The organism is Streptomyces sp. NPDC005566, assembly GCF_040605575.1.
Classification (GTDB): Bacteria; Actinomycetota; Actinomycetes; order Streptomycetales; family Streptomycetaceae; genus Streptomyces.
Window position 1 is genome coordinate 133,531 of sequence record NZ_JBEXDB010000009.1, and the last position, 55,538, is coordinate 189,068.

General features: G+C 70.8%; 54 protein-coding genes (2 of these 54 only partly in view). 25 read left to right on the forward strand and 29 right to left on the reverse strand.

The features are described from left to right. The 5 genes from ABZS61_RS16470 to ABZS61_RS16490 form a co-directional block, all read left to right on the forward strand. Window positions 1-1,119: the 3' portion of a S8 family peptidase gene (locus ABZS61_RS16470; RefSeq protein WP_356420605.1), read on the forward strand. 84 nt of this gene lie to the left of the window's left edge; the window shows 1,119 of its 1,203 coding nt (coding positions 85-1,203); its start codon lies off the left edge, out of view; it ends in the stop codon at window positions 1,117-1,119. Between the two features lie 79 nt (window positions 1,120-1,198). Next, the gene (locus ABZS61_RS16475; protein ID WP_356420608.1) at window positions 1,199-1,747 is read left to right on the forward strand and encodes a DUF1697 domain-containing protein; all 549 of its coding nucleotides are present in this window, start codon (window positions 1,199-1,201) and stop codon (window positions 1,745-1,747) included. After that, on the forward strand, window positions 1,740-2,123 hold the full coding sequence (locus ABZS61_RS16480; protein WP_356420610.1) for a nuclear transport factor 2 family protein: 384 nt from the start codon (window positions 1,740-1,742) through the stop codon (window positions 2,121-2,123). The genes ABZS61_RS16475 and ABZS61_RS16480 overlap by 8 nt, the downstream gene beginning before the upstream one ends. Before the next feature lie 529 nt (window positions 2,124-2,652). Further along, on the forward strand, window positions 2,653-3,570 hold the full coding sequence (locus tag ABZS61_RS16485) for a S1 family peptidase (protein ID WP_356420613.1): 918 nt from the start codon (window positions 2,653-2,655) through the stop codon (window positions 3,568-3,570). 197 nt (window positions 3,571-3,767) lie between these two features. Next, window positions 3,768-4,400 (forward strand): DsbA family protein, encoded by a 633-nt coding sequence (locus ABZS61_RS16490; RefSeq protein WP_356420616.1) that lies wholly within the window; start codon window positions 3,768-3,770, stop codon window positions 4,398-4,400. A gap of 10 nt (window positions 4,401-4,410) precedes the next feature. On the opposite strand, the gene ABZS61_RS16495 is transcribed toward ABZS61_RS16490, so the two are convergent. The 14 genes from ABZS61_RS16495 to ABZS61_RS16560 all read right to left on the reverse strand — a co-directional run bounded on the left by ABZS61_RS16495 (window position 4,411) and on the right by ABZS61_RS16560 (window position 17,941). After that, entirely contained in the window at window positions 4,411-5,169 is a 759-nt protein-coding gene (locus tag ABZS61_RS16495; RefSeq protein WP_356420618.1) for a sirohydrochlorin chelatase, read from the reverse strand. A gap of 6 nt (window positions 5,170-5,175) precedes the next feature. Further along, window positions 5,176-6,054: an ABC transporter permease gene (locus tag ABZS61_RS16500; RefSeq protein WP_356420620.1), complete on the reverse strand. Its 879-nt coding sequence runs from the start codon at window positions 6,052-6,054 to the stop codon at window positions 5,176-5,178. Further along, window positions 6,041-6,832 carry an ABC transporter ATP-binding protein gene (locus tag ABZS61_RS16505; RefSeq protein WP_356420623.1) on the reverse strand — a complete coding sequence of 264 codons (792 nt, stop codon included), beginning with the start codon at window positions 6,830-6,832 and terminating at the stop codon, window positions 6,041-6,043. The genes ABZS61_RS16500 and ABZS61_RS16505 overlap by 14 nt, the downstream gene beginning before the upstream one ends. 37 nt (window positions 6,833-6,869) lie before the next feature. Next, window positions 6,870-7,985, reverse strand: coding sequence for an aliphatic sulfonate ABC transporter substrate-binding protein (locus ABZS61_RS16510; RefSeq protein WP_356420625.1), 1,116 nt, complete (start codon window positions 7,983-7,985; stop codon window positions 6,870-6,872). A gap of 243 nt (window positions 7,986-8,228) precedes the next feature. After that, window positions 8,229-9,572 (reverse strand): GTP-binding protein, encoded by a 1,344-nt coding sequence (locus ABZS61_RS16515; protein WP_356420628.1) that lies wholly within the window; start codon window positions 9,570-9,572, stop codon window positions 8,229-8,231. Then, window positions 9,573-10,508, reverse strand: coding sequence for a sulfate adenylyltransferase subunit CysD (gene cysD / locus ABZS61_RS16520; protein WP_351173748.1), 936 nt, complete (start codon window positions 10,506-10,508; stop codon window positions 9,573-9,575). Then, entirely contained in the window at window positions 10,505-11,074 is a 570-nt protein-coding gene (cysC, locus tag ABZS61_RS16525) for an adenylyl-sulfate kinase (protein ID WP_329206212.1), read from the reverse strand. The genes cysD and cysC overlap by 4 nt, the downstream gene beginning before the upstream one ends. Continuing rightward, complete coding sequence (locus tag ABZS61_RS16530; protein WP_356420632.1) at window positions 11,074-11,790, reverse strand: phosphoadenylyl-sulfate reductase; 717 nt, start codon at window positions 11,788-11,790, stop codon at window positions 11,074-11,076. Before ABZS61_RS16530 ends, cysC begins: the two co-directional genes overlap by 1 nt. After that, window positions 11,787-11,966: a hypothetical protein gene (locus tag ABZS61_RS16535; protein WP_329206208.1), complete on the reverse strand. Its 180-nt coding sequence runs from the start codon at window positions 11,964-11,966 to the stop codon at window positions 11,787-11,789. The genes ABZS61_RS16530 and ABZS61_RS16535 overlap by 4 nt, the downstream gene beginning before the upstream one ends. Beyond that, window positions 11,963-13,660, reverse strand: coding sequence for a nitrite/sulfite reductase (locus ABZS61_RS16540; protein ID WP_356420636.1), 1,698 nt, complete (start codon window positions 13,658-13,660; stop codon window positions 11,963-11,965). The genes ABZS61_RS16535 and ABZS61_RS16540 overlap by 4 nt, the downstream gene beginning before the upstream one ends. Before the next feature lie 116 nt (window positions 13,661-13,776). Then, a complete protein-coding gene (locus ABZS61_RS16545; protein ID WP_310591794.1) occupies window positions 13,777-13,860 on the reverse strand; it encodes a putative leader peptide in 84 nt (27 codons plus the stop codon). Between the two features lie 122 nt (window positions 13,861-13,982). Beyond that, window positions 13,983-14,597: a GNAT family N-acetyltransferase gene (locus tag ABZS61_RS16550; RefSeq protein WP_356420639.1), complete on the reverse strand. Its 615-nt coding sequence runs from the start codon at window positions 14,595-14,597 to the stop codon at window positions 13,983-13,985. A 137-nt stretch (window positions 14,598-14,734) separates the two neighbouring features. After that, complete coding sequence (locus tag ABZS61_RS16555) at window positions 14,735-16,030, reverse strand: GAF domain-containing protein (protein WP_356420642.1); 1,296 nt, start codon at window positions 16,028-16,030, stop codon at window positions 14,735-14,737. 273 nt (window positions 16,031-16,303) lie between these two features. Next, entirely contained in the window at window positions 16,304-17,941 is a 1,638-nt protein-coding gene (locus tag ABZS61_RS16560; protein ID WP_356420645.1) for an acyl-CoA dehydrogenase family protein, read from the reverse strand. A gap of 104 nt (window positions 17,942-18,045) precedes the next feature. Between ABZS61_RS16560 and ABZS61_RS16565 the strand changes: the two genes are divergently transcribed. Together ABZS61_RS16565 and ABZS61_RS16570 are read left to right on the forward strand one after the other, a co-directional pair. Continuing rightward, window positions 18,046-19,095, forward strand: coding sequence for a YihY/virulence factor BrkB family protein (locus ABZS61_RS16565; protein WP_356421123.1), 1,050 nt, complete (start codon window positions 18,046-18,048; stop codon window positions 19,093-19,095). A gap of 18 nt (window positions 19,096-19,113) precedes the next feature. Continuing rightward, window positions 19,114-19,884, forward strand: a complete 771-nt coding sequence (locus ABZS61_RS16570) for a DUF6597 domain-containing transcriptional factor (RefSeq protein ID WP_356420648.1) — start codon at window positions 19,114-19,116, stop codon at window positions 19,882-19,884. Here the strand turns inward: ABZS61_RS16570 and ABZS61_RS16575 are convergent. The 4 genes from ABZS61_RS16575 to ABZS61_RS16590 are packed head-to-tail and all read right to left on the reverse strand — an operon-like array spanning window position 19,827 to window position 23,705. Continuing rightward, a complete protein-coding gene (locus tag ABZS61_RS16575) occupies window positions 19,827-20,216 on the reverse strand; it encodes a VOC family protein (RefSeq protein WP_356420651.1) in 390 nt (129 codons plus the stop codon). The two genes, ABZS61_RS16570 and ABZS61_RS16575, sit on opposite strands and share 58 nt — an antisense overlap. Before the next feature lie 56 nt (window positions 20,217-20,272). Next, window positions 20,273-21,940, reverse strand: a complete 1,668-nt coding sequence (locus ABZS61_RS16580) for a 3-hydroxyacyl-CoA dehydrogenase NAD-binding domain-containing protein (protein WP_356420654.1) — start codon at window positions 21,938-21,940, stop codon at window positions 20,273-20,275. 41 nt (window positions 21,941-21,981) lie between these two features. Then, window positions 21,982-22,761 (reverse strand): CoA-transferase, encoded by a 780-nt coding sequence (locus ABZS61_RS16585; protein ID WP_356420657.1) that lies wholly within the window; start codon window positions 22,759-22,761, stop codon window positions 21,982-21,984. A gap of 26 nt (window positions 22,762-22,787) precedes the next feature. Next, window positions 22,788-23,705 (reverse strand): CoA-transferase, encoded by a 918-nt coding sequence (locus ABZS61_RS16590; RefSeq protein WP_356421126.1) that lies wholly within the window; start codon window positions 23,703-23,705, stop codon window positions 22,788-22,790. A 157-nt stretch (window positions 23,706-23,862) separates the two neighbouring features. Between ABZS61_RS16590 and ABZS61_RS16595 the strand changes: the two genes are divergently transcribed. The 4 genes from ABZS61_RS16595 (at window position 23,863) to ABZS61_RS16610 (ending at window position 28,063) form a co-directional block, all read left to right on the forward strand. Then, window positions 23,863-24,753 carry a LysR family transcriptional regulator gene (locus ABZS61_RS16595; RefSeq protein ID WP_356420661.1) on the forward strand — a complete coding sequence of 297 codons (891 nt, stop codon included), beginning with the start codon at window positions 23,863-23,865 and terminating at the stop codon, window positions 24,751-24,753. A gap of 124 nt (window positions 24,754-24,877) precedes the next feature. Beyond that, on the forward strand, window positions 24,878-26,104 hold the full coding sequence (locus ABZS61_RS16600; protein ID WP_356420663.1) for an acetyl-CoA C-acetyltransferase: 1,227 nt from the start codon (window positions 24,878-24,880) through the stop codon (window positions 26,102-26,104). Between the two features lie 122 nt (window positions 26,105-26,226). Continuing rightward, entirely contained in the window at window positions 26,227-27,570 is a 1,344-nt protein-coding gene (locus ABZS61_RS16605; protein WP_356420666.1) for an MFS transporter, read from the forward strand. A 34-nt stretch (window positions 27,571-27,604) separates the two neighbouring features. After that, complete coding sequence (locus ABZS61_RS16610; protein WP_356420669.1) at window positions 27,605-28,063, forward strand: MaoC family dehydratase; 459 nt, start codon at window positions 27,605-27,607, stop codon at window positions 28,061-28,063. 175 nt (window positions 28,064-28,238) lie between these two features. Here the strand turns inward: ABZS61_RS16610 and ABZS61_RS16615 are convergent, their stop codons facing one another. Continuing rightward, window positions 28,239-28,661: a MarR family transcriptional regulator gene (locus ABZS61_RS16615; RefSeq protein WP_356420671.1), complete on the reverse strand. Its 423-nt coding sequence runs from the start codon at window positions 28,659-28,661 to the stop codon at window positions 28,239-28,241. A gap of 162 nt (window positions 28,662-28,823) precedes the next feature. On the opposite strand from ABZS61_RS16615, the gene eno reads away from it, so the two are divergent. Then, on the forward strand, window positions 28,824-30,131 hold the full coding sequence (gene eno / locus ABZS61_RS16620; RefSeq protein WP_356420674.1) for a phosphopyruvate hydratase: 1,308 nt from the start codon (window positions 28,824-28,826) through the stop codon (window positions 30,129-30,131). A gap of 133 nt (window positions 30,132-30,264) precedes the next feature. Here eno and ABZS61_RS16625 read toward each other — a convergent pair whose 3' ends face one another. Together ABZS61_RS16625 and ABZS61_RS16630 are read right to left on the reverse strand one after the other, a co-directional pair. Then, window positions 30,265-31,455, reverse strand: a complete 1,191-nt coding sequence (locus ABZS61_RS16625; protein WP_356420677.1) for an FAD-dependent monooxygenase — start codon at window positions 31,453-31,455, stop codon at window positions 30,265-30,267. Window positions 31,456-31,613: 158 nt separating this feature from the next. Then, window positions 31,614-32,453 carry a chaplin family protein gene (locus ABZS61_RS16630; RefSeq protein WP_356420680.1) on the reverse strand — a complete coding sequence of 280 codons (840 nt, stop codon included), beginning with the start codon at window positions 32,451-32,453 and terminating at the stop codon, window positions 31,614-31,616. A 322-nt stretch (window positions 32,454-32,775) separates the two neighbouring features. Here ABZS61_RS16630 and ABZS61_RS16635 point away from each other — a divergent pair, with 322 nt between their 5' ends. From ABZS61_RS16635 to ABZS61_RS16660, 6 genes are all read left to right on the forward strand, one after another. Further along, window positions 32,776-33,177, forward strand: a complete 402-nt coding sequence (locus tag ABZS61_RS16635; protein WP_356420683.1) for a rodlin — start codon at window positions 32,776-32,778, stop codon at window positions 33,175-33,177. A 222-nt stretch (window positions 33,178-33,399) separates the two neighbouring features. Continuing rightward, complete coding sequence (locus tag ABZS61_RS16640) at window positions 33,400-33,633, forward strand: chaplin (protein WP_356420686.1); 234 nt, start codon at window positions 33,400-33,402, stop codon at window positions 33,631-33,633. A gap of 225 nt (window positions 33,634-33,858) precedes the next feature. Continuing rightward, a complete protein-coding gene (locus tag ABZS61_RS16645; protein ID WP_356420689.1) occupies window positions 33,859-34,161 on the forward strand; it encodes a hypothetical protein in 303 nt (100 codons plus the stop codon). 184 nt (window positions 34,162-34,345) lie between these two features. Then, on the forward strand, window positions 34,346-34,756 hold the full coding sequence (locus ABZS61_RS16650; RefSeq protein ID WP_356420691.1) for a rodlin: 411 nt from the start codon (window positions 34,346-34,348) through the stop codon (window positions 34,754-34,756). A 224-nt stretch (window positions 34,757-34,980) separates the two neighbouring features. Next, a complete protein-coding gene (locus tag ABZS61_RS16655; RefSeq protein WP_356420694.1) occupies window positions 34,981-35,199 on the forward strand; it encodes a hypothetical protein in 219 nt (72 codons plus the stop codon). A gap of 115 nt (window positions 35,200-35,314) precedes the next feature. Then, the gene (locus tag ABZS61_RS16660; protein ID WP_356420697.1) at window positions 35,315-35,725 is read left to right on the forward strand and encodes a rodlin; all 411 of its coding nucleotides are present in this window, start codon (window positions 35,315-35,317) and stop codon (window positions 35,723-35,725) included. A 78-nt stretch (window positions 35,726-35,803) separates the two neighbouring features. Here the strand turns inward: ABZS61_RS16660 and ABZS61_RS16665 are convergent, their stop codons facing one another. Next, window positions 35,804-36,304, reverse strand: a complete 501-nt coding sequence (locus ABZS61_RS16665; protein ID WP_356420700.1) for a DUF5949 family protein — start codon at window positions 36,302-36,304, stop codon at window positions 35,804-35,806. Window positions 36,305-36,622: 318 nt separating this feature from the next. Between ABZS61_RS16665 and rsgA the strand changes: the two genes are divergently transcribed. Beyond that, window positions 36,623-37,780, forward strand: a complete 1,158-nt coding sequence (gene rsgA / locus ABZS61_RS16670; RefSeq protein ID WP_356420703.1) for a ribosome small subunit-dependent GTPase A — start codon at window positions 36,623-36,625, stop codon at window positions 37,778-37,780. 76 nt (window positions 37,781-37,856) lie between these two features. After that, on the forward strand, window positions 37,857-39,239 hold the full coding sequence (locus ABZS61_RS16675) for an AlkA N-terminal domain-containing protein (RefSeq protein ID WP_356421129.1): 1,383 nt from the start codon (window positions 37,857-37,859) through the stop codon (window positions 39,237-39,239). A gap of 12 nt (window positions 39,240-39,251) precedes the next feature. Here ABZS61_RS16675 and ABZS61_RS16680 read toward each other — a convergent pair whose 3' ends face one another. Together ABZS61_RS16680 and ABZS61_RS16685 are read right to left on the reverse strand one after the other, a co-directional pair. Beyond that, entirely contained in the window at window positions 39,252-39,734 is a 483-nt protein-coding gene (locus ABZS61_RS16680) for a DUF456 domain-containing protein (RefSeq protein WP_356420706.1), read from the reverse strand. A 73-nt stretch (window positions 39,735-39,807) separates the two neighbouring features. After that, on the reverse strand, window positions 39,808-40,794 hold the full coding sequence (locus ABZS61_RS16685) for a helix-turn-helix domain-containing protein (protein ID WP_356420709.1): 987 nt from the start codon (window positions 40,792-40,794) through the stop codon (window positions 39,808-39,810). A gap of 209 nt (window positions 40,795-41,003) precedes the next feature. On the opposite strand from ABZS61_RS16685, the gene ABZS61_RS16690 reads away from it, so the two are divergent. The 3 genes from ABZS61_RS16690 to ABZS61_RS16700 all read left to right on the forward strand — a co-directional run bounded on the left by ABZS61_RS16690 (window position 41,004) and on the right by ABZS61_RS16700 (window position 48,326). Then, window positions 41,004-44,768: a S8 family serine peptidase gene (locus ABZS61_RS16690; RefSeq protein WP_356420712.1), complete on the forward strand. Its 3,765-nt coding sequence runs from the start codon at window positions 41,004-41,006 to the stop codon at window positions 44,766-44,768. 139 nt (window positions 44,769-44,907) lie between these two features. Beyond that, the gene (locus tag ABZS61_RS16695) at window positions 44,908-46,473 is read left to right on the forward strand and encodes a protein phosphatase 2C domain-containing protein (protein WP_356420715.1); all 1,566 of its coding nucleotides are present in this window, start codon (window positions 44,908-44,910) and stop codon (window positions 46,471-46,473) included. Between the two features lie 110 nt (window positions 46,474-46,583). Continuing rightward, a complete protein-coding gene (locus ABZS61_RS16700) occupies window positions 46,584-48,326 on the forward strand; it encodes a pyruvate dehydrogenase (protein WP_356420718.1) in 1,743 nt (580 codons plus the stop codon). A gap of 12 nt (window positions 48,327-48,338) precedes the next feature. Here ABZS61_RS16700 and ABZS61_RS16705 read toward each other — a convergent pair whose 3' ends face one another. The 3 genes from ABZS61_RS16705 to ABZS61_RS16715 all read right to left on the reverse strand — a co-directional run bounded on the left by ABZS61_RS16705 (window position 48,339) and on the right by ABZS61_RS16715 (window position 52,412). Next, window positions 48,339-51,455: a glycoside hydrolase family 38 C-terminal domain-containing protein gene (locus ABZS61_RS16705; RefSeq protein WP_356420721.1), complete on the reverse strand. Its 3,117-nt coding sequence runs from the start codon at window positions 51,453-51,455 to the stop codon at window positions 48,339-48,341. A gap of 72 nt (window positions 51,456-51,527) precedes the next feature. Continuing rightward, window positions 51,528-51,917: a barstar family protein gene (locus ABZS61_RS16710; RefSeq protein WP_356420725.1), complete on the reverse strand. Its 390-nt coding sequence runs from the start codon at window positions 51,915-51,917 to the stop codon at window positions 51,528-51,530. Between the two features lie 96 nt (window positions 51,918-52,013). Then, window positions 52,014-52,412: a ribonuclease domain-containing protein gene (locus ABZS61_RS16715; RefSeq protein ID WP_356420728.1), complete on the reverse strand. Its 399-nt coding sequence runs from the start codon at window positions 52,410-52,412 to the stop codon at window positions 52,014-52,016. A gap of 242 nt (window positions 52,413-52,654) precedes the next feature. Here ABZS61_RS16715 and ABZS61_RS16720 point away from each other — a divergent pair, with 242 nt between their 5' ends. After that, a complete protein-coding gene (locus ABZS61_RS16720) occupies window positions 52,655-53,065 on the forward strand; it encodes an ATP-binding protein (RefSeq protein ID WP_356420731.1) in 411 nt (136 codons plus the stop codon). A 63-nt stretch (window positions 53,066-53,128) separates the two neighbouring features. On the opposite strand, the gene ABZS61_RS16725 is transcribed toward ABZS61_RS16720, so the two are convergent. After that, window positions 53,129-54,214, reverse strand: a complete 1,086-nt coding sequence (locus ABZS61_RS16725; RefSeq protein WP_356420734.1) for a DUF2637 domain-containing protein — start codon at window positions 54,212-54,214, stop codon at window positions 53,129-53,131. A 202-nt stretch (window positions 54,215-54,416) separates the two neighbouring features. Continuing rightward, entirely contained in the window at window positions 54,417-55,265 is an 849-nt protein-coding gene (locus ABZS61_RS16730; protein ID WP_356420737.1) for a (2Fe-2S)-binding protein, read from the reverse strand. 146 nt (window positions 55,266-55,411) lie between these two features. Here ABZS61_RS16730 and ABZS61_RS16735 point away from each other — a divergent pair, with 146 nt between their 5' ends. After that, window positions 55,412-55,538, forward strand: the 5' portion of a protein-coding gene (locus tag ABZS61_RS16735; RefSeq protein ID WP_356420740.1) for a GntR family transcriptional regulator. 623 nt of this gene lie beyond the right edge of the window; the window shows 127 of its 750 coding nt (coding positions 1-127); it begins with the start codon at window positions 55,412-55,414; the stop codon falls past the right edge of the window.

The window sequence follows — 55,538 nt, forward strand, 5'->3', positions numbered from 1 at the left end:
AACACCTCGTTCGCGGGAGCCGCTCCGGCTCCCGCGCTGGGCACCGTCTACGGGGCCGACGCGGCCACCGCCGTCTCCGGCAGCTACATCGTGATGCTGGACCAGAAGGCCGACAAGGCGGAGCTCGCCGAGGAGTACGGCGGCAAGCTGAAGCGCAACTACACCTCGGCCATCAACGGCTTCTCCGCCAGCGGTCTTTCGGAGACCGAGGCCAAGCGGCTCGCGGCCGACCCGGCCGTCTCCAAGGTCGTCCAGAACAAGAAGTTCAGCATCAACGCCACGCAGGACAACCCGCCGTCCTGGGGTCTGGACCGGATCGACCAGACCGAGACCGCGGGTGACAGCGCGTACACCTACCCGGACGCCGCGGGCGAGGGCGTCACGGCGTATGTCATCGACACCGGTGTGCGTGTCACGCACACCGACTTCGAGGGCCGTGCCACTTCGGGCTTCGACGCGGTGGACAACGACGACGACGCGAACGACGGCAACGGACACGGCACCCACGTGGCCGGCACGATCGCGGGCGCGGCCCACGGTGTCGCCAAGAAGGCGAAGATCGTGGCCGTGCGCGTCCTGGACGACGCGGGCTCCGGCACCACCGAGCAGGTCGTCGCGGGCATCGACTGGGTCACCGAGAACCACCAGGGCCCGTCCGTCGCCAACATGAGCCTCGGTGGCGGAGCGGACCCCGCCCTCGACGCCGCGGTCCAGAAGGCGATCGCCTCCGGTGTCACCTTCGCGGTGGCGGCGGGCAACGAGTCGAGTGACGCGGGCGAGGGCTCCCCGTCCCGCGTCCCCGAGGCCATCACGGTCGCCTCGTCCACCGAGGCCGACGAGCAGTCGTCGTTCTCCAACTACGGTTCCGTCGTGGACATCTACGCTCCCGGCTCGGAGATCACGTCGGCCTGGAACGACAGCGACGACGGCACCAACACCATCTCCGGTACGTCCATGGCGACCCCGCACGTCGTCGGGGCCGCCGCCGTCTACCTCGGCGGGCACCCGGACGCCACCCCGGAGGCGGTTGCCACGGCGCTCACCGACGGGGCCACCCCGGACGCGATCTCCAATGCGACCGAGGGCACGGCGAACAAGCTCCTGAAGATCGTCGAGTAACAGGTACGCAGGCCGCCGTGCCCTCCCCCACGGGGCGCGGCGGCCGTCACCGGCAGGAAGACCGACCTAAGGTGGGGGCATGAGCACGATGTACGCGGCGCTGCTGCGCGGGATCAATGTCGGCGGGCACCGGAAGGTTCCGATGGCGGAACTCCGCACGCTGCTCACGGAACTGGGACACGGCGACGTCGCCACCTACTTGCAGAGCGGGAACGCCGTCTTCAGCAGCGCGTCGGGTGACGAGAAGACCCTGGCCGCGGAGCTGGAGAAGGCCATCGAGGCGCGGTTCGGATTCACGGTGACCTGCCTGGTGCGCCCCGGTCCCTATCTGGCCGCCGTGGCCGACGCCTGCCCGTTCCCGGCCGCCGAGCTCGAGGGCAAGCAGGTGCACGTCACCTATTTCGACGGGCCTGTCGACGCCGCCCGCTTCGCCCCGCTCGACGCGGCCGCGTTCCGCCCCGAGGAATTCCGGCTCGGCGAGCGTGAGCTCTATCTGTACGCCCCCGAAGGGCTCGGTCGCTCCAAGCTGGCCGACGCCCTCGCGCGGCCCGCCCTCAACAAGGGCCTCATCGGCACCACTCGTAACTGGAACACGGTGGTCAAACTCGTGGAGATGACGCGTGACTGAGCCTTCGCCCGCCGTGGCCGCAGCCATCGAGGGCGAGCTCCGCCTCCTCGACCCGACGGTACGGGCCTCCGCGGATCTGCTGGCCACCCTGCTGCACCCCGGATTCCGGGAGATCGGCACCAGCGGCCGGCTGTGGGACCGTGACACGATCATCGCCGCACTGACCGCCGACGACGCGCCCACGCCCGGCCCCCTGACCGCTTCACGGATGCGGGGGGAGCAGCTCGCCGCGGATCTGGTGCAGCTCACATTCGACACGGAGTCCAAAGGGCTGCGCTCGCACCGCAGTTCGCTGTGGAGGCTGACCGGAAACGGCTGGCAGCTGTACTTCCACCAGGCCACCCCGTTCATCGACGACCCCTTCGCCGAGGTCTGACCGGGCCACGCAGCCGTGCAGCACAGACCGGGCCGGGGCCGCAAGAGTGCCGCCCCGGTCTGATGTCTGCACCAGAACCGGCTGATTCTTGCCGGAGGGCCTGATTCCGGCCATGTGGATCGCCTGGGCAATTCGGCGCTAAGTGGGCGAGGCCGTGCGGGGCGGGGTGTGAGCCCCGCAGTCATGCGCGCACCGGCTCGGCGGACCGTGGCGGCGTGTGTGATCGTGACGCCCGCCACCGTGCGCCGGGGTGCGGCCCGTGGTTCACGGTTTGCTGCAATTCGCTGTGGGTGTCCGTTCGGTGAGCGGACGCGGACGTTCGGAGGCCACCTGGCCGCGTACCGGGGTTCACTGCCCGTTCTCCGGTACCGAGTCCGGAAGGCGACCTTGCCACCGGACCAAGTGGAGTCAAGGATTCGGGACGTGCGATTGGCAGGTCCACGACCAGAACCCACGGGTCCCGGACAGTCGCACGCTGTCGGTCCGCCCACCCAGCGGGCCGTGTATCCCCCCATCAATGGAGGATGTTGTGACCTTCAAGCGCTTCGCCCCCCTCGGCGCCATCTCCAGACACGCCCGGCTCATCGCCGTGACCTCCGGTCTGGTCACCGCCGTCGCGCTTGCCGCACCGACCGCGATGGCCCAGGCGGCACCGGACACCACCGTGACGAAGGCCGAGCTCGCCGACGCCAGTTCCGCCGTGCGCGGTGCCGACGTCGCCGGGACGGCCTGGTACACCGACGCGAGCACCGGCAAGGTCGTCGTGACGGTCGACAGCACGGTGACCGCATCCGAGATCGCCACGATCAAGAAGTCGGTCACCGGCTCCGGGGCGAAGATCGACCTCAAGCACACCCCGGGCACGTTCAGCAAGCTCATCGCCGGTGGCCAGGCCATCTACGCCGGCGGCGGCCGCTGTTCCCTCGGCTTCAACGTACGCAGCGGCAGCACGTACTACGCGCTGACTGCCGGGCACTGCACCGAGATAGGCAGCACCTGGTACACCAACTCCGGCCAGACCGCGGTCCTCGGCTCGCGGGCGGGCAGCAGCTTCCCCACCAATGACTACGGGCTGATCCGGCACTCCAACTCCGCCAACGCGGACGGCAGGGTCTACCTCTACAACGGCAGCTACCAGGACATCACCTCCGCCGGCAACCCCACGGTCGGCCAGGCGGTGAAGCGGAGCGGCTCCACCACCGGCGTGCACAGCGGCACCGTGACAGGCCTCAACGCGACCGTGAACTACGGCGGCGGCGACGTCGTCTACGGCATGATCCAGACCAACGTCTGCGCCGAGCCCGGCGACAGCGGCGGCTCCCTCTTCGCGGGCACCAAGGCGCTGGGCCTCACCTCGGGCGGCAGCGGCAACTGCTCCTCAGGTGGCACCACGTTCTTCCAGCCCGTCACCGAGGCACTGAGCGCCTACGGCGTCAGCGTCTTCTAGGACGTCACAGGCGTCCGGACCCACGGACGTACGCAGCACCGACCCGGCTCACCCCGACGGGCCGCGCCTCCCGGCGCGGCCCGTTGCCGTATCCGCTCTCCGGAAGCCGCCGGAACGGCACGCCACGCACAGTGGCCCGGCCCGCCGATGGCCGAATGGCCCAGGGAAGCGGGCCACCGGCTCCATAGGCTCGTTCCATGAGCACTTACAAGGACGCCTCGACGGGCGGGACGGTCGTCGACTTCTACTTCGACCCCGCCTGCCCCTTCGCCTGGATCGCCTCACGCTGGATGCTGGAGGTCGAGCGGGAACGCGACATCGAGCTCCGCTTCCACGTGATGAGCCTCTACCTGCACAACGCCGGCAACGAACTCCCCGACTGGTACCGGGAGCTCGTCGACAAGTCGATCGGGCCGGTCCGGGTCGCGGTCGCCGCGGCGGCGGATCACGGGGACGAAGTCCTGCGCGACCTCTACACCGCACTCGGCACCCGTATCCACCGGCAGAAGAACGAGGACTTCGACGCGGTGACCGCCGAATCGCTGGCCGAGCTGGGGCTGCCCGCCACCCTCGCGCTCGCCGCGCACTCCCCGGCACACGACGAGGCCGTGCGCCGCAGCCACGACCGCGGCAAGGACCCGGCTGCGGACTCCTACGTCGGCACGCCCACGATCCACGTCGACGGCACGGTGTGGTTCGGCCCGGTCCTCAACTCGATCCCGCGGGGCGAGGAGGCGGCGCGGCTCTTCGACAGTTTCCGCGTCCTGGCCGGCCACCCGGACTTCTTCGAGCTCAAGCGCACGCGCACCGGCAGCCTCGACTGCGGCTGAGCCGGCCCGGCTACGCGCTGAGCGACGTCATCCGCGCTGCCGGGACGGACGCCTCGTCGTACCGGTTCAGCAGCAGCCGGGCGAGTTCCGCCGACGGGCCCAGCACGCCGGAGAGCACATCGGCTCCGGCCTCCTCGGCACCTGCGGCGATCCGGTCCGGGAGCCGGCCGGGCGCGATGACGTACGGGGCCACCGCCACCCGCCGCACCCCGTCGGCCCGCAGGGCCCGCACCACGTCGGCGGTGCGGGGAAGAGATGCGGAGGCGAACGCAGGCCGCACGGCGCACCAACCGGTGTGCCGCAGCTCCCGCGCGATTTCAGCGATCACTGCGATCGCCTCCGGGTCTGTGGAGCCCGCCGAGGCCAGGACGAGCCCGGTCGAGCGCTTGTCGGCGGGGGAGACCCCGGCCTCGTGCAGGCGCTGCTCCAGCGCCGCGTTCAGCAGGGGGGACGGGCCGAGTACCTCGGCCTGACGGATACGCAGCCGCGGCAGTCGGGTGCGGGCCTCGTGCAGCACCGACGGGATGTCGGACTTGGCGTGGAAGGCCCGCGTCAGCAGCAGGGGAAGGGCGACGACCTCGCCCGCCCCCTCCGCGGCCAGGCGTTCCAGCACCCTGGGCACGGACGGGGCGTTGAACTCCAGGAAGCCCGTCTCCACGCGCAGCCCGGGCCGCAGCGACCGCACCCGCGCGGTGAGCGCGTGCACGGTCGCCGCGTGCCGCGGATCGCGGCTGCCGTGGGCGATGACGAGAAGGACCGGGGCAGACATGGAGACTCAGCTCTTGACGAGGAGACCGCGGCTGCGCAGTACCCGCCGCTCCAGCGGACTGAAGATCAGCAGGTCGATCGCGATGCCGACGAACAGGATGAGGAGGATCGCCAGGAAGATCCCCGGCATGTCGAAGTTGTTGCGGCCGTTCTCCAGCAACTGGCCGAGTCCCAGACCGAGATCGGGTGAGGACGCGATGATCTCGGCGGCCATCAGCGAACGCCAGGAGAACGCCCAGCCCTGCTTGAGACCCGCCAGGTAACCCGGCAGAGCGGCCGGCAGGACGATGTGCCAGGTCCCGCGCAGTCCGGTCGCACCGATCGTGCGGCCCGCGCGCAGGAACAGCGGCGGCACCTGGTCGACTCCGGAGACCAGTCCGTTGGCGACGGACGGGACGGCGCCGAGCAGGATCACCGCGTACATCATCGAGTCGTTGAGCCCGAGCCAGATCACGGCCGGTGCCACCCACGCCACCGACGGCAGGGACTGCAGTCCGGACAGGATCGGTCCGATCGCCGCCCGGACCAGCTTCACCCTGGCCACCAGCAGACCCAGCGGGGTGCCGATGGCGACGGCCATCAGGAAGCCGAGCAGACCGCGCGACACACTGGTCCAGACGACCTCCAGCAGTGTCCCCTGCGCCCACATGTCGGTGACGCTGTTCCACACCGCGGAGGGCGGCGGCAGCTTGTAGTCCTCGGTGACCTTCGCCCAGACCAGCAGCTGCCAGACCAGGACGACCAGGATCACCGCCACGACCGGCGGCAGGACCTTGTTCAGCAGGACTTCACGGGCCGGGGTCCGCCGCACCTGGACGGCGTCCAGCGCGTCCAGCCCGGCTTCCAGCCCGGCCAGATCGTCGGACTTCGTGTCAGTGCTGGCCATGACGGCGGATCTCCCCACGCAGTTGTTCGGTGATCTCGACGGACAGCTCCGCCACGGCGGTGTCCTCGATACGGCGCGGCTGCTCGATGTCGACCGTCCACTCACGGGCGATCCGGCCGGGCCGCGACGACAGCAGGATGACGCGCTGCGCGAGCCGTACCGCCTCACGCACGTTGTGGGTGACGAAGAGGACCGAGGCGTTCGTCTCGCGCCAGATCCGGGTCAGTTCGTCATGCAGCACATCGCGGGTGATGGCGTCGAGCGCCGCGAACGGCTCGTCCATCAACAGCAGTTGACTGTCCTGGGCGAGAGCCCGGGCCAGGGCCACACGCTGGCGCATGCCGCCCGAGAGTTCGTGCACCCGCTTCCCGTACGCCCCGCCGAGCCGTACGAGTTCGAGCAGTCGCTCCGCTTCGGTGCGGCGGTCCGCCTTGGGGACCCCGCGCAGCCGCAGTGCCAGTTCGATGTTCTTTCCCGCGGTCAGCCACGGGAAGAGGGCGTGCTCCTGGAACATCAGGGCCGGCCGCCCGCCGGGGGTCTCGATGGACCCCGCGGTCGGGCGGTCGAGTCCCGCCACCAGGTTGAGCAGCGTCGACTTGCCGCACCCGGAGGCTCCCAGGAGGGTGACGAACTCGCCCGGAGCGACATCGAGCGTGATGTCGTCCAGGACGAGCTGCTGCCCCGTCGGTCCGGCGAAGGACTTGGAGACGTGCGTGATACGAGCGGCGTGCTCGACCGCTGCACGGTCCTCGGCCTTGGTGAGGGTGGTGGTCGCCATGGTCGTCACCTCCTGGGGAATCCGGGTACGGGTCGGGCTACTTGACGCCGAGACCGGCGTCGGCGACCTCGGGCTGGCCCGCGGCCTTGAGGATCTTGTTCAGCGGCTTCAGGTCGTAGATGCCGTCGAGGCTGGGCTTCTCGAGGAGACCGGCCTCGACCGCGTGGTCCGCCTGCGCCTGGAGCGTCGCGGCCAGCGGGTCGTCGGTGATCTGGATGGACTCCCACGCCGGGTCGAGGACCTCGGCCGGCAGCTCCTTGCCGCTGAGCTCCTTGAGTGCGGCGTTCGCCGAAGCCTTCGCCTCGTCCGGGTTGGCGGTGATCCACTTGTTGGTGTTGACCGTGCCGCGCAGCACCGCCTCGACGACATCGGGGTGCTCGGAGAGGAACTTCTGCGACACGATGATGTTCGTGATCACGAACTTGTTGTCGGGCCACAGCGTCGACTCGTCGAGCAGGACCTTCCCGCCCTCGGCGACCAGCTTGGACGCGGTCGGCTCGGGGACCCAGGCACCGTCCAGAGAGCCCGACCTGTAGGCGTCCGGGGTCACCTTGTTGTCCGAACGGACCACGGAGACGTCGCCCTTGCCGCTCTGGGCGTCGACCTTCCAGCCCTTCTCGGAGATCCAGTTGAGGAACGCGACGTCCTGGGTGTTTCCGAGCTGCGGGGTGGCGATCTTCTTGCCCTTGAGATCGTCCAGCGTCTTGATCTTCTTCGGGTTGACGACGAGCTTCACGCCGCCGGACGCCGAACCGCTGATGATCCGCAGGTTCTTGCCCTGGGACTTGGCGAAGCCGTTGATCGAGGGGGAGGGGCCGATGAAGCCGATGTCGATCGAACCCGCGTTGAGCGCCTCGATCTCGGAGGGCCCGGCGTTGAACGTCGAGGGCTTGACCGTGGTGCCGCCGAGCTCCTTGGCGATCAGGCCTTCCTGGATGCCGACCAGGGCGGTGGCGTGCGTGAGGTTCGGGAAGTAGCCGATCTTCACGGTGTCCGCGGAGAGCTTCTTTCCGTCGGCGGAGACGTTCGACTTCTTGGCGTCGTCGTCCTTCGCCTCGGAGCCGTAGCCGCAGGCGGTGAGCGCCACGGCGAGCAGCGGCAGAGCGGCGGCAGCGGCGAGGCTGCGGCGGAGAGCGGTACGGGGGGCAGACACGGGAGGCTTTCCTCTCGTTGGCCCGGTACTCACGTCCCCCAGAAGTCCGGGGACGCGGCCGGGAGGTCGGCAGGTCTTCGTCTGAACTGGTGGTGCGGGCGGAGCAGCTGGTGCGAGCGGGCGCGCAGGCAGTGCGCGTACGTCATCACGCACATCGCCCGACCCCGCCCTGGCCGCTGCCGAGGGCGCCGCTGCCGACCCGGCCGCCCTCCTTCGCGAAGGTGGAGAAGAAATCGGTGATCATCAGAAGTCCCACTCCGCGTCCTCGGCGGCAGCGTCCGCGTCGGCCGCCGCATCGGTGGCGGCGGTGAACGAGGCGCCCGCCATGCCGGCCGTCAGCGTCGTGCCGTCCGCGGGGTCGATCAGCAGGAACGAGCCGGTGCGCCGGGAGTCCGCGTAGGCGTCGAGCGCGAGCGGCTCGGCCGTACGGACCACGACCCGGCCGATGTCGTTGGCCACCAGCTGCCCGGGAGCCGGGTGCTGGGAGAGGTCGTCCAGCGTGAGACGCGACGGGATGTCCTTGACGATCGCCTTGACCGTACGGGTGGTGTGCTTGAGCAGCACCCGCTGACCCACGGTGAGCGGCCGGTCGGCCACGTGGCAGACGGTCGCCTCGACGTCCTGCGTGACGGCGGGAGCGTCGTCCGCGGGGGCGAGCAGGTCGCCGCGCGAGACGTCGATGTCGTCGGCCAGACGGATCGTCACCGACTGCGGTGCCCAGGCGATGTCGACGCTCTCGCCGAGCGCGTCGATCGCCTCGATCGTCGTGGTGCGGCCGGACGGCAGCACGGAGACGGTCTCACCGACCCGGAAGACCCCGGCGGCGATCTGACCGGCGTACCCCCGGTAGTCGGGGTGCTCGGCGGTCTGCGGGCGGATCACGTACTGCACCGGGAAGCGCGCGTGGCACTCCGTCAGGTCGTGGCTGACCGGCACGGTCTCCAGGTGTTCCAGTACGGTCGGGCCGCCGTACCAGTCCATGTGGGCGGACGGTTCCACGACATTGTCGCCGGCCAGCGCGGAGATCGGGATGGCGGTGATCTCGGGGACACCGAGAGAGGCCGCGTACGCGGTGAACTCCTCGGCTATGGCGGCGAACACGGGCTCCGCGTACTCGACCAGGTCCATCTTGTTCACGGCAAGCACGACGTGCGGGACACGGAGCAGCGCAGCGACGGCGGCGTGCCGGCGGGTCTGCTCGACGACGCCGTTGCGGGCGTCGACCAGGACGACGGCCAGCTCGGCCGTGGAGGCGCCCGTGACCATGTTGCGGGTGTACTGCACGTGCCCCGGGGTGTCGGCGAGGATGAACCGGCGCCGGGTGGTGGCGAAGTAGCGGTACGCGACGTCGATGGTGATGCCCTGCTCGCGCTCCGCCCGCAGACCGTCGGTCAGCAGCGCCAGGTCGGGCGCCTCCTGGCCGCGGTTGGTCGAGGCCAGCGCGACGGCCTCCAGCTGGTCGGTGAGGACCGACTTGGAGTCGTGCAGGAGCCGTCCCACCAGGGTGGACTTGCCGTCGTCGACGGACCCCGCGGTGGCGAACCGCAGCAGGGTGGTGGCCGACAACTGCTCGGTGGTGGTGGTCATTTAGAAGTACCCCTCGCGCTTGCGGTCTTCCATCGCGGCCTCGGACATCTTGTCGTCGGCGCGGGTCGCGCCCCGCTCGGTGAGCCGGGAGGCGGCGATCTCGGTGATCACGGCGTCCAGCGTGGTGGCGTCGGAGTCGACGGCGCCGGTGCAGGACATGTCGCCGACCGTGCGGTAACGGACCTGACGGGTCTCGACCGTCTCGTGGGCCTTGGGGCCGCCCCAGTCGCCTGCGGTCAGCCACATGCCGGAGCGGTTGAAGACCTCGCGGTCGTGGGCGAAGTAGATCTCCGGGAGCTCGATCCCCTCGCGCTCGATGTACTGCCAGACGTCGAGCTCGGTCCAGTTGGAGATGGGGAACACCCGGACGTGCTCACCCGCGGCGTGCCGGCCGTTGTACAGCTGCCACAGCTCGGGGCGCTGGCGGCGCGGGTCCCACTGGGAGAACTCGTCGCGCAGCGAGAAGACCCGCTCCTTGGCCCGGGCCTTCTCCTCGTCGCGCCGGCCGCCGCCGAACACGGCGTCGAAGCGGTGCTGCTGGATGGCTTCGGTCAGCGGGACGGTCTGCAGCGGGTTGCGGGTGCCGTCGGGGCGCTCGCGGAGCTTGCCCGCGTCGATGTACTCCTGGACGGAGGCGACGTGCAGGCGCAGGCCGTGCTTCTCGACGGTGCGGTCGCGGTATTCGAGGACCTCCGGGAAGTTGTGCCCGGTGTCGACGTGGAGCAGCGTGAAGGGGACGGGGGCCGGGGCGAACGCCTTGAGGGCCAGGTGCAGCATGAGGATCGAGTCCTTGCCGCCGGAGAAGAGGATCACCGGCCGCTCGAACTCCCCCGCCACCTCGCGGAAGATGTGCACCGCCTCGGACTCCAGGGAGTCGAGGTGGCTGAGCGCGTACGGATTGACGGTGCCTTCCGGCACGGTGGCGACGGTGCTCACGCCAGGCCCCTCTCGGTGAGCAGCGCACGAAGCGCCGCTGCGGACTCCTGCACGGTCTGCTGGTGCGACTCGATCCGCAGATCCGGCGACTCGGGTGCCTCGTAGGGGTCGTCGACCCCGGTGAGGCCACTGATCTCGCCCGCGGCCTGCTTGGCGTACAGCCCCTTCACATCGCGTACGGAGCACACCTCGACCGGCGTAGCCACGTGCACCTCCAGATAGGCGGTGCCCTCGGCGCCATGGCGCTTGCGTACCGCGTCCCGGCTGTCGGCGTACGGGGCGATGACCGGCACCAGCACCTTCACGCCGTTGGCCGCCAGCAGTTCGGCGACGAAGCCGATCCGCTGGACGTTGGTGTGCCGGTCCTCGCGGGAGAAGCCGAGGCCCGCGGAGAGGAACTCCCGGATCTCGTCGCCGTCCAGGACCTCGACCCGGTGGCCGTCACTGCGCAGCCGGCCCGCCAGCTCGTACGCGATGGTGGTCTTGCCCGCGCTCGGCAGACCGGTGAGCCAGACGGTGGCTCCCGTCTCCGTCACGCTCATCGAAATCTCCTGATCAGTCGTCATCAGCCGTGCAGCCCGCATTCGGTCTTTCCGCGGCCGGCCCAGCGGCCGGCCCGTGCGTCCTCGCCCTCCAGCACCCGACGGGTGCAGGGCGCGCAGCCGACGGAGGCGTAACCGTCCGTCAGCAGCGGGTTGGTCAGTACGCCGTGCTCGGCGACGTACGCGTCCACGTCGTCCTGGGTCCAGCGGGCGATCGGCGAGACCTTGACCTTGCGGCGCTTCTCGTCCCAGCCGACGACCGGGGTGTTCGCCCGGGTGGGGGACTCGTCGCGGCGCAGGCCGGTCGCCCAGGCCCCGTACGCGGTCAGGCCCTCCTCCAGCGGCTTGACCTTGCGCAGCGCGCAGCACAGGTCGGGGTCGCGGTCGTGCAGCTTCGGTCCGTGCTCGGCGTCCTGCTCGGCCACCGTCCGGCGCGGGGTCAGCGTGATGACGTTGACGTCCATCACCGCGTCCACCGCGTCGCGGGTCCCGATCGTCTCCTCGAAGTGGTAGCCGGTGTCGAGGAACACCACGTCCACGCCGGGCGCGACGCGGGAGGCGAGGTGCGCGACGACCGCGTCCTCCATGGAGGACGTGACGCAGAACTCCTTGCCGAAGGTGTCGGTGGCCCACTTCAGGATGTCGAGCGCGGAGGCGTCCTCCAGCTCGCGTCCCGCACGTGCCGCCAGTTCCTTCAGGGCCTCGTCGGTGAGCTCGCCGGTGTGCAGCGTGTCCGTCATGTCCCGTCCCCTTCCACGTCGTTGCGCTGGAGTCCGTGGGCCAGCAGGCCCAGGAACTTCAGCTGGAACGCGCGATTGCAGGAAGCACATTCCCAGGCGCCGTGCCCCGCCTCGTGGGGGCGCAGGTCCTCGTCGCCGCAGTACGGGCAGTAGAAGGGCGCCGCTCGTTCGCTCATGACAGCGACTCCGCACTGGCCCGTGCCGCCCAGGTCGCGAAGCGCTCGTCGTCCTCGCGCTCCTCCTGGAACCTGCCGAGGACCCGCTCGACGTAGTCGGGGAGTTCGGCCGAGGTGACCTTCAGGCCGCGGACCTTGCGGCCGAAGCCGGCCTCCAGGCCGAGCGCGCCGCCGAGGTGCACCTGGTAGCCCTCGACCTGGTTGCCGTCGGCGTCGAGCATGAGCTGGCCCTTGAGACCGATGTCCGCGGTCTGGATGCGGGCGCAGGCGTTGGGGCAGCCGTTGATGTTGATGGTGAGCGGTTCCTCGAAGTCCGGCAGGCGGCGCTCCAGCTCGTCGATGAGCGCGGCGCCGCGCGCCTTCGTCTCGACGATCGCCAGCTTGCAGAACTCGATGCCGGTGCAGGCCATCGTGCCGCGCCGGAAGGTGGAGGGCTTCACCTGGAAGTCCAGCGCCTCCAGCCCGGCGGAGAGGGACTCGACCTGGTCCTGCTCCACGTCGAGGATGATCATCTTCTGCTCGACGGTGGTGCGGACCCGGCCCGAGCCGTGCGACTCGGCCAGCTCCGCGATCTTGGCGAGGGTGGAGCCGTCCACCCGGCCGACGCGCGGGGCGAAGCCCACGTAGAAACGGCCGTCCTGCTGCTGGTGGACGCCGATGTGGTCGCGCCAGCGGGAGGAGGGTTCGGCGGGTGCGGGGCCGTCCAGCAGCGGACGCTTGAGGTACTCGTCCTCCAGGATCTGGCGGAACTTCGCGGGACCCCAGTCGGCCATCAGGAACTTGAGGCGGGCGCGCGTGCGGAGACGGCGGTAGCCGTAGTCGCGGAAGATGCCGACGACACCGGCCCAGACGTCGGGAACCTCGTCCAAGGGGACCCAGGTGCCCAGGCGTTCGGCCAGCCGCGGGTTGGTGGACAGGCCGCCGCCGACCCAGACGTCGAAGCCCGGACCGTGCTCGGGGTGGTCGACACCGACGAAGGCGATGTCGTTGATCTCGTGCACCACGTCCTGGACGGGCGAGCCGGAGATCGCGGTCTTGAACTTGCGCGGGAGGTTGGAGAACTCCGGGCTGCCGATGTACCGGTCGTGGATCTCGTCCACCGCGGGCGTGCCGTCGATGATCTCGTCCGCGGCGATGCCCGCGACGGGGGAGCCGATGATCACGCGGGGGCAGTCTCCGCAGGCCTCGGTCGTGGAGAGCCCGACGGCCTCCAGCTTCTCCCAGATCGCCGGGACGTCCTCGATGCGGATCCAGTGCATCTGGACGTTCTGCCGGTCGGTGATGTCGGCCGTTCCGCGCGCGTACTGCTCGGAGATCTCACCGATCACCCGCAGTTGCGCGGTCGTCAGCCTTCCGCCGTCGATGCGCACCCGCAGCATGAAGTACGAGTCCTCGAGCTCCTCGGGCTCGAGCACCGCGGTCTTGCCGCCGTCGATGCCGGCCCGGCGCTGGGTGTAGAGCCCCCACCAGCGCATCCGGCCGCGAAGGTCGTTCGGGTCGATCGAGTCGAAGCCGCGCTTGGAGTAGATCGTCTCAATGCGTGTCCGCACGTTGAGACTGTCGTCGTCCTTCTTGAACTGCTCGTTCCCGTTGAGCGGGGTGTAGTGACCCATGGCCCACTGACCTTCACCACGGTGACGTCCGGCCTTGCGGCGGGGCGTGGCGGTAGCAGGCTGTTCGGGGGTGGCGGCCATGGCAAATACGTCCTTCGGGACTGCAGGAGGGCGGCTCTGAACTGCACACTCGCGTGAAGCGCGGCGGTGCGCAGGATGAAGCGTGAATCAAAGGGGCGCGGCGGTGCTGGAGACTCTCAGCGGGCCGGACAGATGGCGCTGGACATGCGGCCGAGGTCGACGTGCCGCCGACTCACCAAGGCAATTCCAGTTCCAGACATGGAGGAAGCGTGTCACGCGGATCTCGGGGCAGTCCACCACGATCCAGTATGTGGACGAGATGGTCCCGAAATGTGAGACGTGTGGCTTCCGTCACTCCCGCGACATCGACAAAGCGACATTGTCAGGCCGTGGAGTCGTCGTACGCGCCGGGCCAGGGGCCGGGCATCGCCACGTCGGGCTCCCGCTCGGTCCGGGTGTCGAACAGCCGGAAACCGCGGCGCAGGTAGTTGTCCATGGCGTGCGGACCGTCGTCGGAGCAGGTGTGCACCCACACCCGCTCGGTGGGCATCCGGCCGGGGTGGCGTTCGGCCAGGTCCCAGGCGCGCGCGACTCCGTACGACAGGAGGTGGCCACCGATGCGGCGGCCCCGGAAGGCCGGGATCAGCCCGAAGTAGCCGATCTCGACCACACCGCCCTCCTGCGAGTCGAGCTCGATGAAACCGGCGGGGGTCCCGTTCTCGTACGCCACCCAGGTCTCCGCGCCCGGGCGGTCCAGGACCTCCTGCCACTGCGCGTACGTCAGCCCCAGCCGGTCGGTCCACCGGATGTCCCCGCCCACCGCCGTGTAGAGGAACCGGCTGAACTCCGGCAGCGCCGTCTGCGACCGGACGATCCGCACATCGCCCGTGGGAGCGGCCGCGGGGCGCAGATCGTCGGGCGAGGTCTGCTCCAGGGACCAGATGGTCACCTCGGACGTGGGAGCGGCAGGGGCGGCGGGAAGGGTGGGGTTGCTCATGGCCGCCAGAAAACCACGCCGCCCGCGCCGCGCCAAACCCGGTCCACGCAGGACCCGCGCCGCACCGGACCTGCGGCTCGCTGTCCGGTCACCCCGCCCGGCCCGTCCAGGGATCCGCACGCCGCTGTCGGAGGGCCTCAGGCCGTACCCGCGGACGTACGCGTCCTCACGACCACCGGAGCCGTCGACCGGGGCAGCAGGTCCGCCGGCAGGTCCGGATGGATCACCTCCACCTCCACCCCCTCACCGAAGCGGTACGGGCGATGGGCGAGCACCTCCGCCAGATGGCGCCGTACACGGGAGATCTCCGCCCGGACCGTCACCGTCCGGGTCGGATCGCCGAAGATGTCCTGGGCCAGCTCCGCCGCGGTGCGCCCCTCCCGGTGCAGCGCCAGGGCGTACAGCAGCTCCGCGTGGCGGGGGGAGAGCCGCTGGGTCCAGGTGCCCACCGGACCCGCCACATGCACCGCGAGCCCGCGCTCCCGGCTCAGGTCGAGCACCACACGGCGCGGCGGTCCGTCGGCCCGGCCGTCCGCCACCTGCACGAGCCAGCCCCCCGGCAGCGGCTCCACGAGGCACATCCCGAGCGACGCCAGCCACACCCGGCCCGGCTGCAGCGACTTCGGCAGCGGCAGCCGGTCCACCGGCGGCATCCCCACGACGGCGGCCAGCCAGCCGTGGGTGTCCACCACCAGCGCGCGCCCGCCCAGCCGGCACAGGATGGGCGCCGCCACCGACCGCAGCCGTTCGATCGCCACCAGGTGCCGGGTGCGCAGTTCGCCCTCCGCGAGCGAGGCCACCGAGCCGACCAGTGCCAGCGTCGTCGGATGGAAGGTGGACGCGGGGCCGCTGATGTCGACGATGCCCATCAGCCGGCCGTCGCGCGGATCGCGTACCGGGGCCGCCGCACACGTCCAGTTGTGCAGGGCGCGGATGAAGTGCTCGGCCGAGTGGACCTGTACCGGGGTACGGGTGGCGAGTGCCGTGCCGATCGCGTTCGTCCCGGTCGTCGACTCCGACCAGGCTGCGCCCTCCTCCAGGCAGATGTCCTTGGCCAGGCGCATCACGGCCGTGTGGCCCTGGCGCCACAGCACCCGGCCCTCGTTGTCCGTGACGACCAGGATCTGCTGCGCCGCGTCGGCGATCGCGGCCAGCCCGTCCCGCAGCAGCGGCATGACGTCGCCGAGCACCGTGCTCCGGCGCCGGTGCTCGATCTCGTCCGCTTCGAGCAGCTCGCTCTCCGGCGACTGCTCGGGGTCGATGCCACTGCGCAGCACCCGGTCCCAGGACGCGTCGATCTCGGCGCGCGGGACCGGCACCCCGCGCGCGCCCGCCAGTCGGGCCTCCCTGGCCCGGTGCACCAGGCGGGTGGCGGTCACCACCGCCTGCGGGTCTGCTGCCGGTCGCGCTTCCACGGCAGGGCTTGTCTCCATGACGGGTTCCCCCAAAAGCAAAGCGTGGACCCGGTCCGACGGGTGAGCACCGGGTCCAGAAGACCCATCCTGCCGTGCCCGGGTCCGCGGTGCCGCGCACTCGACACAATGTTGCAACCCTTTGCAACTCTGGTGACAGGCCGCAGACCGTATGAGAGTGGCAGAACACCGGACGAGGAGTCCTCGGCTCCACCGTCCGGTGGTCCACAAAGGTGGAGGGTGGTGCCGTGTCGGCGCAGCACCACCTTCCATCGTTGTTCCGTACGCCGGGGACTACCGGTCCTGGGGCCGTGCCCGTTCCACGATCGACGCCAGGTCCAGGCTGTGCGGCAGCGTCCCGAACGCGGAACCCCAGTCCCCGCCGAGCCGCGAGGCGCAGAACGCGTCCGCGACCTCAGCGGGAGCCCAGCGCAGCAGCAGCGAGCCCTGGAGCACGAGCGCCATCCGCTCCACCAGCCGCCTGGCCCGCGCCTCCACGGCATCCAGATCCGCCAGCTCGGTCAGCAGGCCCTTGATCGCGGCATCGAGCCGGTGATCGGCGCCGCGCGCCTTTCCCACCTCGAGCAGGAACGCGTTGAGGGCCTGCGGCTCGCGCTGGAGCGCGCGCAGCACATCGAGCGCCTGGACGTTGCCCGAGCCCTCCCAGATCGAGTTGAGCGGCGCCTCGCGCAGCAGCCGGGGCATCCCGGACTCCTCCACGTACCCGTTGCCGCCGAGACATTCCAGAGCCTCGCCGACGACGGCGCCGCACCGCTTCGTCACCCAGTACTTGGCGGTCGGCACCGCGATCCGCAGGAAGGCGCGCTCCGCGTCCGTGTCCGCGTCGTACGCGGCGGCGAGCCGCAGCGCCAGCGTCGTCGCCGCCTCGGACTCCAGGGCCAGATCGGCCAGGACGTTGCGCATCAGCGGCTTGTCGATCAGCAGTCCGCCGAACGCACTGCGGTACGCGGTGTGATGGATCGCCTGCGCCACCGCCTGCCGCATCAGCGCCGACGAACCGACCACGCAGTCCAGCCGGGTCGCCGCCACCATCTCGATGATGGTGCGCACCCCGCGCCCCTCCTCGCCGACCCGGCGCGCCCAGGTCCCGTCGAACTCGACCTCGGCGGAGGCGTTGGACCTGTTGCCCAGCTTGTCCTTGAGGCGCTGGATCGCGAACGCGTTGCGGGCTCCGTCCGGCAGGACGCGCGGCACGAGGAAGCAGCTCAGCCCGCCCGGCGCCTGCGCCAGCACCAGGAAGCCGTCGGACATGGGTGCCGAGCAGAACCACTTGTGGCCGGTGAGCAGATACTCGCCGTCGCCGGCCAGCGGCTCGGCGCGGGTCGTGTTGGAGCGCACATCGGTGCCGCCCTGCTTCTCCGTCATGCCCATCCCGAAGAGCACGCCGGCCTTCTGCGAAGGAGGCCGCAGCCCTTCCTCGTACACGTGCGAGGTGAGCAGGGGTTCCCACTCGGCGGCCAGTGCCGGATCGGTGCGCAGCGCGGGGACGGCGGCGTGCGTCATCGACAGCGGGCAGCCGTGGCCGGCCTCGGCCTGCGTCCACACCAGGAACCCGGCGGCCCGCCGCACGTGGCCGGCCGGCCGGCCCCAGGCATCGGTCAGACCGGCCGACACCGCATGCCCGAGCAGCCGGTGCCAGGCGGGGTGGAACTCCACTTCGTCGACGCGGTGTCCGTAACGGTCGTGCGTGCGCAGTCCGGGCGGATTCCCGTTCGCCTGAGCACCCCACAGCTGCGCCTGGGCGGAACCGGCGGACAGACCGAGCGCCCGGAGTTCTCTCTGCGCCTCGGGGAGGATCTCGGGCGCGATGTGCCGCTCGACGGCTTCGGTGAGGGCGCGGTCGGTGGCGAAGACGTCATAGCCGACCAGCGGCGGAACCTGGTTGGTCACTGTGTGGGTGCTTGCTGCCATGCCGATACGGTAAGGACGTGCAGGCAGCAAAAGAAACACCCGAGCGGCCACCGGGGCGGCTCCACCGGGCTCGAGTCCTCTACCGCAACGTATCCAAGCGCCAGATGGCGTGGCAGTTGCTCAAGGACACGGTCAACTCGTGCATGGAGTACCGCATCCTCGGTCTCGCGGCCGAGGCGGCGTTCTTCACCCTGCTGTCACTGCCGCCGCTGCTGCTCGGGCTGATCGGCCTGCTCGGCTACGTCGACGACTGGACGGCCACCACCACGGTCGCCTCCATCGAGCGCAACATCCTCGGTGCGGTGCAGACCGTGCTGTCCGAGCGGGGCGTGAAGGACATCGCCAGGCCGCTCATGGACGACGTGACGACCGGTGCGCGCCCCGACGTCATCTCGCTCGGCTTCGCGATCGCCCTCTGGTCGGGTTCCCGGGCGGTGAACGTCTTCATCGACACCATCACCGTGATGTACGGGCTCGACGGGCACCGGGGCATCGTCAAGACCCGCCTGCTCGCTTTCCTGCTGTACGTGGTCGCGCTGCTGCTGGGAGCGGTGGTGCTGCCGTTGCTGGTGGTCGGTCCCGACCGGGTGGTGGAGTTCGTCCCGTGGGGCACCGAGGTACTCGCCGTCCTGTACTGGCCGTTGGTCATCGTGCTGTCGATCGCGTTCCTGACGACGCTCTACCACGTCTCGGTACCCGTCCGTTCACCGTGGATAGAGGACGTTCCCGGTGCGCTGGTGGCGCTCGGTATGTGGGTGGTGGGCTGCTTCCTGCTGCGGATCTACCTCACGAACACGGTCGAAGGGCCCACGATCTACGGTTCGTTGGCGGCGCCCATCGCTGTCCTGCTCTGGATAGGTATCTCAGCATTCGCCGTACTCGTCGGTGCCGCGGTGAATGCCGCGATCGACCGGGTATGGCCTTCACTCGCCACCGCCGCGGCCCGTGCGGCCAACGAGCGGCTGCGGGCGGCCCAGGCGGCCGAGCTCGTGGCCCGGACCCAGTCGGCGAACTGGGACGCCTACGCGGACGACGAGGACGACGACGTGTACATGCCGTCCGAGTTCCCCGAGCGCTGGTCCCGCTTCCTGCCGCCGGACGACGTGAAGTCCCGGCTCCACGCGAACCGCGACAAGGACCCCAAGGAGCAGTGACGCCGTAGCGTGGTGCCCATGGGTGCGGGCGGACGGTACGAGGAGCGGTCGTCGCGCTTCGGCGGTGCGGCGGTCTGGAAGTGGAGCGGGCCGCGCGACCCGGCACGGTCCGTCCTGCCCGACGGCTGCATGGACCTGCTCTGGACCGGCGGCCGGCTCCTCGTGGCGGGCCCCGACACCCATGCGTTCACTTCCGACGAGGCCGGCCCCGGAGCGTGCACCGGCATCCGCTTCGCGCCCGGAACGGCACCAGCACTGCTCGGCGTACCCGCGCACGAGCTGCGCGACCGGCGGGTCCCCCTCGACTCGGTGTGGCCGGGCGCGGAGGTCCGCAGACTGGCCGAGAGGATCGACGACGCCGCCGACCCTGCCGCCGCGCTGGAGGACATCGCCCTGCGCCGGGCCGCCGACGCGAGCCCGCCGGACCCGCTCGCGCTGTCAGTCGCGGAGCGGCTCGGGCAGGGCCTCTCCGTCGCCGACACGGCCAGGTCGGTCGGCCTGGGGGCCCGCCAGCTGCACCGGCGCTCCCTGGCCGCCTTCGGATACGGGCCGAAAACCCTCGCCAGGGTCCTGCGGCTGCAGCGCGCCCTCACCCTCGTGCGAGCCGGAACGCCGTACGCCGAGGCCGCCTGCGCCGCCGGGTGCACCGACCAGGCGCATCTGGCCCGTGAGGTGCGGGACCTGGCCGGTACGACGCTCGGCGGCTACCTCGCCGTGCTGGGCGGGGCCGGTCAGGCGCCGGCGAAGAGCGACACGGCGCTGCCGTCCGGATCGAGCACGACGGCATAGCGCTGCCCCCACACGGCGTCCCAGGGCTCCAGGTGGCCTTCGTATCCGGCACCCGTCAGTTCGGCGTACACCGCGTCGACCTCAGCCGGGCTGTCGCACAGGAAGGCGAGGCCGACGCGCTCGCCGCCCTTCGACCCGGTCCAGTCCGGATCGAAGGTGCGGACGACGTCCTCCGTGTCCCACAGCAGTCGCTGCCCACCGGGCAGGGCCACTTCGACGTGGGGTGCGGATTCGGCGTCGGCGGGGATGTCGAGCCCGAGCCGGCGGTAGAAGGCGAGCGATGCGGCCAGGTCCGCGGTCGTGATGCCGATCGCGTCGAGTCGTGGAGTCATGGACCGAAGGTATGCGGGTCACCGCTCGCAGGTCTTGTACGAAACGGTCACCGAGCTCACCCGGTGCAGGCGGTGGGCGAGGTACCCGGGTCCGTCAGCGGGAGGCCGAGCTGCGCGCGTTCGGTGAGCCAGCGGGTCGGCCGGTGGCGGGGGTCCCCGGTCGTCGCGTGCAGGGCACGCTGCAGTTCCAGCATCCGTGCGGCACCGATCCGGTCGCCCCAGGCGAGTGGTCCCACCGGGTAGCCGAGCCCGGCCGTCACCGCCAGGTCGATGTCCGAAGGGGTGGCGAGCGAGCGCTCGGCGATCGACGCGGCGACGGACACCACCGATGCGAGCAGCCGCTGCGCCACCGAACCCGCCGTGTCCCGCACCACCGACACGGCGAACGGTTCCTCGCCGTCCGCCGCGCGGGCCAGTACCGCCCGGGCGTCCCGCGCGGCCGTCGGACCGGCCGCGGGCGTCACCGCGAGGACACGGCGGCGGCCCGCCGCGGGCAGCGGGTCCACACCGAAGGTGCGCCCGGCCGGCAGGCCCAGCGAGGCCACCGCGGCGGCCACCGTGGTGCCCCAGACCGGGACCAGGACGAGAGCATGGGCGGAGGGCGCGGGGCCGCTCTCGACGGCGGCTCCCGCGGCGGTCAGCGCCGCGCGGAGGGCGTCGGCGTCGGACACCGGGCCCGTGCCCGTGCCGGAGGGCGAGCCCGCGCCCGTGCCCGTGCCGGAGGGCGAGCCCGCGCCCGTGCCCGTGCCGGAGGACGAGCCCGCGCCCGTGCCCGTGCCGGAGGACGAGCCCGCGCCCGTGCCTGTGTCCACCACGAACACCGGCCGGTCGCCGTCGCCCGTCACCGGCGCCTCCGCGGCCGGGGCGGGCGCCTCGGAGCCGTACGCGAACCAGCCCCGGCCGGTCTTGCGGCCGTGCAGGCCCGCGGCCACCCGGTTCGGGGTCAGGTACGAGGGGCGGAGCCGGTCCTCGTACCGGAAGCCCTGCCAGATCGAGTCGATCACGGCCGCCGTCACATCGAGCCCCGTGAGGTCCATCAGCTCGAACGGGCCCATCCGCAGCCCGAGCACGTCCCGCGCGATCCGGTCGATGCCCGCCGGGTCGGCGACCGACTCCTCCAGCAGCGCGAGCGCCTCGGTCACCAGACCGCGCCCGGCGTGGTTGACCAGGAAGCCGGGGGTGTCGGCCACCGTGACCGCACGGTGGCCGCAGCTCTCGACCAGCTCGGTCAGCGCTTGCGGGATCTCGGAACGGGTGGCGGCTCCCGGCACGATCTCGACGATCTTCATCAGCGGTACGGGGTTGAAGAAGTGCAGCCCCGCCAGCCGCGTCGGGTCCTTCAGCGACGCGGCGATCCGGGTCACCGACAGGGACGAGGTGTTGGTCGCGAAGACGGCGGAGCCGGGCAGGGCCTGCTCCAGCTTCCCGAACACCTCCGCCTTGGTCTCCAGGTCCTCCCGTACGGCCTCGATGACCAGGTCGACGTCAGGTCCCTGTGCCCAGGGATCGTCCAGGGGCACCAGCCGCTCCAGGGCGGCAGCACAGTCCCCGGCGGACATCCGGCCCTTGTCCACGGCGCGTTCCAGCATGGACCGTACGAAGTCCACGGCCGCCGTCACCGCCTCCGTACGGACGTCGCACAGCTCGACGGTGTGTCCGGCGGACGCCGCCCACTGGGCGATACCGCGGCCCATGGCTCCGGCGCCGACGATCCTGATACGCATGGAAGATGGGGTCCTCTCGGGGTTCGGGACGGTGAGTCGTCTCAGCGAAGATAGACGCGGTCCGGGTCGACGTCCTCCCGCAGGAGCCGCAGCTCCGCGGCGGTGGGCGGTGGCACGGTCGCGACCGAGTCGGCCACCTTCAGGTCCCAGCCCGTCGCCGCCCGCGCCTGCTCGACCGTGACACCCGGATGCACCGCGACCAGCCTGAGCTCCTCGCCGATGCCCTCGCGGGCCAGGATGCCCAGTTCGGTGATGACCCGGGTGACGCCGATCCCCAGCGGCCGGATGCCCTCGGCGAGCGCGCGGTCCGGGCCCGGTGTGGTGCAGAAGTCCAGGGTCCCGGTGAAGGAGCGCGGATTGTGCCGGCGCATCACGACGAAGACCTCACGGGAGTTGGCCATCACCTCGATGCCGCCGCCGGAGCCGGGCAGCCGCACCGAGGGGCTCTCCCAGTCGCCGATCACGGAGGTGTTCAGATTGCCCCACCGGTCGATCTGCGCCGCGCCCAGGAAACCGACGTCGATGTGGCCGCCCTGCAGGACGTTGCCGAACAGGGCCGGCATCGACAGCACCGCCTCCGCGCCGGAGATGAGCACGGCGTCGGCGATGGTCTCGGGCAGATGCGAGGGGTGCGCCCCGCAGACCCCGGACTCGTACACGACCTCGATCTGCGGGGCCACCGTCAGGTGGGCCAGCTCGGTGGCGAGCGTCGGCAGTCCGATTCCGGCGAAGACCGTGCGGCGCGAAACCAGTTCGCGGGAGGCGACGACGGAGAGCAGCTCCGAGGACGTGACGGTGCCCGGCTCGGTGGTGGTGGTCATGACCAGCTCCTTCTCGTGTTCCGCGCTCACAGCCGGCGTCCGTAGTTCACGGGTTCGCTGAGCGCCTCGCCGACCGCGAGCCCCGCCCAGAAGTCCTCGCCCAGCTTGGCGACGTACTCGGAGTGGTCGGCCGTGCCGTACACCCACTCCCGAAGCCACTCCTGAAGCCGTTCCGGGTCCTTGCTGATGTGCGACCAGGCCCGGTAGAAGTCGTTGTCCCGGTCGTAGTAGCCCTGCGCGAACGAGGGGTGCGCGCCGCGCGGGCAGACGACGACGGCATCCACCGCATGGGCGGGGACGAGCGTGCGGTTCGGGTCCGAGCGGACCACCTCGTCGCCGACGATCTCCTCCACGACGACGACGGCCTTGCCGGCCGCGTACACGGCCTCCGCCTGGATGCCCGTCAGCCCCCACATCTGCGTGTTGCCCCGGCGGTCGGCCCGCTGGGCGTGGATGAACGTCACATCCGGGTTCACGGGCGGCACGACATAGATCTGCTCGGTCTCGCCGTCCGGCCCCGGATAGGGCGAGGCGACCTTGCGCAGATCGCTGTTGACGGACGGCAGATCGCTGCCCCCGTAGCTGCGCAGGGGGTAGAACGGCAGCCGCTGGGCTCCGGCGAGATAGCGGCAGATCATGCCGTAGTGGCTGTACTCCTCGAAGGCGAGGGGTGCGGGATCGCTGCTCTCGATCCGGCGCCGCAGCTCACCGAGCGAACCGGCGGAGGAGTTGCCCACGAAGGAGGAGACCAGCCGCGAGACGCAGCCCGCGGCGATCATCTGGTCCACCACGATGTCCGCGGTCATCCGTACGACCGTGAGGTCCCGGCGGCCCTGGCGGATGATCTCGTGCCCGGCCGCGGTGGGGATGAGGTGGGTGAAGCCCTCCAGGCAGACGGTGGCGCCGTCCTGGACGAAGGCGGCGACGGCCGCCTTCATCGACATGGTCTTGTCCGGCCCGTCGTCGGCCCTGTCCGTCCGGTCCACGGTGCTCCTCGGCGAGTGTGTGCTGGTCGCCCTACCGTGTCAGCGGCCATTGATTGCTGTCCAATACCAAATTAAGGTCGGATCAAGACCGCTGATTAATGAATGGGTGTTCCGTATGGAACTGCGTCATCTGACCGCCTTCACCGCCGTGGCCGAGGAGCTGCACTTCGGCCGGGCCGCCAAGCGGCTGCAGATGGCGCAGCCGCCGCTCAGCCAGCAGATCCGGCAGCTGGAGAAGGAGCTCGGCGTCCAGCTCTTCGAGCGCAACACCCGCTCGGTGCGGCTCACCAGCGCGGGGGAGTCCTTCCTCGAACCCGTACGGACGGTGCTCGAGGACCTCGACACGGCGGTACGGGCGGCCAAGGCCGCCGGGCGCGGCGAGTACGGCCGGGTCACGATCGGCTTCGCCGGTGCCTCCAGCCACGAGACGCTGCCGCAGCTGACCCGGGCCGTCCGTGCGGCCCACCCCGCGCTGGAGCTGGTCATGAAGGGGCAGACGTACGCCAACGTCGCCCTGTCCCGGGTCGCCGACGGCTCGCTCGACCTCGGCTTCGTCCGCCTGCCGGTGACCCAGCCGGGGGTGGCATACCGGGTGATCGACGAGGAGGAGCTGCTGTGTGCGCTGCCCTCCGACCACCGGCTGGCGCACCTCGAGAGCATCCCGATCGGGATCCTCGCCGACGAGCCGTTCGTCTCCTTCCCGGCCAACACCGGATCCACCGTGCGCGACGCGATGGTCGAGGCGTGCGAGGCCACCGGCTTCAATCCGCGTGTCGTGCAGGAGGCCCCCGACTCGTACACGATCCTGGCCCTGGTCGCCGCGGGCGTCGGTGTCACCCTCACCGTCTCCTCCTGCAGGCACATCCAGCAGAACGGGCTGGTGTACCGGCCCCTCGCCGGCCCGCCCATCCGGCGACAGGCGGCGCTTGCCTGGCGTGCCGACAATCCGTCCGCGGCGCTCCGTGCGGTGCTGGCGGTCGCCGAGGAGGCCCTGCCGACGCCGTAGGGCACGCCCCGGGGGTGATTGAGACGCGCTGCGTCTTGAAGAGGGGGCAACTCGATATTGGACCGACTCAGTGGTCGGGTGCGAAGGTCGCCCCACACACCCGAACCGCCGAAAGGTGTCCCCCGTGCCCGACCAAACCGATGTCGTCATCTGCGAACCGCTGCGCACCCCCATCGGACGTTTCGGCGGAGCGTTCGCCCAGCAGACGCCGGCCGCGCTCGCCGCACGCGTCATCGCCGAGGTCGTCGCCCGTACGGGGATCGACCCGGCCCGGGTCGACGAGGTGATCCTCGGCCACGCCTACCCCACGTCCGACGCCCCGGCCATCGGCCGGGTCGCCGCCCTCGACGCAGGGCTCCCCGACTCCGTCACCGGCGCCCAGATCGACCGGCGCTGCGGGTCCGGCCTCCAGGCCGTCCTGGACGCGGCCATGCAGATCCGCGCCGGATTCAGCGATGTCGTGATCGCCGGCGGCGTCGACGTGATGAGCGCCGCCCCCTACTACACGCACGACGGGCGCTGGGGCATCAAGGGCCCCGGGCTGCAGCTCCACGACTCACTGGCCCGCGGCCGGGTCACCGCCGGGGGCGTCAACCACCCCGTACCCGGCGGCATGATCGAGACCGCGGAGAACCTGCGGCGCACCTACTCCATCAGCCGCGCCGACCAGGACGCGCTGGCCCTGCGCTCGCAGGCCCGCGCCGCCCGCGCCGCCGCGGAGGGCCGCTACGACGCCGAGACCGTCCCCGTCACCGTACGCACGCGCAAGGGCGAGACGGTCGTGACCGCCGACGAGCACCCCCGCCCCGACACGACCGCCGAGCAGCTCGCCGCGCTGCGGCCCATCATGGGCAAGTCCGACCCGGAGGCGACCGTCACCGCAGGCAACGCCAGCGGCCAGAACGACGCTGCCGCCGCCTGCCTGGTCACCAGCGCCGCCACCGCCGAACGGCTGGGACTGACCCCTCTGGTCCGGCTCGTCTCCTTCGCCCGGGCCGGTGTCCCCGCCGCGACCATGGGCATCGGTCCCGTACCGGCCACCCACGCGGCCCTGGGCCGCGCCGGTCTCACCCTCGCCGACCTCGACCTCATCGAGATCAACGAGGCCTTCGCCGCCCAGGTCCTGGCCTGCACCCAGGAGCTGGGCCTCGGCGAGAAGGACCACGAGCAGCGGATCAACGTCAACGGATCCGGAGTCTCGCTCGGCCACCCCGTGGGCGCCACCGGGGCCCGCATCCTCGCCACGCTCACCCGCGAGATGCACCGCAGCGAGGCCCGCTACGGCCTGGAGACCATGTGCATCGGCGGCGGCCAGGGCCTCGCCGCGGTCTTCGAGCGCGTCACCGCCTGACCGCCCCCCGTCCCCGTCCTCGACACCTCCTTCCCCCATCGCGTGACAGCGGGCGTCCCGCCAGGCGCCCCTGTCCGCCATGCCCCCATCCGCTTGATCAACGATGTTCACGGGAGCCACCAATGAGTGCGTCCACCGCAACCGCACGCGAGAAGACGAAAGCCGCCAACCGCGCAGGATTCGGAGCCTTCATCGGCTCCACCATCGAGTGGTTCGACTTCTACATCTACGGAACCGCGGCGGCGCTCGTCTTCGACAAGGTGTTCTTCCCCGAACTCGAAGGGCCCATGGGCACTCTGGTCGCCTTCGCGACCTTCTGGGTCGGCTTCCTCGCCCGCCCCATCGGCGGCATCGTCTTCGGCCACTACGGCGACCGCCTCGGCCGCAAGAAGACCCTCGTCATCACCCTGCTGATGATGGGCATCTCCACCACCGCGATCGGTCTGCTCCCCGGCTACGCCTCCATCGGCATCGCCGCCCCGATCCTGCTGGTCTGCATCCGCATGATCCAGGGCATCGGCCTCGGCGGTGAGTGGGGCGGCTCCGTCCTGATCGCCTCCGAGCACGCGCCCAAGGGCAAGTCCGTGCTGTACGGGGCCTTCGCCCAGCAGGGCTCGCCCGTCGGCAACACCCTCTCCACGGTGAGCTTCCTGGCCATCAGCCAGCTCCCCGACGCCGCCTTCGTCTCCTGGGGCTGGCGGGTGCCGTTCCTCGCCTCCGCCGCACTCGTCATGGTCGGCCTGCTGGTCCGGCTGAAGGTGACCGAGTCCCCGGCCATGGCCAAGCTCATCGAGAAGAAGGAAGTCGTCAAGCTCCCGCTGACCGAGGTCCTGCGCAGTCACCCCATGCTGATCGTCCTCGGCATCGGCGCCTGCACGATCGGCCTGTCGGCGACCTACTTCAAGTCGACGTTCGCCCTGTCCTGGGCCACCACGTCGCTCGACTTCGACCGCAGCTCGTTCCTGACGATCATCCTGGTCGCCAACATCACCCAGATCATCGTCCAGCCCTTCGGCGCCGTCCTCGCCACCCGGATGAAGAGCTGGTCCCGCGCCGTGACCGTGATGCTGCTGCCCGAACTGATCCTGATGCCGCTGATGTTCATCCTGATCAGCACCGAGAACTACGGTCTCGCGATGCTCGGGGTCGCCGTCGCCACCATCCCGCACTGCCTCTACTACGCGGCCCTCGCCGGCATGCTCGCCAGCCGCTTCCCGGCCCATCTGCGCTACACCGGCATCTCGCTCTGCTACCAGCTGTGCGGCACGCTGCTCGGCGGCACGACCCCGATCATCGGCCAGTTCCTGCTCAACCGGACGGGCTCGATCACCGCGGTCATCGCGTACGCCGTCCTCCAGGTGGCGCTGACCCTGGGCTGCATGCTGCTCCTGCTCAAGCGCCCCAACCACGACGAGCAGGCCGCGGAGCCGGTCGCCGCCCGCCGCACCGTCCCCGTCACCGCCTGACCGCGCCCCGTCCGAAGAGAACGGAGTACCGCCCATGCCCCTGACCGTGCACGGCATCCCGGAGATCCTCGCCCTCGGCGGGCGCGACCTCGGGCACTCCGCCTGGAAGGAGGTCACCCAGGAGCTCATCGACACGTACGCGTACGTCTCCGGTGACCACCAGTGGATCCACACCGACGCCGAACGCGCCGCGGCCGGCCCGTACGGGCGCACCATCGCCCACGGCTACATGGTCCTGAGCTGGGGCATCCCGATGTTCGGCGAGCTGCTCCAGGTGAGCGGCGTGGGGCGGGCGCTCAACTACGGGGTCAATAGGGTCAGGTACCCGGCGCCCGTCCCCGTCGGCAGCCGCGTACGGCTGCACGCCTCCGTCACCGAGGTGAAGGAGGTCCCGCGGGGCGGCGTACAGATGACGCGGGCCTTCACCTTCGAACTCGAAGGGTCGCAGAAGCCGGCCTGCGCCGCGGAGTCGCTGACGCACTTCTACCCGTGAGGGCCGCCTCGCGGCGGTGAGGACCGCCTCCCCGCCGCGAGGACCGCCCCGAGGACCGCCCCGTCGGGGCATCCGGACGAGGTGTGCACGGCAGTGCTCGTCCGGTCCGCACCCGTGTTCGGCGGAGGAGACCGCGGGCAGCGGTCCTACGTCCCGAACAGCGCGGGACGGGGTGCTAGCGGGTGGCGAGCCGCTCCAGCAGGGCGGCGCTCCGTGCCAGCAACGTCCTCTCCGCATCCGTGAGTTCGGCCTCGATGGCCTGCGCGAGCCAGCCGGCCCTGCGGCCGCGCTCCGCTTCGAGTGCGGCCCGGCCCGCGTCTGAGAGCTCGACCAGCGACTTGCGGCCGTCCGTGGGGTGTGCCCGGCGCGTGATCAGGTTCTGCTCCATGAGGAGTCCCACCGCCCTGGCCATCGACTGGGGGCGTACGCGCTGATCGGCGGCGAGGTCGCTGGTGGTCATGGCGCCGTCGCGGTCGAGTGCGCCGAGGACGGCGACCTGGCCCAGCGGGATGTGGTCCTCGTGCTTGACGCGCCGGGTGAGCTTGCCCATCGCGGTGCGCAGTTCTGCGGCGATGGTGGCGGCTTCCGAGGTGGGCATAGGGCACTTTACCCCGTTGTCAGCAGGGCTGAGCCGCTGACCTGCACAGCAATGCTGTACAGCCAAACTGATCAGCATTGCTGTATTGTTTCGTCCTGTCGGGCTCAGCGCCAGCGTTGTCGCAGCCGGGGCCACGGCACACGAAAACAAGAAGGAACCCCCATGCCCGCAGGAGCAGCCGGAACCGTCGACACCACCATCAAGACCGTCACAGCCCGCCGGATCATCGACAGCCGGGGCAACCCGACGGTCGAGGTCGACATCGTCCTGGCGGACGGCTCCCTGGGGCGCGCGGCGGTTCCCTCCGGCGCATCCACCGGCGCCCGGGAAGCCGTGGAGCTGCGCGACGGAGACACCTCGCGCTGGCACGGCAAGGGCGTCGACCGCGCGGTGGCCCACGTCAACGGGGAGATCGCGGCGTCCGTTCGCGACCGGGACGCGGCGGACCAGGAGGGCCTCGACGCCGCGCTGATCGCCCTCGACGGCACTGCCACGAAGGCCCGGCTCGGCGCCAACGCGGTCCTCGGCGTCTCCCTCGCCACCGCCAAGGCCGCCGCGGCGGCCCACCACCTGCCCCTCTACCGCTACCTCGGCGGCGCCGACGCCCACCTCCTGCCGCTGCCGATGATGAACATCGTCAACGGCGGCGCCCACGCCGACAATCCGCTGGACTTCCAGGAGTTCATGATCGCGCCCCTGGGTGCGGACACCTTCGCCGAAGCCGTACGCATGGGCAGTGAGGTCTTCCACACCCTGCGCCGCGACCTGCTGGCCGCCGGGCACTCCACGGGCGTCGGAGACGAGGGCGGCTTCGCGCCCGCACTGCGTACCGCCGAGGAGGCGCTCGACTTCGTGATGACCGCCATCGAGCGCACCGGCTACCTCCCCGGCACGGACATCGGCCTGGTCATGGACCCGGCGTCGTCGGAGTTCTTCCGCGACGGGGTGTACGACTACACCGGCGAGGGCGTGCGCCGCACCCCCTCCCAGAACGCCGACTACTTGGCCGGGCTCATCGACGCCTACCCGGTCGTCTCCATCGAGGACCCCATGGCGGAGAACGACCTGGACGGCTGGCGCGAGCTGACCGCCCGCGTGGGCGACCGCTGCCAGCTCACCGGGGACGACGTGTTCTGCACCGACGAGACGCTGCTGCGCGAGGGCATCCGCACCGGCGTCGGCAACTCGGTCCTGGTCAAGGTCAACCAGATCGGGACCCTGACCGAGGCACTGGCCACGGTGGCCACGGCCCACCGGGCGGGCTGGACGGCGGTCATGTCGCACCGCTCGGGCGAGACGGAGGACACCACCATCGCGGATCTCGCGGTGGCGACCGGCTGCGGTCAGATCAAGACCGGATCGCTCTCCCGCTCCGACCGCACGGCGAAGTACAACCAACTGATCCGGATCGAGGAGGAGCTGGGCGACTCGGCGCGCTACGCGGGCCGCTCGGCGCTGCGCCGGGCGTGAACCCCGGACGGACCGAGGCGCACGCCGACCAGGTGGCGCGCGGTGCGCGCCACGCGCACCCACTTCGACGGCATCCGCCCCCGGCCGAACGCACCCACTGCGTCTGGGGTGTGAGGCGGCTGCGGACCTCCTGCTACCGGACGCCGCCGTACAGATAGCTCGAACTGCCGGCGAGGGTCGCGCGGCACCAGGTGTCCACCGCTTCCTGGTCCATCGCGGTCCAGTCGGGAGTGCGTTCCACCTGGGCGCCGCCCAGCCGGCGGCCGAGCTCCATCAGCCGTGCGCCCTCCGCGGTGCGCTCCCGCGCGTAGTGCCGCAGCGCCTCGGCGGGCGAGGAGGACCCGCGCAGCGCCTCCTCCAGACACAGGGCGTCCTGCAGCGCCTTGACCGCGCCGCTCGCCGTGTGCGGCCGGGTGACGCCTGCCGCGTCCCCGGCCAGCAGGAACGGCGGATCCGCCGAACGGGGTGCGTGGAGGTCGGTCACCGGGTGGCAGACCATGGACGTGTGCTCACCGCGGGCGACGATGTCCGCCCACTCGGAAGGGAAGTGCTCATCGGCGATCTCCCGTACGTACGAGGCAAGTTCCTGCGGATCGCCGGGCTCCGGCACGGGCGGCTTCGCGTAGACGGCGTAGGCGAGCAGACGCTCATCGGGTCCGGCTCCGCCGCCCCGGGGGATCAGGTAGAAGATGCCGTGTCCGCCGGGGTAGCCGATGGTGATCCAGGCACCGCGCAGGAGCTCGAGCTGCCGCTGATGCCCGTCGAGCGCGCTCAGCGGGAGCGCGCCGCGCCACACCGTGTACCCGGCGGGCGACGGACTCAGCCCGGGGGCGAGTGCGTGCCGGGTGAGTGACCGGTGCCCGTCGGCGCCCACCACGATGTCGTACGACTCCTCCGCCCCGGCCGTACGGACGAGGGCGTGCCCCGAGGCGGTCCGTTCGACGGAGGTGACGGGACGGCCCCGGTGGTAGCGGGCGGTGTCGGCGTTCGCACGCAACGCCCGCCACAGCAGCCCCCAGTTGCACGGCGTGACCGGGCTCGGCTGGCGGGCGAACTCGCGAGCCGCCCGCTGCCCCGGCTGCCGGGTCAGCCAGACGCGCGTGGCCACCGGTGCCGTGGGCATCGCGGCGTCCAGATAGCCCGTGGAGACGAGCTGTCCGTGCAGGGGAGGCGGGATCACGATGCCCAGACCGCGGTCCTGGAGGTCGCCGGTGCTGCGCTCGTACACGGTGACGTCCGCCCCGGCCCTGGAGCCCGCGATCGCCATCGCGCACCCGGCGATGCTTCCGCCGACCACGCCCATCCGTAAGCCTGTCGCTGCCACGCCACTGCCGCCTGTCCGTCGTCCCGGGAGGTGTCGTCCCCATGGTCGCAGCCGGCCCGGTGCGGCCGGGGGACAACACCTGCTTCGGGAACAAGGGCCGCCCGCACAGCATCGATCGCTGTGCGGGCGGCCCTTGTGCGTGCGTGACGGCTGGGGAACTAGCGCTGCGAGTTACGGGTGCGCCGCAGCAGCACCGCGCCGCCCAGGAGCAGCGCAGCACTCGCACCGGCGGCCAGGCCGAGGTCACCCGCGCCGGTCTCGGCCAGCTGCGAGCCGGGGGTGTTCGGGCCGGGGTTGCCGGCCGGCGGCTGGTCGACCGGGGGCTGATCCACCGGCGGCTTGGAGGTCGGCGGCTCGTCGACCGGCGGCTCGGAGGTCGGCGGCTCGTCCACCGGCGGCTCGTCGACCGGCGGCTCGGAGGTCGGCGGCTCGTCCACCGGCGGCTCATCGACCGGCGGCTCGTCGACCGGCGGCTCGTCCACCGGCGGGTGGCCGTGGTCGCGACCGCTCACGTTGGCGCAGGAGTTGCCGCCCGTGGGATTCAGCGCGCCCACGATGTCGACGGTGTTGCCGCAGGCGTTCACCGGGATGTCGATGGGCACCTGGGCCAGGTTGCCCGACAGCACGCCGGGCGAGCCGGTTGCCACGCCCTCCGCGCTCGCGCCGGAGCCGTGACCGCCGGAGCCGTGTCCACCGGAGCCGTGGCCGCCCGACCCGTGACTGCCGGACCCGTGTCCGCCGTGGCCCTTGTCGGAGCTGACGTTCGCACAGGTGTTACCGAAGGCGGGGTTCAGCAGGGCGATCACATTGACGGTATTGCCGCAGAGGTTGACCGGGATGTGCACCGGGACCTGCACGGCATTGCCCGAGCCCACGCCAGGCGAATTGGCGGCGACGCCGTCAGCCGACGCATCGGCGTGCGCATAACCGCCGGCGGCGGACAGGATGCCCGACGCCGCCGCCATGACGATCATGCTTTTATTCAGAACCTGTCGCATTACTTGCCCTTCTTCGGGATATTCACGTGGGCAGTGAGCCCGCAGAATCATCGCGCGGTGCCGCTGGTGTGCCGGGGCGGTGGCCCCGGCGGTCACTCATTCCATCTACGCGGACTACTTCATAACGACAGGGGACTTGCGTGGGAAACTCGGAGAGTCGTGGAAATTATGTAACCACTCGAATGGGTCACGTACATGCGTTCACTTGACGTGGGGTGCCTGCGGATTCCCGGCATTCGGGTGAACGGGGAGAACCAAACCTCGGGCGAAGAGTTGGGCAGGTCGCTCCGCCACGGAGCAATCAGTACGAGAAGGGTTCATCGTGATCAAGAAGGTTCTGGCTACGGGTGCCGTCGCCGCCTCCATCCTCGGTCTCTCGGCAACGAGCGCCATGGCGCTCGGTGACGACACCGGCACGACGTCGATCAACGGCAACGGTGCTGTGTCGGAGTTCGGCAACAGCGTGACCAAGGGTGACCAGAGCCCGCAGCTCAGCCTGGTCCAGGGCTCGCTGAACAAGCCCTGCGTCGCCCTGCCGCTCAAGGCGAACGTCGGTGGGCTCCTCGGTGCCCTCGCGGTCGGGGTCCAGGACATCAACGTCCTGTCGAGCCCGCAGAACCAGCAGTGCACCGACAACTCCACCCAGGCCAAGGGTGACGAGGCCCTGTCGCACATCCTGAACGACATCCCGGTTCTCTCCGCGAACGGCGCCGGCAACGGCTGATTCGGACTGCACAGACCGGCCCGGGCCGCCGACACTCCTCCATCGTGCGGTTCGGGCCTGCGTCATTCGGGGGGTTTTTCAAGAAACTGCTTCCAGAGAGTTTCGATAACGCCCGCCAATCGTTACGCATTACAGAACCGGAGCCACGAGCGCATTCTCAACAGCGCTCGTGCGGCACGAAAGGCGTGACCGCTCAGGGCTCCGCTGCAGAAAGGGACGAAAGTGAAGTACACCAAGGTTGCCGCCATCGCCGCCGGAACGCTCATGGCGCTGGGTGCCGCTGCGCCGGCCATGGCCGACTCCGAGGCCGAGGCCATCGCGGCCCACTCCCCGGGTGTTCTGTCCGGCAACGTCATTCAGGCGCCGATCAACATCCCGATCAACATCTGCGGCAACACCGTGAACATCATCGGTCTGCTCAACCCGGCCTTCGGTAACGTCTGCATCAACGACTGACGTTTTCCCGGTCGAGTCGATGGCCAGTCATCGGCAGGCCCCGGACCGCATAGCTGCGGTCCGGGGCCTTCTCGTTTCTGCGGACGAGAAAGTATGTGCTGTGCAGTTGCCCGTTCGCGGGCGGATCGTTGTCCCTGGTGAAAGCGGTGGAAGTCACAGGTAAAGAAGACTTGTGCGGCGCGGTACGCGACCGAAACAGATGCCGCTCCAGAAGGGAACCCGAAAGTGAAGTACGCGAAGACTGCCGCCCTTGTCGCCGGTTCCGTGGCCGCTCTCGGAACGGCCGCTCCGGCCTTCGCCGTTACCACCGCCACGGCCCCACACTTCAGTCTGACCAGTGGTGTGAACGAGATCTCGTCCACCACGCCGCAGCTCGCGGACCAGGTGGTGAACCCTGTGGTGGGTGCGGTAGGCGACACCACCGAGGCGGTCCAGGAGGACGGCACGGTCAGCAAGCTGGCGGACGGTGCGACGGGTGCGGCCAGGAGCGCCGGTCCGCTCCTGGGCGGGCTGCCCCTCGGCGGCTGATCCGGTCGCGGGACGCGTTCCCTCCCGATGCGCGTCATTCCCGTTGCCCTTTCCGCGTAATCCTGCGGTGGCCTGGACGAATTAAGAATCGTTCGAGTGAAACGGCACAACCAAACCCGCCGGAACGAGTTGTTCACCATGCTCCGGACAGGCGGGCAACAGAAGAATCAGAAGGGCTAGTTCCATGATGAAGAAGTTTCTGGCGTCGGCGGCAGTTGCTGCCTCCGTCGTAGGCGTTTCCGCCGCTGCGGCCCCCTCGGCCATGGCCATCGGCAACGACCATGGCACCACGTCGGTCAACGGCAACGGCGCCGTGCAGTCCTACGGCAACAGCAGCACGTACGGCGACATGAGCCCTCAGATCGGTCTCATCCAGGGATCGTTCAACAAGCCCTGCATCGCCCTGCCGGCCAAGGCCAACATCGGTTCGCTCCTCGGTGCCGTCGGTGTCGCGGTCCAGGACGTCAACGTCCTGTCCTCGCCGCAGAACCAGCAGTGCACCGAGAACTCCACGCAGGCCAAGGGTGACGAGGCCCTGTCGCACATCCTGGACGACATCCCGATCCTCTCGGGCAACGGTGCGGGCAACCGCTGAGGCCCGATAACTCCTGTCCTGCCTCTCCGCAGTTCATGACCTGAGGGGCCGGTCCATCCCTGCGGCAACCGTTCGTCGGAAGCCCGGGTGAACCGGCCCCTCAGGGCTGTCCGCCCCTCGTGTCCGCCGCCGGTCTGCAGGTCGGGTAGCCCGATAGTGCGGGAATTGGGCCGGTTGCCCCGATCGCGGCCGACGCGGGCCGTCCGGTCGGGTAGGTGCCCTTCATGGACCAGTACGACAGTCACCATCCGCCCGGCCGTGAACCCCGGCCGGAGGACGCCACGCCCATCTACGACAGGCTGCTCGCCGAATGGTGCGAGGCGGCCCGGCGCGAGGCCGTGGGGCGCCCGCAACACCCGGCGTCCGGTGGGCCGGTGCGCGGCAGGGAGAGCGCCTTCGTCCCGGCCGCGCGCACAGCGGAATCCACGGGAAACAGCAGGTAGGGAACGTCGACCCGGCGCCGCGTCCAACCCGTTTGAGTGGTGTAGCGGAACCGAAACCTCCACTTGAGGTTAGTCAGTACGTTCCACAACGGGACGCTCCGAAAGGTGAAGCTTGATGAAGAAGATGATGGCCGGCGCGGCTGTGGCTGTGTCCCTGGTCGGTCTGTCCGCCGCCGCGGCCCCCTCGGCCATGGCGATCGGCAACGACCACGGCACCACCACGGTCAACGGCAACGGCGCCGAGTCGAGGTTCGGCAACAGTGCCACGCTCGGCGACCAGAGTCCGCAGCTCAGCCTGGTGCAGGGCTCGCTCAACAAGCTCTGCGTCGGCCTGCCGGCCAAGGCCAACGTCGGTGCGCTGCTCGGTGTGATCGCCGCGGTCGCGGTCCAGGACGTCAACGTCCTGTCCAACCCGCAGAACCAGCAGTGCGCGGACAACTCCACCCAGGCCAAGGGTGACGAGCCGCTCTCGCACATCCTGAACGACATCCCGGTGGTCTCGGCCAACGGTGCGGGCAACAACTGACGCCACTGAGCGCGACGATGCCCACCACTCCACGGGGGGTGGTGGGCATCGTCATGTCCCGGTGCGGCGCGTGCCGGCTCAGGTCAGGCTGCGTACCGGCAGGAGGCAGTGGGCGGAGGTCCCGATGACCTCCGGGTCACCCACGAAGGACCGCAGCAGTTCCTCGTCGACCGGCAGTCCCGGAGCGGCCGCCGGCCACGGGCGCGTGGCGAACATGCCGTGCACCTGGCCCTCGGCCTCGGCGACCGCGAGCCACTCGCGCGGGACGGTGTACTGCGCCTTGAAGTGAGGCATCGTCAGGACGACCTGGCCGGACTGGATGAGGAGCTTGACCGGAAGGTTCGGCTTCTCGGCGGCGTCCAGGGTCTCGCCCCCCACCCGCAGTCCGCTGCGCTCGAGAGCCACGCGCATGGCCTTCTCGCCCGTCTCCGGCCCGTCCTGCCCGTCGCCGAGCGAGTAGGTGAGGAGAAAAGCGACGTCACGGCCGGTCGCGGCGTTCTCGCCGCTCCAGGCGAGGAGGATCTGTGTGCCCAACTGGGCCTGTGCGAACGTGCCGGTGGCTGTCTGCGGTGAGGTCATGTCCGGCACCCTAATGGCCTGAGACCGGTTGTTGTGCACGCGTATCACCTGATCGAGGGAGGTCTCCTGGCAAGCCGGACGAACACTGCGGCCCGGTGTTCGTGCGCGAAAACCCGTTGACGCCGCGGGGTGGACCCGCGCTAGGGTGTGCCCAGTTGAAGGAATCAGGAGGTGAGGACATTGATGACTGTCGTTGCGATGGGCGCTGCCCACAACCAGAAGAGCATCGTTCTCACCCCCGTGGCCGCCGGCTGACCTTCACCTTTCCCTCCGCGCCTGAGCGCGCGGTGCCGGGGCCACCCTTGTGAAGGGTTTCCCTTGTCTTTCCCCATTCTTCCGGTTTCCGATTCGTCGCACCCGCTGGCCGCGTACGGCTGGGACGACGACTGGGCCGCCGCCTTCGCCCCGTACGCCGAGCAGGGACTCCTGCCCGGCCGCGTGGTCAGGGTGGACCGCGGGCAGTGCGACGTGGTCACCCCGGACGGCACCCTCAGGGCGGACACCGCGTTCGTGGTGCCCCGCGATCCGATGCGGATCGTCTGCACCGGCGACTGGGTGGCCGTCGACCCCGACGGCGACCCGCAGTTCGTCCGCACCCTGATTCCACGGCGCACCGCCTTCGTACGCTCGACGTCCTCGCAGCGTTCCGAGGGTCAGGTGCTCGCCACCAACATCGATCACATCGTCATCTGCGTCTCGCTCGCCGTCGAGCTGGATCTCGGACGGCTGGAACGGTTCCTGGCGCTGGCCATGTCCAGCACCGCAGGCGCCGCCCTGCTGGGCGACGGGAAACAGGCCGAGGAGTACGAGGCGCACCCGCTCGTGGTGCTCACCAAGGCCGATCTCGTCCCGGACGCCGTGACGCTCTCCCATCTGGTCGAGGACATCGAGCGCATCGCCCCCGGGGTGCAGGTGCTGCCCGTCAGCTCCGCCACCGGCGAGGGGGTCGACGTGTTCGGCGCCATCGTCTCGGGCGGTACGAGTGTGCTGCTCGGGGTCTCCGGTGCGGGCAAGTCGACCCTCGCCAACACGCTGCTCGGCGAGGACGTCATGGATGTCCGGGCGGCGCGCGACGTGGACGGCAAGGGCCGGCACACCACCACGACACGCAACCTCCTCGTGCTGCCCGGCGGGGGCGTGCTGATCGACACCCCCGGGCTGCGCGGGGTCGGGCTCTGGGACGCGGAGGCCGGCGTCGGCCAGGTCTTCTCGGAGATCGAGGACCTGGCGCAGCAGTGCCGTTTCCACGACTGCGGCCACGAGGCGGAGCCGGGCTGCGCCGTGCTCGGCGCGATCGAGGACGGGACGCTGCCCGAACGGCGCCTCGACAGCTACCGCAAGCTGCTCAGGGAGAACCACCGGATCGCGGCCAAGACGGACGCCCGGCTGCGCAGCGAGACCATGCGCGAGTGGAAGCGCAGAGGCTCGGAGGGCCGGGCCGCCATGGCGTTCAAGCGGGAGGGCAGGGTGCGGTAGCGCGGCCGGACCACCTGGTTCGACGTCCGAAAACCGCGAGTGCGCCTCCGCGAGGGGGCGCACACTGGACGGTGTGATGGACGAACAGACCAGGTACGAGGCGGTGAGCAGCCGCGACGCGCGCTTCGACGGAGAGTTCTTCTTCGCCGTCGCGACCACCGGCATCTACTGCCGGCCGAGCTGCCCCGCCGTCACCCCCAAGCGGAAGAACGTGCGGTTCTACCCGACCGCGGCCGCGGCCCAGGGCAACGGCTTCCGGGCGTGCAGACGCTGCCGCCCGGACGCCGTGCCGGGCTCCGCCGCATGGAATGTGCGTGCCGACGTCGTCGGCCGCGCCATGCGGATGATCGGCGACGGCGTGGTGGACCGGGAAGGCGTCCCCGGGCTCGCCGGGCGGCTCGGCTACAGCGCACGTCAGGTCCAGCGCCAGCTCAACGCCGAGCTGGGAGCCGGCCCCGTCGCCCTCGCGCGCGCCCAGCGCTCCCACACCGCGAGAGTCCTGCTCCAGACCACGGATCTGGCCGTCACCGAGATCGCCTTCGCGTCCGGCTTCGCCAGCGTGCGCCAGTTCAACGACACGATCCGGCAGATCTACGCCCGTACCCCCAGCGCTCTTCGGACCGAGGCCGGTACGGGCACCGGCGGAGGGCTGCGCGAGGGGCGAAGGGCCGGGATCCCGCTCCGGCTCGCGCACCGCGGCCCGTACGCCGCCCGCGAGGTCTTCGACCTTCTCGAGGCCGAGGCCGTGGCCCGGATCGAGGAGATCGGCGGATCCCCGGGGGCGCGCACCTACCGGCGCACCCTGCGGCTCCCGTACGGCACCGGAGTCGTCGCCGTCGACGAGGCCTCCGCCGGTCCGTGGCTGGAAGCCCGCATCGCGCTCACCGACCTCCGCGACCTGACCACCGCCGTCCAGCGGCTGCGCCGGCTCCTCGACCTCGACGCCGATCCGTACGCGGTCGACGAGGCACTCGGTGCCGATCCGCGTCTGGCGCCGCTCGTCGCCGCGCGCCCGGGCCTGCGCTCGCCGGGCGCCGCGGACCCGGAGGAGTTCGCCGTGCGCGCGCTCGTGGGCACGGAAGCCGCCGAAGGGCTGGTGGAGCGGTACGGGAACGTCCTGGACGTGCCGTGCGGCGGCCTCACCCATGTCTTCCCCGAACCGGGAGTGCTGGCCGTCCGGGCCGGGGATCCGGCCCTGCGGGAACTCGCGGGCGCCCTGGCCGACGGAACCGTACGGCTCGAGGCCGGAGCGGACCGGGACGAGACGGAGCAGGCACTGCTGCGGCTGCGGGCGATCGGCCCGGCGACGGCGGCACTGATCCGCATGCGGGCGTTGGGCGATCCCGACGTGGACCCGCACGGGACACCGGGGACCGAGGGCCTGCGGCCGTGGCGTACGTACGCCGTGCGCCACCTGGAGCTCGCGGACCTCGCGGACCGAGCACCCTCGGGACGGTAGGCGGAAGCCTGGTCATCCCCAGAGCACCGCGCCCAGCCACGCCCCGACCACCAGCAGACAGCCGAAGAGCTCCAGGAGCACCGAGTAGCCCGTCGCCCGCATGACCGACTTGACCGAGGTCCAGCCCGCCCTGCGGGTGCCCAGCCGCAGCCGCTCCGCCCCGTAGATCGCGCCCACGTAGCCCAGCAGCCCGCCGATCACCGGCACCACGAAGAAGCCCGCGATCGCAGCGACCCCGCCGATCATCAGCGTCTTGCGGGGAGCTCCCGACTCCTGCGGGCGGCGTGACGGCAGCAGCGCCTTCAGCGCCTGGTTCAGCAGGAGCAGGCACGTCGCCCCGATCAGTACCCCCCAGGCGAGCGGCGTCGTGTCCGTCAGCGCCCACCACAGCACCGCGGCCCAGACGATCGCCTGCCCCGGCACACCCGGCACCAGCACACCGACCAGGCCGAGCACCATCACCGCGCCCACGGCAACGAGCTGCCACACACTCATTCGACCAGCCTGCCGGAGTCCGCCCGGTCCCGCCCGTCAGCGCAGGTCCGGCAGGGGGCGGACCCCCGGCCGGTCAGCGCGGAGCCCGGGCCACCCAGCCGCGTTCGTACGCGTGCCAGCCCAGCTGCAGCCGCGTGGACACCCCGGTCAGTTCCATGAGCCCCTTGACCCGCCGCTGTACGGTCCGCAGGCCCAGTTCCAGCTGTTTCGCCACACTCGCGTCCGTCAGACCGGACAGCAGCAACGACAGGATCTCCAGATCGGTGGGATCCGGCCCGGGGCCGTCCTCCTCACTGACGCCGCTCTCACCCAGCCGCAACGGCATCGCCTCGCGCCACACCGCCTCGAACAGTCCCATCAGCGACTCCAGCAGACCGCTGGCGTGAACGACCAGAGCGGCGGGCTCGGCCCCGCGCCCCGTCAGCGGCACCATGGCCAGCGAAGCGTCGGCGACCACCAGTTTGGTCGGAACCCGGTCCACCACCCGGCACTGCTCGTCACGGCTCAGCGCCGCCGAGAGCTCCACGATCCCGGACGGCAGCGCCAGCACATCGCGCTCGACGACGACCCGGAAGGAGACTCCGCGCGTCGCGGCCCGTTCCTCGGACTCGTTCTCCATGCCCGTGACCGCGATCGGCTTTCCCGTGACCAGTGCGCAGACCTCCGAGACGGCGCCCAGCTGCAGCTGATGGAAGCGATGTGCCACCGCACTCGCACCGGTCACCACCTCCACCAGGTCGTGCACCGCCGGCTCGGCCGCCTCCGCCCGGTACTCCTCGGCGAGCAGTGCCGACGCGAGCTCGGCCCGCTCCAGTTCGTGCCGCTGCTGAGTCAGCAGCGCGCCCAGCGCGACCCCGGGCGGCGCGGCCACCCAGCGGTCCGTCCGCGACGACGACTGGGCGGCGAGACCCTGCTGTTCCAGCCGGCGCAGCGCCCGCTCCGTGTCCGCCTCCGGCAGTGCCAGCCGGCGCGCAAGATCGGAGAGCTCTGCGGCGCCCGCCGCGACGAGCGCCCGGTAGGCCGCTTCCTGTCTCTCGTCGAGACCTATCGCTGCCAGCATCTTCCGTCCCTCCCCGGGATGGTGTGCGCGAGTCTCCGCGCCTGTCCGGCGGGCCGGTCGTGGCGGGAAACGGCCACGGCGCAAACCCGCCGGGCCCATCATCCCCCGTACCACTGGCGCCTCTGCCAATGTGGCGCCACCGCAGCACCAACAACCGTTCGAATGTGGTGCCTTGTGTCGCTGCATTCTGAAATGACCTGGGGAGAGCGATGCGCCCGATATCGCGCACGGCGCTGGGAGCGGCTACAGCCGCCGTCCTGGCCGTCACCGCGATCGCACCGTCCGTGGCGGCGCCACAGGACGACACGACCGCCAACAGACCGCTGACCGGCAGCGCGGCCGCCACCGGCAAGGACGCCTCGGCCACCGTCACCCTCGTCACCGGCGACAGGATCCTGGTGAGCACGGACGGTTCGGGCGCAGCGTCCGCCACCGCCCTTCCCCGCGAGGACGGCAGCGTCCCCCTCGTCCAGACCCGGCAGGCCGGCAAGGACCTGTACGTCTACCCCGAAGCCGCGGTCCACGCCCTTGCCGCGGGCACGGTCGACGAGGAGCTCTTCAACGTCACCGGACTGATCCGCCAGGGTTACGACGACGCCCACTCCGCGACCGTCCCGCTGATCGCCACGTACACCGCGCAGGCCGCGCGCAGCACTCCGGTCACCCCGCGTGGCGCCGAGCGCGGACTCGACCTCGCGGCCATCGACGGCGTCGCGCTCAAGGCCGACAAGAAGCGGAGCACCGCCTTCTGGGCCGACGTCACCGGCACCCGCGCGCGCTCGGCCACCGGGATCGAGAAGCTCTGGCTCGACCGCCAGGTCGAGGCCAGCCTCGACAGGTCGGCCAAGCAGGTCGGGGCGGACCTCGCCTGGGCTGCGGGTTACGACGGCAAGGGCACCAAGGTCGCCGTCCTGGACACCGGCGCGGACGCCGAGCACCCCGACCTCAAGGGCCGGATCGCCGACTCCAAGAACTTCACGGACTCCGACACCACGGACGACCGCCAGGGCCACGGGACCCACACCGCCTCCACGGTCGGCGGCAGCGGCGCGGCGAGCGACGGCAGGAACAAGGGCGTCGCCCCCGGCGCGGACCTCCTCGTCGGCAAGGTCCTCAACGACTCCGGGTCCGGTGCCGAGTCCTGGATCATCGCCGGCATGCAGTGGGCCGTGGACAACAAGGCCGATGTCGTCTCGATGAGCCTCGGCAGCACCGCACCCACCGACTGCACCGACCCGATGAGCCTCGCCGCCGAAGAGCTCGCCCGGAGCAAGGACACCCTGTTCGTGATCGCGGCCGGCAACTCCGGCCCGACCCTGAACACGGTCTCCTCCCCGGGCTGCGCCCCCAGCGTGCTGACCGTCGGGGCCGTCGACCGGGACGACTCCACCGCCCAGTTCTCCAGCCGCGGGCCCGCGATCGTCTCGCACACCCTCAAGCCCGAGATCGCCGCCCCCGGCGTCGGCATCTCCGCCGCTGCGGCAGGCGGCCGCGGCCCGTACGCCTACCGGTCGATGTCCGGTACGTCGATGGCCACCCCGCACGTCGCCGGCGCCGCCGCCATCGTGAAGCAGCGTCACCCCGACTGGACCGCACAGCAGGTCAAGGCCGCCCTCGTGTCATCCGCGAAGAGCGACATCCCCGGAGACGTGCGGGAGACCGGCGGCGGCCGGCTCGACGTCAAGGCAGCCATCGACACCCGGGTCACGGGCGCCGCAGCCGTCCAGGGCGGCACCTTCAACTGGCCGCAGGACAGGACCGACCGCACCACCGTCGAGGTTCCCTACACCAACGCGGGCACCGGTCCGGTGAAGCTGTCGCTGAAGGTCCAGGGTGTCACCGGCAACGACGGCTCGGCCGTCCGTTCCTCGGTCGCCAGGCTTGATGCGAGCACGGTCACCGTCCCGGCCGGAGCGACCGTCAAGGTCCCGCTGGACATCGACCCGACGGCGAGCCTGAAGGCCGCCCAGTACGGCGATGTGACCGGACGTGTGCTGGCGACCGGCCCCGGCGGGGTCAAGGTCTCCACCCCGTTCTCGCTGTACGTCGGCCCTGAGACCGTCACCCTGCGCGTCAAGCTCATCGACCGCACCGGCAAGGCTGCCGGGGGCAACTCCTCCGTGGACGTCATCGGCACCGACACCGCCTCCGGGGAGCGCCGCTTCAACGACGGTTCGACCGACCAGGTCTACGAGGTGCGGCCCGGCGCCTACTTCGTCTCCAGCTTCATCACGTCGCCGGACCCGCAGGACGCCACCGGCAGGATGGTCGAGTCCGTCGGCTACCTCGCCAGGCCGCAGCTGAACGTCACCAAGGACACCCTTCTGGTACTGGACGCCCGCAAGGCCCATCGGATCCAGGCGCGGACGGAGGACCGCACGACCGAGAACCGCTCCACGACGCTCACCTTCGGCCGCAGCTGGGACGACGTCTGGCTGCACTCGGGTTCCATGTCCGGCAGTCGTGCCGTCAAGAACTACCTGGTCGACGTTCAGGGCAGGGCAGGTGACGGCGACTTCGAGTTCGCCAGCTACTGGCGTGCGTACGCTCCGCAGATCGAGAAGCTCTCGGTGGTCGGCGGTGCCGCACTGCACCCGCAGACGGCGAGCACCGGTTCCGTCAACCTCGACGGTACGGGTGAGGCCGAGCTCGTCGACGCGGGCACCGGAACCCCCGACGAGCTGAAAGCCGCCGATGTCACGGGCAAGATCGCCCTGGTGAAGGTGGCCGACGACGGATACGTGAACGTCCAGGCGCGGAACGCCGAGGCAGCCGGCGCAAAGGCGATCATCGCGCACCGGCCGTCCGCCGGCCCTTGGCTGCCGTCCGTCGGATACGGCCAGGCGCCGTTGCCCTCCCTCGGAGTCGAGGCGAGTGAGGCCGCAGGCCTGGCCGCCGCGCTCGCCGACGGTCCCGTGACGCTGCGCTGGAAGGGCACTGCCGCCAGCCCGTTCGTCTACAACCTCGGCTTCCCCGAGACCGGCCCGGTCACCTCGGACCGTACGTACAAGGTCCGTGACAGCAAGCTCGGCAAGTCCACCGCCACGTACGAGGCCATGGGCATCGCGGCCGACTACGTCGACTCGATGGTCGTCGCCCGGCCGTACGGCGCACGCTTCAACGCGGGGATGTTCGACACCGTCGCCGCCCCCGGCAAGCGCACCGAGTACTACTCGGCGGGCGACGGCGGCTGGGAGCGCTACCTCTCCTCCAGCTTCCCCTGGGGCGAGACCATGTTCGACAAGCCCCGTACGTACAAGGCGGGCCAGCAGCGTACCGAGAGCTGGTACCGGGGCATCCTCGGCCCGTCGACGCCGCTCACCACGCAGGGTGAGCAGCTGCTCGCCGCCGAACGTCAGGACAACCTGATCGGCGTCGCCCCCGGCTTCTGGGCCGACACCGAACACGGCGGAATGCAGGGCTCCTTCGGAGACATGGGCAGCATGACGCTCAGCAGCGGTGGTGAGGTGCTCGGCCATTCCGGGTGGCCCTCCGGGGTGTTCACCGTCCCGGCCGAGGACGCGGCGTACGAACTCACCATGATGACGTTCAAGAGTGGTCAGCCGGCCGCCGTCTGGAAGCGGTCGACCCAGACCCAGACCGTCTGGAAATTCCGCTCGCACCGCGAGGAGAACACCTACTCCCAGGGCATTCCGCTCCTCTTCCCGGGCTACGACCTGGCGACGGACGGGCTGAAGACCCTGGCGGCGCAGGACGGTCAGAAGATCGAACTGAGCGTCACCGGCCACGCGGGCTACACGCCCGGCGAGCTGACCGCTGCCAAGGTCTCCTACTCGTACGACAACGGCGAGACCTGGACCGCCGCCACCACCGCGGAGAAGCGCGGCCGGTGGACCGCGACCGTCAACCACGCGGGAGCGGCGGGCAAGCCCGTCACCCTGAGGACGGAACTGACGGACGCCAACGGCAATTCCGTCGTCCAGACCGTGACCGACGCGTACGCAGTGCGCTGACGACACCCTGACCGGTCCGCCGGGCGTCCTTCCCGTGGGGGGTGGGGCCGCCCGGCGGACCTTCTTTCCGGCCGTCAATTCCTGGCCTCTTTTCCGGATGAACCGTTTTCGCACGGCCCGCGCGGTGGACAATAAGGGCATGAGTCAGCAGGGGGATACGCCCGCCGCCCACGAGGACGACTGGTGGCGCAGGCTGTACGACGAGACCGCGCCGGACACGGGTCCGGGCAGCGCGGCCGACAGTCTCGACGACCGCTTCGACTCCGCGTCGGATGCGGTGGGCCCGCCGGAGGACCTTGCGGACCCAGCGACGAACGAGGGTGCCGCTGTTCCGGTGCCCGATCCCCGCCTACCCCCAGGGCCTTCGGTTCCCGGTGCGCCTCCCACCGGCCTGCACCGACGGCAGCAGACCGCCCCTCAGGCGCCCCCGGTGCCGCAGCGATCCGCCGGGGACGGCGTGCCCGCTCCCCAGCGAGCCGTACCGGCCGCGCCACAGAAACCGGCAGGGCCGCCGCCCTCCGCGCCGACGCGCCCGGTTGCGTGCCCCGCTCCGTGGGAGCCCCCGGCCGGATCCCCGCAGCCGCGGACCTTCGCCGCCCCGCCGCCGCCCGAGCAGGCTGCCGGGCCCGCCGATGCCACGGCGGCGCAGCCGGAGCTCACCCCCGACGGCGCCCCGGGAAAGCCTTCGAACCCCGCCCCGGCGTCCCGCCCCGTCGTCGGCCACATCGGGGACCGGCCGCCCACCTACGACGCCGAACCCGTCGCCCTGCCCGTATCCGGCCCCGGTGACCTCGACGGGCTCGTCGCCGACACGGTGCTCGACGGCGCCCGGTACGGGACGTACACCCTGCGGGCCGCCTCCGTACGCGGGGACTCGGCGCGCTTCCGGGGCGAGCCCCGGCGCGACGCCCTGCTGACGGCACGCTTCGGTGCCGGGGACGGTTCCCTCGTCCTGGTCGCCGTCGCCGGCGGTGCCCGGGCCGCCGAGCACGCGCATCTCGCCGCCGCCGACGCGTGCCGCTGGATCGGGGGTGCCGTCGGCCGCAGCCACAGCAGGCTTGCCGACGACATAAGGGCGGGACGCAGGCGCGATCTCAAATCGGGTCTGCACCGTCTCACCGACCGGACCTACGGCAAGCTGCGCGCCCGTGCGGCGGAGCTGGGCATCGAAGCCGACGCCTACACCGTGGGGCTGCGCTGCCTGCTCCTGTCCGCCGACCCCGAGTGCCGCACCCGGGTCTTCTTCGGCATCGGCGACGGGGGCCTGTTCCGGCTCCGTGACGGTGCCTGGCACGACCTCGAACCCCCGGTACCGGCCGCCGGTGCCGGTTCGGGGGGACCCGTCGTCGGTTACGGCTCGGCCCCCCAGGCCGGTGCGGAGAGCGAGGAGGGGCCCGGCGGCGACCGGCTGACGATGGACCTGCAGATCACGACGCCGCCGTCCCCGTACATCGAGAGCCCGGTGCCGCCGCCCGCCGAGCCCTTCCGGTTCCGCGCCTCGGTCGCCCGTCCGGGGGACACGCTGCTGCTCTGCAGCAACGGTCTGGCCGAACCGATGCGGGGCGAGCCCGCACTCTCCGAGGAGCTCGCCGAACGCTGGAGCACCGCCGGGCCACCGGGGCTGGCCGCGTTTCTCGCGGATGTCCAGACGAGGGCCAAGGGGTACGCCGACGACCGCACGAGCGCCGCGGTCTGGGAGGCGTGAGCCCGCACGTCATGGGTTGATGGACTCCGGAGTCCGACGGCCTGCTGTCCCGGCCCCGGAGCCGGGACAGCCGCATGTGCGCCGAGCGCACGCAGAGAGGGCGCACACCCATGGGCAAGCAGAACGTGTCGGAACAGTTCGTCGACATCCTCGTGCGGGCGGGGGTGAAGCGGATGTACGGCGTCGTCGGTGACAGTCTCAATCCCGTGGTCGACGCCATCCGGCGTAACTCCGCCATCGAATGGATCCAGGTCAGGCACGAGGAGACCGCCGCGTTCGCCGCCGGAGCGGAAGCCCAGATCACCGGCACCCTGGCAGCCTGCGCCGGGTCGTGCGGCCCAGGCAATCTGCACCTCATCAACGGCCTCTACGACGCCCACCGCTCCATGGCCCCGGTCCTCGCCCTTGCTTCGCACATCCCTTCGAGCGAGATCGGGCTCGGCTACTTCCAGGAGACCCATCCCGAGCTGCTCTTCCAGGAGTGCAGCCACTACAACGAGATGATCTCCAACCCGCAGCAGATGCCCCGGCTGCTCCAGACCGCTGTCCAGCACGCGATCGGGCGCGGCGGGGTCAGTGTCGTCTCGATGCCCGGCGACATCGCCTCCCGGCCCGCCCCGGAGAAGTCGATCGAGCACGCCCTGGTCACCACGCGGCCCTCCGTACGGCCCGGCGACCAGGAGATCGAGAAGCTCTGCCGGATGGTCGACGAGGCAAAGCGGGTGACACTGTTCTGCGGCAGCGGCACCGCGGGCGCGCACGCCGAGGTGATGGAGTTCGCCGGGCGCGTCAAGGCCCCGGTCGGGCACGCGCTGCGCGGCAAGGAGTGGATCCAGTACGACAATCCGTACGACGTCGGCATGAGCGGGCTGCTCGGCTACGGCGCCGCCTATGAGGCCACTCACGAGTGCGATCTGCTCATCCTGCTCGGGACCGACTTCCCGTACAACGCGTTCCTTCCGACCGATGTGAAGATCGTCCAGGTGGATGTGCGTCCCGAGCACCTGGGCCGTCGCTCCAAGCTCGATCTGGCGGTCTGGGGCGACGTGCGCGAGACCCTGCGGTCGCTCACACCGCGCGTGAAGGCCAAGACCGACCGTACGTTCCTCGACCGGATGCTGAAGAAGCACGCCGACGCCCTCGAGGGAGTGGTCAAGGCGTACACCCGCAAGGTCGAGAAGCACGTGCCGATCCACCCGGAGTACGTCGCCTCGGTACTCGACGAAGTCGCCGACGACGACGCCGTGTTCACCGTCGACACCGGTATGTGCAATGTGTGGGCCGCCCGCTATCTCACCCCCAACGGAAAGCGCCGGGTGATCGGTTCGTTCAGCCACGGTTCCATGGCCAACGCGCTGCCGCAGGCGATCGGCGCCCAGTTCACCGACCGGAGCCGGCAGGTCGTGTCGATGTCCGGCGACGGTGGATTCACCATGCTGATGGGCGACTTCCTCACCCTGGTCCAGTACGACCTGCCGGTGAAAGTGGTCCTGTTCAACAACTCCTCGCTCGGCATGGTCGAACTGGAGATGCTCGTCGCGGGACTGCCCTCGTTCGGTACGGCCAACAAGAACCCGGACTTCGCGGCGGTCGCCCGTGCCTGCGGCGCGTACGGGGTGCGGGTGGAGAAGCCCAAGCAGCTCGAAGGCGCCCTCAAGGACGCCTTCAAGCACAAGGGCCCCGCACTCGTCGACGTGGTCACCGACCCGAACGCGCTCTCCATCCCGCCGAAGATCAGCGCCGACATGGTGACCGGATTCGCGCTCTCCGCCAGCAAGATCGTGCTGGACGGCGGAGTGGGACGGATGCTCCAGATGGCCCGCTCCAACCTCCGGAACCTGCCCCGCCCCTGACCTGCGGCCCGCTCAGGCGGGTGTCAGCCGCACCGTCAGGATCTGGAAGGGCCTGAGCGACAGCACCAGGCCGTCCTCGCCGGCCACGGCCTCCTCCACCGGCCGCTCCAGCAGGTCGGTGATCTGCGCCCGCACCACGGGGAAGCCGACCCGCAGGGTGGTGTCCGCCCGCCCCCCGGCCGACTCGTACAGTCGCACGACGACGTCGCCGCCACGGTCCTCGGCGAGCTTCACCGACTCCACGGTCACGGCCGGATGCCCCGTGGTCACCAGCGACGGCACGGCCGGGGCCACAGCCGCCCGCAGCGGCAGATTGAGCGCCAGCCCCTCCCGCACCGCATCGGTGACCTGCGCGCCGGGGGCCAGGGCGTAGCGAAAGCGGTGTGTGCCGAGATCGGCGTGCGGGTCCGGGCTGTGCGGTGCGCGCAGCAGCGACAGCCGTACGGTCGTGCCGAGCCCGGCCCCGTGCGGGGTCCGCGTCACCTCGTGGCCGTACGTCGAGTCGTTGAGGACCGCGACGCCGTAGCCCGGTTCGGCGACGCGCAGCCAGCGGTGTGCGCAGATCTCGAAACGTGCCGCGTCCCAGCCGGTGTTGTCGTGCGTCGCCCGGTGCACATGGCCGAACTGGATCTCGGCCGTGGACCGTTCGGCATGGACGTCCAGCGGAAAGGCCGCCTTCAGGACCTTCTCCGACTCCTGCCAGTCCACCTCGGTGTCGATGTCGAGCTGCCTGCTGCCGGCGGAGAGCCGCAGCTCCTGCACGATGCGGGACGCTCCGAAGGAGCGCACCACACGGACGGCGGACCGCAGCGGCCCGGTCTCGACCGTCTCGACGGAGTCCGCGTCCGTCAGGTCCGTGCGCGAGCGGCGGTAGTGCCGGTCGATGTCCCAGGCGTCCCAGTGGTTGGGGTGATCCGGGTGCAGCTGCAGGAGGTTCGCGCGGTGGCCGGGGACGAGGACGTCCCGGTCGGCCACGAGGTCGCGCACCGAGGAGATCAGCCCGTCCCGGTCGACCGCGACCCGCAGGAGCCCGTTGTCCAGAACGATGTCGCCGTCGTCCGCGGGGCCGGTCACCGTGGCCGCGTGCTCGGGCACCACGGAGCCGTCCAGCAGCCCCGCACCCAGGGCCGGCGTCCGAGCGGCCACCGCCGTGCGCCCGTCGCCCAGCGCCTGCACATGGGCGGCCGACGGCAGCACCGCGCTTGCGTCCGCGTCCAGTTCGAGCACCTGACTGCGGTCGTAGGGAGAGGCGTTGAGCGCCACGAGGCCCTCGGGCCGGCCGAGCGCCGTCACCGCCTCGGCCACCGTGTCGGCGAGCTCCGCCCGCACCGCCTCGTACGTGTCACGGGCCTCGCGGTGCACCCAGGCGATGGACGAGCCGGGCAGGATGTCATGGAACTGCAGCAGCAGAACGGTCTTCCAGATCCTGTCCAGCGTCTCGTACGGGTAGTGGTAGCCGGGGTTGCGCAGGACCGCCGCCGTCGCCCACAACTCCGCTTCGCGCAGGAGGTGTTCACTGCGCCGGTTGCCCCGCTTGGTGGCTGCCTGGGTGGTGTACGTCCCCCGGTGCAGCTCCAGGTACAGCTCGCCCGACCAGACCGGCGCCTGCGCGCCGTACTCCTCCTCGGCCGCCGCGAAGAACGCCGAAGGCTTCTCGATCTCGACCCGGGGCGAGCCCTCCAGATCCCGGAGCCTGCGCGCCTTCTCCAGCATCTCGCGGGTCGGCCCGCCCCCGCCGTCCCCCCAGCCGAACGGCACCAGGGAGCGCGAGGCGCGACCCTTCTCCGCGAAGTTCTTCTCGGCGCGGGCGAGTTCGCTCGCGTGCAACTGGGCGTTGTACGTGTCCACCGGAGGGAAGTGCGTGAATACCCGGGTCCCGTCGATGCCCTCCCACCAGAACGTGTGGTGCGGCATCTTGTTGTGCTGGTTCCAGGACAGCTTCTGCGTCAGGAACCACCGGACCCCGGCCAGCCGGGCCAGCTGCGGGAAGGCCGCCGTGTAACCGAAGGAGTCCGGCAGCCAGATCTCCTCCGTATCGACGCCGAGCTCCTCGGTGAAGAACCGCTTGCCGTGCACGATCTGCCGGGCCAGCGCCTCACCGCCGGGCATGTTGGCGTCGGACTCCACCCACATCGAGCCGACCGGAGCCCACTGGCCGTCCGCGACCGCCTGCTTGATCCGTTCCCAGATGTGCGGCTGATGCTCCTTCACCCAGGCGTACTGCTGGGCCTGGGAACACGCGAAGACCAGCTCCGGATAGTCCTGGGCCAGAGCGGTGACATTGGCGAAGGTGCGCGAGGCCTTGCGCACCGTCTCGCGCAGCGGCCACAGCCACGCCGAGTCGATGTGCGCGTGCCCGGCCGCCGACACGCGGTGCGCGCTGGCCGAGGCGGGCCTGGACAGGGCCGGGGCCAGCTCCTTGCGCGCTGCCGCCGCCGTGCCTGCCACATCGTGCAGATCGAGCGCGTCCAGCATCCGTTCCAGCGCACGCAGGATCTCGTGGCGGCGGGACCGGTCGGCGGGCAGTTCGCCCATCAGCTCGGACAGCACCTCGATGTCCAGGACGAGATGCCAGACGTCCTCGTCGAGGACGGCGAGGTCGGCGGAGGCGAAGGTGTAGAGGGGATGGTCCCCGGCGGTCAGCACGTCGCCGAGCGGGGTCGGTTCGAAGCCGCGCTCCAGCACGGCCGGGTTGGCCGCCGCCTCCAGGAGCAGGGCGACCGGCTCCCCGCCCTTGGCCGCCGCGGCGATCGTGAGGTGCCGGTTGCGCGGATGGATTCCCTTGAGCGGGACGCCGTCGGTGCCGTAGAGCATCCCCTCCGCCTGGAAGCCCGGCGCCTGGCCGGAGAACCCGGGGTCGACGACCACTTCCACCCGGCGTCCCGTCCACTCCTCGGGCACGCTGCCCGTGAGCCGGAACCAGGTCGTGGACCACGGCTTCCCCCACGCCGTACCGGTCGCGAACGGCTTGTACGCCTGATCGAGAGCGTCGGCCACCGGCACGGGTTCGCCGGGGGCGTGCCAGGCGGAGAGGGCCAGAGGGATCCGGGCCGCGTACTGGGCGGGGCGGACGAACTGGTGGAGCGCCCGCTCCAGGCGGCCCTCCACCAGTGTGCGGTCGTCGTGCATCACGGCTCCTCGGGGGTCGGTGCCTGCGGGGTGTCGGTCACAGGGCTTCACTTCCCCGTACGGCACCCGTGATCACCTCAGCCGCAGGGTCCCGGGCGCGGTCCGTTCCTTGATGACGTCCACCAGCGTGTCGAAGAGTGTCGGGCCCCGGCCCGCCAGCGCCTCGGCCAGCGCGTGCTCGGCAGCGGCCCTCCCGGTGGGGTGCACGCGGGGGAGTGTGGCGCGCAGATGGCGTGCGGTCTCCTCATGGCCCAGCGCACGGGCGGAGAGCGCGTGGTCGCGCCATTCGACGACGAAGGCGGCGTCGTCCGGGGTGCCCATGCCGCCGCTCAGGCAATCGGCGAACGAGTCGAGGCTGCGGCCGAAATAGCCGCCGGGGCCGTTCACCGCCTCGCCGACCACGTCCCAGAAGCGCTCCAGGCCGGTGACCTCGGAGCCGTCGATCACATAGATCACGGTCATGCGTGGAGGGTACAAGCGCGGTTCTCCCGCCACCGGTCCGGTGATCCGCGCCGCAGGTGGGGGACGACGGCGCGGACCGGACCGGGGGATCGCTGATCAGCAGTCGTGGTCGACCAGGTCGAAGGACTCGTAGTGGTCAGCGGTGTAGTAGTCCTCCTGGACCTCTTCGCCCGTCACGATCCGACGGGCCCCACGGGTCGGGGAACCAGGAGTGATGACCGTGTACTCGTGGTAGTAGCCGGTTCCCTGGCTCGGCAGGATGCCTTCCCGGTTCTGGAAGACGGTGCCGTCCTGGTCGTACGGGAAAGGACCTCCCGCGTCGATGAGATCGAGTGTGTCGTGCGCCTGCGACGGCAGGGCGGAGTGGCAGATGCTGCCGACCGCGGCGGCCGAGGGGACGGTCGCGGCCGACGCGGTGACCGGGCCGCCGACGAAGAGCACGGACAGGAGGGCGGCGATGCCGCCGAGCGTGGTGATGCGTGGGGGGATTCGCATGGGCACCATGATGACGCGCGTAGATCCCCATCCGTCAACGCCGACTCATGTGAATTTTTTGGAAGTTGACCGTGGGTACGGAAACGTCACGTACTGGCCTTCCGGCCGGTGTTGCGCCGGTGTCCGTTCACCTGTTGACGGCCCGAGAAAGCGTGAGTGCCCGTCTGTGGGGCATGCATCCCGTGAAGGTGTTCGAGGGATGACGACTCGAAGGAGGTCGATTCACTGTGCGCGCGGGGGACATGACGAAGCGACAGGAGAGCCGACCGGTGCGGTTGCACCGGAGACTGGGGCACACGGACCTGTCCGGAGTCGGGGAAGTGAGAGGCGCCTTACGGGAGTTCCTGCGCTACCGCTCGCGCCCCGAGGACACCGACGTGGCAGAGCTCCTGCTGAGCGAACTCGTGACGAACGCCCTGATCCACACCCGCACCGGCGCGGTGGTCACGGTGACGGCGGCGCCCAGACGATTACGGGTGGAAGTGCGCGACTTCCTGGCGGGGCAGGAGCCCGAGCCGTACGTACCGAACGCCGACGACGGTACGCACGGCAGGGGACTGCTCCTCGTGCAGAGCCTGGCCGACTCCTGGGGAGTCACCGCACAGGCGCTGGGTAAGGTGGTCTGGTTCGAGCTGAACAGGGAGAAGCCCTGAGGTCCAGGGCCTCTCATCCGGATCCGGACGGATCCGTCCGGATCCGAACGAAGGCTCTGGGCCCTAGCCGAACTGCTGCTCCAGATCCTTGAGTTTCTGCTCCAGCGAGTCGAGCCGGGGCAGGGTCTGGGTGTCGTCCTCCGCTGTGAGGTCGACGGTCACGGGTTCACCGTTCGGGTTCTGTGCCGAAGTACTCCTGGATTTCTGGCCGTTGACGGCTTGCAGGGATGGCCGGGGACGCAGGGGCAGCTGTCCCGGCTCTGTTATGGCAGGCTCCGCGACGGCCGGTGTGCCGCCGCCCGCTGCGGGGGCGATGGCCTGGACGTCCACCTCGTGGGCGTTCCTGCCGGCGCGGCCCCAGGCCCGGTTCTGCCGGTTCAGGGCCTTGATCCGGGCCCGGTCCAGCTTCGCCTGGTCCTTCCTGCGGTGCCGGTCCTGTTCCTTCTCCCGGCGGTCCTCGCGTACCTCGTCGACCGCCTCGTCCAGGGTGCGTACGCCCTCGAGGAGCATCAGCGACCAGGCGCCGAAGGTCTCCCTGGGCGCCCGAAGCCACCGTACGATCCGGATCTGCGGCAGGGGCCGCGGTACCAGCCCCTGCTCCCGCAGGGCGGCCCTGCGGGTCTGCTTGAGCGCCCGGTCGAACAGCACGGCTGCCGAGAGGGACATCCCCGCGAAGAAGTGCGGGGCGCCCGCGTGGTCCATCCCGCGCGGCGCGTGCACCCAGTTGAACCAGGCGGCAGCGCCGGCGAACGTCCACACCAGCAGTCGTGAGCCCAGCGCCGCGTCACCGTGGCTGGCCTCACGCACCGCGAGCACCGAACAGAACATGGCGGCCCCGTCGAGGCCGAAGGGGACGAGATACTCCCAGCCCCCGGAGAGGCTGAGGTTTTGCCGGCCGAAGCCGACGAGTCCGTGGAAGGAGAGAGCGGCGGCAACCGCGGCGCAGCAGAACAGCAGGACGTACGAGGCGGTCGCGTAGAGCGCCTCCTTGCGCCTGCGGCGGTCCTCGCTGCGTTCCCAGGTGTCGTCGGCCGCGGCCTTCTCAGCGGCGCGCTTGCCGCGCGCGACCACCGTCACCGCCGCCATGACCCCCACGAGCAGTACGGCGCCCGGAAGCAGCCAGTCAAGCGATATGTCGGTCAGTCTCATGCGCGGTCCCTTGCGTCGCGTAGGGCGTTTCGGGCGCCATCGTGACGGAAATGCCGGACCGCTCAGGGGGGTTTCGGGGCAAGTGAACGCCATTGGGGTCGCTGCGCGCACCGTTGGACGGAATCTTCTCGAACATCCGCACAGGGCGGTTCAGTTGCGTTCGAATTCCGGTCGCCCGGACGGGCGGTGTGAGCCGACGCCCTCAGGGGGCGGGTGTCAGCTTCCGGACGCGGTCGGCGTCGCAGGTGCGCGGGCAGGTGACGCAGGTGTCCTCGGGCCGCAGGGTGTAGAAGAGGCAGCAGCTCGCCCGGTCCCGGGTCGGCAGCGCCTCACCGTCGGGGCCGGTCAGCTCGCGGAAGCCCGCGGTTCCCACGTACGGCTTGGTGGTGCCGGGCAGCAGGAGCTCCAGCTCCTCCATCGCGCGGCGCTCCTCGCCGAGCAGATGGGCGATGTACCAGAGGCCCTCGACGATCTCGTCCGTCGCCATGCCCCACAGGGCCCGCTTGCCGCGCCGCATGCGGGGCCCGAAGCCGTCGAGTACGGGGCCGAGGTGTTCCGCCACGGCATCGCGGACCTCGGCCCGCAGTGCCGCCTCGTCCGGGACGATCCGGGCGCCGGGCAGCGTCGCCGCGGGATCGTCCGGCAGGCAGGCGAACTCGCGCACCCGGACGGTCAGATGCCCCAGGGCCCGCTGGAAGGAGACGTCCTGGACGGGAACCCGCGGCACCCGGCGGTGCAGGAACCACGGAACGGTCACCAGCAGACAGGCGGGCCAGGCGTAGCGGTGAAGTCCGAAGCTGGCCACCACATCGGGGCGTGCCTGTGTGCCGTAGTCCCGGAGCACCTGCGCGTTGTCCCAGGCCAGAAACGCGTCCAGGGCGGCGCCGCCCTCGGCGAGCTCGGCCGCGCCCACCCAGCCGGCCCCCGACGGTGAAGCCGTGTCGTCGGGGAGCACCTCGGCCCGCAGCCCGGGGAAGACCTCGGCCAGGCGTGCGTACGCCGCCGTCACCGGGGACGGGGCGGGGGCGGTGAGCAGGGTGGGGACGGTCATGCAGGGACCACCGAATCACGATCGTTTGCAGGTAAGCCTTACCTTACCCGAATTGATCGATGTTTGAACTGCGGCCTCCTCCGCCTATCGTGCACAGAGGGCAGGCCATGTGCGAGCCGGGCCCGCGGCAGGCCGAGGAGGTCCGGGTGGAGCAGGGCAGAGCGCGCGAAGGCGTACGCCCGCCGTACGCGTCCGCGGGGATCCCGCAGGATGTCCGCGTGCCCGAACAGGCGCGCGGCGAGCACACCCACAGCGAGCCGCCCGCGCCCCGCG

Bases quoted from the DNA above. Each gene is read 5' to 3' on its own strand.
- ABZS61_RS16475 (WP_356420608.1), top strand. From the start codon at position 1,199: ATGAGCACGATGTACGCGGCGCTGCTGCGCGGGATCAATGTCGGCGGG.
- ABZS61_RS16490 (WP_356420616.1), top strand. From the start codon at position 3,768: ATGAGCACTTACAAGGACGCCTCGACGGGCGGGACGGTCGTCGACTTC.
- ABZS61_RS16495 (WP_356420618.1), bottom strand. From the start codon at position 5,169: ATGTCTGCCCCGGTCCTTCTCGTCATCGCCCACGGCAGCCGCGATCCG.
- ABZS61_RS16500 (WP_356420620.1), bottom strand. From the start codon at position 6,054: ATGGCCAGCACTGACACGAAGTCCGACGATCTGGCCGGGCTGGAAGCC.
- ABZS61_RS16505 (WP_356420623.1), bottom strand. From the start codon at position 6,832: ATGGCGACCACCACCCTCACCAAGGCCGAGGACCGTGCAGCGGTCGAG.
- ABZS61_RS16515 (WP_356420628.1), bottom strand. From the start codon at position 9,572: ATGACCACCACCACCGAGCAGTTGTCGGCCACCACCCTGCTGCGGTTC.
- cysC (WP_329206212.1), bottom strand. From the start codon at position 11,074: ATGACGACTGATCAGGAGATTTCGATGAGCGTGACGGAGACGGGAGCC.
- ABZS61_RS16530 (WP_356420632.1), bottom strand. From the start codon at position 11,790: ATGACGGACACGCTGCACACCGGCGAGCTCACCGACGAGGCCCTGAAG.
- ABZS61_RS16535 (WP_329206208.1), bottom strand. From the start codon at position 11,966: ATGAGCGAACGAGCGGCGCCCTTCTACTGCCCGTACTGCGGCGACGAG.
- ABZS61_RS16540 (WP_356420636.1), bottom strand. From the start codon at position 13,660: ATGGCCGCCACCCCCGAACAGCCTGCTACCGCCACGCCCCGCCGCAAG.
- ABZS61_RS16545 (WP_310591794.1), bottom strand. From the start codon at position 13,860: ATGTCTGGAACTGGAATTGCCTTGGTGAGTCGGCGGCACGTCGACCTC.
- ABZS61_RS16550 (WP_356420639.1), bottom strand. From the start codon at position 14,597: ATGAGCAACCCCACCCTTCCCGCCGCCCCTGCCGCTCCCACGTCCGAG.
- ABZS61_RS16555 (WP_356420642.1), bottom strand. From the start codon at position 16,030: ATGGAGACAAGCCCTGCCGTGGAAGCGCGACCGGCAGCAGACCCGCAG.
- ABZS61_RS16560 (WP_356420645.1), bottom strand. From the start codon at position 17,941: ATGGCAGCAAGCACCCACACAGTGACCAACCAGGTTCCGCCGCTGGTC.
- ABZS61_RS16565 (WP_356421123.1), top strand. From the start codon at position 18,046: ATGGCGTGGCAGTTGCTCAAGGACACGGTCAACTCGTGCATGGAGTAC.
- ABZS61_RS16570 (WP_356420648.1), top strand. From the start codon at position 19,114: ATGGGTGCGGGCGGACGGTACGAGGAGCGGTCGTCGCGCTTCGGCGGT.
- ABZS61_RS16575 (WP_356420651.1), bottom strand. From the start codon at position 20,216: ATGACTCCACGACTCGACGCGATCGGCATCACGACCGCGGACCTGGCC.
- ABZS61_RS16580 (WP_356420654.1), bottom strand. From the start codon at position 21,940: ATGCGTATCAGGATCGTCGGCGCCGGAGCCATGGGCCGCGGTATCGCC.
- ABZS61_RS16585 (WP_356420657.1), bottom strand. From the start codon at position 22,761: ATGACCACCACCACCGAGCCGGGCACCGTCACGTCCTCGGAGCTGCTC.
- ABZS61_RS16590 (WP_356421126.1), bottom strand. From the start codon at position 23,705: ATGTCGATGAAGGCGGCCGTCGCCGCCTTCGTCCAGGACGGCGCCACC.
- ABZS61_RS16595 (WP_356420661.1), top strand. From the start codon at position 23,863: ATGGAACTGCGTCATCTGACCGCCTTCACCGCCGTGGCCGAGGAGCTG.
- ABZS61_RS16605 (WP_356420666.1), top strand. From the start codon at position 26,227: ATGAGTGCGTCCACCGCAACCGCACGCGAGAAGACGAAAGCCGCCAAC.
- ABZS61_RS16610 (WP_356420669.1), top strand. From the start codon at position 27,605: ATGCCCCTGACCGTGCACGGCATCCCGGAGATCCTCGCCCTCGGCGGG.
- ABZS61_RS16615 (WP_356420671.1), bottom strand. From the start codon at position 28,661: ATGCCCACCTCGGAAGCCGCCACCATCGCCGCAGAACTGCGCACCGCG.
- eno (WP_356420674.1), top strand. From the start codon at position 28,824: ATGCCCGCAGGAGCAGCCGGAACCGTCGACACCACCATCAAGACCGTC.
- ABZS61_RS16630 (WP_356420680.1), bottom strand. From the start codon at position 32,453: ATGCGACAGGTTCTGAATAAAAGCATGATCGTCATGGCGGCGGCGTCG.
- ABZS61_RS16650 (WP_356420691.1), top strand. From the start codon at position 34,346: ATGATGAAGAAGTTTCTGGCGTCGGCGGCAGTTGCTGCCTCCGTCGTA.
- ABZS61_RS16655 (WP_356420694.1), top strand. From the start codon at position 34,981: ATGGACCAGTACGACAGTCACCATCCGCCCGGCCGTGAACCCCGGCCG.
- ABZS61_RS16660 (WP_356420697.1), top strand. From the start codon at position 35,315: ATGAAGAAGATGATGGCCGGCGCGGCTGTGGCTGTGTCCCTGGTCGGT.
- ABZS61_RS16665 (WP_356420700.1), bottom strand. From the start codon at position 36,304: ATGACCTCACCGCAGACAGCCACCGGCACGTTCGCACAGGCCCAGTTG.
- ABZS61_RS16675 (WP_356421129.1), top strand. From the start codon at position 37,857: ATGGACGAACAGACCAGGTACGAGGCGGTGAGCAGCCGCGACGCGCGC.
- ABZS61_RS16680 (WP_356420706.1), bottom strand. From the start codon at position 39,734: ATGAGTGTGTGGCAGCTCGTTGCCGTGGGCGCGGTGATGGTGCTCGGC.
- ABZS61_RS16685 (WP_356420709.1), bottom strand. From the start codon at position 40,794: ATGCTGGCAGCGATAGGTCTCGACGAGAGACAGGAAGCGGCCTACCGG.
- ABZS61_RS16690 (WP_356420712.1), top strand. From the start codon at position 41,004: ATGCGCCCGATATCGCGCACGGCGCTGGGAGCGGCTACAGCCGCCGTC.
- ABZS61_RS16695 (WP_356420715.1), top strand. From the start codon at position 44,908: ATGAGTCAGCAGGGGGATACGCCCGCCGCCCACGAGGACGACTGGTGG.
- ABZS61_RS16700 (WP_356420718.1), top strand. From the start codon at position 46,584: ATGGGCAAGCAGAACGTGTCGGAACAGTTCGTCGACATCCTCGTGCGG.
- ABZS61_RS16705 (WP_356420721.1), bottom strand. From the start codon at position 51,455: ATGCACGACGACCGCACACTGGTGGAGGGCCGCCTGGAGCGGGCGCTC.
- ABZS61_RS16710 (WP_356420725.1), bottom strand. From the start codon at position 51,917: ATGACCGTGATCTATGTGATCGACGGCTCCGAGGTCACCGGCCTGGAG.
- ABZS61_RS16715 (WP_356420728.1), bottom strand. From the start codon at position 52,412: ATGCGAATCCCCCCACGCATCACCACGCTCGGCGGCATCGCCGCCCTC.
- ABZS61_RS16720 (WP_356420731.1), top strand. From the start codon at position 52,655: ATGACGAAGCGACAGGAGAGCCGACCGGTGCGGTTGCACCGGAGACTG.
- ABZS61_RS16725 (WP_356420734.1), bottom strand. From the start codon at position 54,214: ATGAGACTGACCGACATATCGCTTGACTGGCTGCTTCCGGGCGCCGTA.
- ABZS61_RS16730 (WP_356420737.1), bottom strand. From the start codon at position 55,265: ATGACCGTCCCCACCCTGCTCACCGCCCCCGCCCCGTCCCCGGTGACG.